The following is a 56426-nucleotide window of genomic DNA, read 5'->3' as shown; positions in this document are numbered from 1 at the left end:
GGCGGATCGAGAAGCGTCTCGATGGCGCTCCCAGCCTGATCGTGCTGGATGAGGCCTGGCTGATGCTCGGCCATCCAGTGTTCCGCAGCAAGATACGCGAATGGCTGAAAGTGCTGCGTAAGGCCAATTGCGCCGTCGTGCTCGCCACACAGTCGATCTCCGACGCCGAACGCTCCGGGATCATCGACGTGCTGAAGGAATCCTGCCCAACAAAGATCTGCCTTCCGAATGGTGCCGCCAGAGAGCCTGGAACTCGCGAGTTCTACGACCGGATCGGATTCAACGAGCGGCAGATCGAGATCGTCTCGAACGCGATTCCCAAGCGCGAATACTACGTCGTCACTCCTGAAGGCCGACGGCTGTTCGATATGGCGCTCGGGCCGCTGGCGCTCAGCTTCGTCGGCGCATCCGGCAAGGAAGACTTCAAGCGCATCCGCGCGCTCTATTCCGAACACGGCCGCGACTGGCCGATCCACTGGCTTCAAATGAAAGGAGTCCACGATGCCGCATCGTTGCTTAACTTCGAATAGATTGCTCGCTGGTCTGGCGGCGTTCGTGGTGGCTACCGGCGAAGCAAAGCCCGCCAAGGCCGGAACCGCCACCGGCGCTGCGACAGAGTGGACGCAGGTCCTCAACAATGGCGAGTTGGTCGCGTTGGTCGGGAAATCCGGCGAGCAGATCCAGAACCAACTCACCCAGATTAGTCAGCTCGCCCAACAGATCGAGACGCAGCTCAACATCTACCAGAACCTGCTTCAGAACACCGCCACTCTCCCGTCACATATGTGGGGGCAAGTCGAAAGAGACCTCAATCAGTTGCGCAGCATCATCGATCAAGGGCAAAGCATTTCGTTTTCCATGGGCAACGCCGATGACGTGCTGCAGCAGCGCTTCCAAAGCTATTCGAGCCTTCGGACCAATCTGCCCAACACCGAGAATTTCTCGTCGAGTTACCAGACCTGGTCCGACACTAACCGCGAAACCATCGCCAGCACGCTGAAGGCAGCGAGCCTGACGGCCGACCAGTTCGACAGCGAGGAAAGTACGATGTCCTCGCTACGGTCGATGTCCGAGACATCAGATGGCCAGATGAAGGCCCTGCAAGTGGGGCACCAAATCGCCGCGCAACAGGTGGCGCAGATGCAGAAGCTGCGCGGTCTCGTCTCCCAGCAGATGACGATGATGGGGACGTGGCTTCAGACCGAACAAATCGACAAGGACCTGGCCCAGGCCCGGCGGGAAAAATTTTTCAACGCCGAGATCAAGAGCATTCCGGAAGGTCAGAAGATGGAGCCCCGCTGGTGAACCGCGCTGTCGTCATTGTTCTCCTTGTGGTTGTTGCCGCTGTTTCATCTGCGGCGACGGTGCTGATCGTCAAATCCAGAGACACCACGAAACCCCCGCTCACTGAGGAACAACGCGCCGTCAGGGAGAAATTCTTCGGCTCGAACAAAGAGCTGCCGCCGATCAAAGATGGCCAGGAGATGCGCCCAAGATGGTGAAATCTAATCTCGAACGGTCATTAGTGATCGCGGGCCTCCTTTGCCTCGTCTTTGCAGCTCCCGCCTTTGCCCAACAGGGACAAGTCCTGACCGAACTGGAAAATCAGGTCTCGACCGCCGCCAAAGGGTGGGAGACGACCATCATGGATGCAGCGAAATCTCTCTTCTGGATCCTGGCGACAATCGAGGTGGGGATTGCCGCCGTCTGGCTGGCGCTGCACGCTGCATCGCTCGATAGCTGGTTCGCGGAGCTTATGCGGCGGATCATGTTCATTGGTTTTTTCGCCTTCGTTCTCACTCAAGGGCCGACCTTTGCCCGAGCGGTAGTCGACAGCCTCTTCCAGATCGGCGCGGGCGGCGGATCGGCGTCGCCTGCTGAAGTGTTCGACGCCGGTATCCGGGTTGCCTCGCAAATGTCGCAGCAAGCGCAATTTGGCGTATTCGAGGACAATGCGCTGGCGATTGCGGCGGTATTGGCGATGGGTGTCGTCGTCATCTGCTTCTCGCTGGTCGCAGCAATTTTCGTGTCGGTCATGGTCGAGGTGTATGTCGGCCTGCTTGCCGGCATGATCATGCTCGGGCTTGGCGGATCCTCCTTCACCAAGGACTTTGCTGTCCGTTATCTCGTCTACGCCTTCGGAGTCGGCATGAAGCTGATGGCCTTGGTGATGATCGCAAAGATTGGATCCGAGGTCCTGATGGGTCTTGCGAATGCTCCAACCGCCTCCTCGGACCAGTTCGTCACGACCTTGGCGGTCGCCGGCATTTCAGTGGTGGTCTTCATCATCGCGATGTATGTGCCGAGTATCATTCAAGGTGTCGTTCAGGGTGCATCCGTTTCAGGTGGAATGGAGGCGATCAGGCACGGTGGTCAGGCGGCATCCTTCACCACCGGGGCAGGGTTCCTCGCGGCCGGGGCAGCCGGGGCGGGATTCGCGGCGGCTCAAACCGCACGGGCCGCAGGGTCATCCGCTGCAGGCGCCATGCTTCGAGGTTTTGGCGCAGGGATCGGATCCGCAGGAAAAGCGGCGGGCTCGGCTGCCAAGGAGAAGGCCATCGGTTCTCCTGGTGCCTATGCAGGATCGATCCTCGGGCTCGCCAACGCCAAGCTGGACCAGAGTCGCAGCGGGCAGAGCGGGCCAAAGCCACCTCCCGAACGCAAAGACTAACAGCAATCAGAAAGTGATCGATCGATGGCAGCGAACCGCGCCCCAGAAAACCCGTATCTTGCCGCGCGCCAGGAATGGAGTGAGCGATACGGCTCCTATGTCCAGACAGCCGCTGCATGGCGCATCGTCGGCATTCTGGGTCTGACTATGGCAGTGATCGCCTTCGGGTACGCCATGTATCTCAGCACCCAAGTCAAACTGGTTCCCTATATCGTCGAAGTCGACAAACTTGGAACCGCAGCGACCGCCGGGTTCCCTGAACAGATCGAATATGCCGACGTTCGGGTGGTGCGCGCCACGCTCGGCAATTTCGTCACCAGCTTCCGTTCGATCACGCCGGACGCTGTGGTTCAGAAGCAATACATCGACCGAACCTACGCACTCCTTCGGACGTCCGATCCGTCGACGCAGAAGATCAATGACTGGTTCCGAAGCAATTCACCGTTTGAGAAGGCCAAGTTGTCGACGGTCGCCATCGAGGTCAACAACATCGTCGCGCTTTCGAACCAGACCTATCAGATCGACTGGACCGAATACGAACGTGACCGGAAGGGCAAAGAAACGGGCACACGCCGGTTCCGCGGCATCGCGACAGTCACGCTGACGGCGCCACAGGACGAGGCGACCATCCGCCACAATCCAATCGGTCTCTACGTCCGGGATTTCGACTGGACAGCACAGCTATAAGGGGCAGGGGACTTCACATGCAAAGAACAGGATTTATCGCAGCCGCCGGCTGCATAGCAGGACTCGTCATTGCGACGGGTGCTCATGCACAAAGCATGACGTCGAACGAGGTGAAGGGAACTAACATTTCGCGGAAGTGGCGCGGCACACCCGGACTGGTTACCACCGGGCTGGATGGCAAGGTCATCTTTCTCTTCGGCGAAACTCAGCCGTCCGTCGTCTGCTCGCCGCTGCAGGTCTGCGATATTGAGCTGCAGGGCGGCGAGATCGTCCGCGATGTCCTCGTCGGCGACACCGTTCGCTGGCAGGTGGAGCCGGCGACCTCCGGCGCCACCGGCGGTCAGGCTATCCACTTGATCGTCAAGCCGTCGGAACCGGGTCTCGTCACCTCCATGGTGGTCACGACGTCGCGTCGTACCTATCACATCCAACTCAAGTCCCATCCGAGCCAGTACATGGCCCGCGTTGGCTTCGAATATCCCGAGGATGTCTCGACCAAGCTCGCGGACATTAATGCCCGGCTCGAGACCGGCGGAATACTCGGGACGGCGCCCGATAAACTGAACTTCTCCTACTCGATGAGTGGGAGCGCCTCTTGGAAGCCGAAGCGCGTCTATTCGGATGGTGTAAAAACCTACATTCAGTTTTCCAAATCGATCTCGGGACAGGATGCGCCGGTGCTGTTCGTCGTCAACGGGGGCCAGAACCGCGTCGTCAATTACCGGATGAAGAACGACGTGATGATCGTCGACTACGCAATCGACAAGGCGATCCTCGTCACCGGAGTTGGCTGGCGGCAACAGAAGATCACCATCCGGCGGGGAGGCTGAGTGATGCGCAAAGCTCTCGTCCTCATCGTCGCTGCCGCTTTTCTTTCCAGTTGCCAAACTGCCGAGGAGGGATTGGACACCAGCTCAAACGCCACTGCGGTGACTGCCCCGGCCGCAAGCGCAATCGCCGGCGATATGGCGAGCCGGCTCGCCGAGCAAATTGGCCCGGCAGGCACCACAACCATCATGATGGGCAAGGGCACGTCGGAGTATGGGATGGCCCTCGAGGCCGCGCTGAAGGGATGGGGCTACACGGTCGTTACCGACGGGAAGATCGGAAAGGACGTGAAACCCGTCGAGCTCGCCTATTCGATCGATGGCGTTGACGGTCAGGTGCTCGCGCGACTCTCCACGCCGTCGATCGCCCTTGGCCGGGCGTATACAGCAACAGCAGTCGGCGCTACGCCGGCAAGCCCGCTTTCCGTCATGCAGCGTAATTGAGGGGAGACAGATATGGTCCAGTCTCTCCATCTTGGTGCGTCGGCTCATGCCGATGATGAGAACAGCATGCGCCGAATCAATCGGCTGCCGATCATCATCGCCATCGTTCTCGTCGCGCTATTCGTTGGCGTGGTCGTGATCGGACTGTCGTGGCGGGGGCTTCCCTTTGCCCGAAACAGCGATATCGACAGTGCTTCGAATTCTCCCGCAACCAATTTCGGGGACCAGCTCAAGCGCGGCATTGCCGACGGCATCATCGGTGAGCCGGTTGAGCGGGAAGCGTTTCAGCCAACGCCTGCCGTCGAGCAGAAAGTTGAGAAGGAGGCGCCGGCTGTTGCTCGCCGACCCCTCGAACAGGAAGAGCGACGCCCCCCGCTCGGATCGGAAGAAGAATGGAGGGACCGTCTGAAGCGGGAGCAGGATGAACAGTATATCCGAGAGGCCCAGCGCCAGCGGATGGCTCGCCTGCAGGCGCGTGCAACGGCGCTGGACTCCCCATTGAAGGTCGATATTTCCGAAATTGAAAAAGCGGCAACGACTACCACAGACTCGAGCGGCCAAAATTCGACTGGGGCAGGCACGAGGGTCTCGGATCTCTATGCCGCGGCAACGAACGCCGGCCTTATGGGTCAGAATGTCGATCCGAATGGCCAAACCTCGAAGGAAGATTTTTTCAACCAGGACATCAAAGATCTCGGCTATCTGCCGAACCAGATCGTGAAGCAGATCTCGCCCTACGAGCTGAAACGCGGCTCGGTCGTTCCTGCTACGTTGATCACCGGCCTCAACTCCGATCTGCCGGGACGGATCACAGCGCAGGTAAGCCAGAACGTCTTTGATAGCGCGACGGGCTACCGGCTCCTCATACCGCAGGGTGCGAAGCTGCTCGGCCGCTATGACTCCAAGGTCTCATTCGGGCAGGAAAGGGTCCTTGTCGTCTGGACGGACCTCATTTTTCCGAACGGCTCAACCCTTCAGATCGGGGGCATGGCTGGCACTGACGCGGAAGGATATGGCGGCTTAAAGGACAAGGTCGATCGGCACCTGTGGCGCACGTGGAGTTCGGCGGCACTCGTTGCCTTGATCGGGACCGGGATCGACATGACAATGCCAGAAAGTTCGACGCTTGCGACGCAGGATACGGCATCCGATGCGGCGCGAAGAAACTTCGCCGAATCGTTTGGTCGGGTGGCGGAGCAGACAATCTCGAAGAACCTGAATGTTCAGCCAACAATCCGCATTCGGCCAGGTTACAGATTCAATGTGTTAGTGGACCAGGACATCATTTTCCCGTCCGCTTACCGTGGAATTTAACCACTAAGGGCAGCGACTATGCTCAGCCGCCATGCATTAGGTTGAACCAAGGTGTGGCGGTGCAACCACGCAATATGAGATCCTTCTATTTCCAGCCACCTTTCCGGATTGATCGCGCTTGAAAGTTTCGCAGGGCTGGGTAGTAATTTCGCATTGCATCGCGTGACGCGGGTACACCAGGTTTGCGATTCAGACATCGACTGAAGGTCCGAACGCTATCGTTGTCCCACGACCCCCTGTACGCGGGTCAGCCGATCTGCCTCTTCGACGAACGATGCCGGGGAAGACGAGCCGTCGCGTCAGGAACGTAAGGAGAAAAACCGTGGACGCACATGTTCGCTCGCTCATCGATATGCTGGAAGCCGCGAAAGACGAGCATATGATGAAAAGTGCGCTGAAAACCTTTGCGCATTCGTGCGGATATGACCGGTTTGCCTATCTGCAAGCAGAAGCTCTCGAACTCAGGACCTTCAATTCCTATCCCGAACCATGGGAGGACATTTATCTCGGCGGCGATTATTCACGGGTTGACCCAGTTGTGAGGGAGGGAAAGCACGGGCGAGGTATGTTTTTCTGGACAGCCGACAAGTGGCCTGCCCGAGGATCTTCTCCGCTTCGGCGGTTTCGCGACGAGGCCATTGAGCACGGGATTCGCTGCGGCATCACCATTCCGGTTAAGGGCAGTTTCGGATCCACCATGATGCTGACCTTCGCGTCCTCGGAAAGAAATGTCGATATTTCAGGGATGCTGGATCCCAAGAAGGCGGTTCAGTTGGTGATGGCCGTCCACTACCAGCTGAAAATCATCGCAGCGAAGACTGCAATCAACCCGAAGCGAATGCTGTCGCCGAGCGAAATGGTGTGCCTTGTGTGGGCAACGAAGGGGAGGACCACGCTTGAAACGGCGATGCTCACCGGTATCAAGGCCAGAACCGTGCAGCATTATCTCGACGAGGCGCGCAAAAAATTTGACGCGCAGTCTGTGCCGCAGCTCGTTGCCATTGCGAAGGATCGCGGCCTGGTCTGAGGTCTAATCGGCGCCTTCAAACGGCACGTCTGGAACGTAGCCGAGTGCGTCCAGAATTTCCGAGAGGTTCTCCTGATGGGCTTCGGACTTTTTCTGGCGTGCGATATATTCGTCCTGAAGCGTCTGGAGCACTGAACCGGAAGTTGACGGGTCGTCGCTTGCACGCGACCACTCGTCATAGACGGCCTGATCGGCTGCGAGAAGCCGGCGGTGTTCGAGGATCGCCGAAACAGCCAGGACCTCTAATTCCGATTTTTGCATCAAACCGCAGCGAGATTGTCTTCCAATTTTTTCGTCTGCCCCGGATGAGCTGGCGTCCTTCATCCTTGTCTCCTCTAACTTCATTTTACGACCGCCAAGAACCGAGGCTTAGTTCGCGTCGCATAGGCTTGCGATTAGATACCAGATTACCGGAGGATAGGAGAGAGTCGAAATCTTCGAACGGTTCACCGTCCCACACGAAGAGAAGCTTCGGCCACCGCGGCATCACCTTGATCCATCAAATGGAATGTCGTTGTAGAGAATACTCCGTGGTGAAATACTCTACAAGCCGTTGCTCTCTCGATCATGGAGATTCGAGAGGTATTTGCACGAAATCTGAAAGCCGCGCGTCGGGCCAAAGGCCTGTCGCAAGAAGAGCTTGCTTATCGCGCAGGTATCGATCGCACCTACATCAGTTCTCTGGAACGCAGCGTTTACAATGCGAGCATCGATGTGGTGGATCGCTTAGCAGTGGTTCTAGACGTAGAAGCGTCTGATTTGCTGAAACGACCGCCGGAGAAGAAGTGAAACCACCACAAGACTGACGAGCAGCGAGATCGAAAAGCTTGGTGAATTTTACCGGGAACGACGCCTCCACTATATATTCTCCACAAGGAGAATGATTATGCCAGCACATCACACGCGTACGCCCCGGCCGAGGCTGCAGCTGTCAGCGAGATCGCTGTAAAGTCTGTGCACAATGCGATCGACAAGCGGATCGTCGCAACTCATCTCGTCGGCGGCAAGGGTCGAGCACTCACAGATGAGGATCTTCTTCGGTTGAAGCTCTGGTATGGCGTCGGATCGATCTTGTCTGCCGAACGCCGCAAACGTCTATTCGATACCAACGACCAGAACCCCGATGCCGATACCGTAAGGGCAGACGACTATCTCATCGTCGACGTTGCGCGGGCAAGGGAGCAGTTGGCCGCCCGCGCCGAGGCGCTTCGAGAGGCTGAGCGAATGATCCGGAGCGTCAAGGGCGTCATGGGCGGTGAACCGAAGGGAACTCGCGTTCCAGTGCCAACGATTGCCGCGATGAAGGCGCAAGGTGCAAGCAGCGAGGAAATCGTTGAGGGTTATCCTTCGCTCACCGAACGCATGGTGGAACTTGCCGAGATCTGTGCTGTGGCCCACCCCGCCAGGGGACGGCCACGGAAGCTTTTCGGAGCTGGGCCTGAAGGCGAAATCCGTGAAGCGTCTGCGTCTCCGGAACGAAAGTGCCCCAAAACCCTCCGGCTCTAGCTCGTGAAATTTCTTATAGATGAATGCCCTCACACATCATTCGTGGCCGTGGCCCAAGCTCACGGCCAGGATTGTTTCCAATGTGAATTGGCTCGGGTTTAGCGGTGAAACCGACTGGCATCTGATGCCTCGGATCATCGAGGGGGATTTCATCCTCGTGACGAACAAAGGCCGCGACTTCCGGAAGCTTTGCGGATACCGGCCGTGCAATAGATGCGTGGGCATCGGTTTGAAACATCCTGACGCTGCTCAGCAATCACATGGTCCATAGAATGGACAAGGGCGCTGCCTGCAATTTTTCTCCGAAAGGCGTCACGCGGTCATGATCGTGCAAGACCAGTCCACGCACGAAACGACCGCCAACCGCTTCCTGCAACTGACGCAATCCCCTGAAATCCTCAGTCTTCACCGTCGCTGATGCCTTGACCTCTATTCCGACGATCCGACCACGGCGATCCTCGATGACGACATCGACCTCGTCCTGATCTTTGGTCCTGTAATGCGAAAACGAAAAGCGCCGGTCAGACCAGGAGGCAAGCTTCAAAAGCTCGGAAACAACGAAGCTTTCAAGCAACGCTCCATACCGTGTTCTGTTTTCACGCAGCGCTTCGGATTCGTCCTCCCGCAAGCTCGCCAGCAGTCCCGTATCGAGAAAGTGCAGTTTGGGCGTTTTTATCAGCCGGCTTAACCGGTTGTTCGACCATGGCGTCAGCGTTCTGATCAGAAAAAGCCGCTCGAGAATGGCTACATATTTTTGCGCGGTGACGCTCGACAGTCCCAATGCGGCACCGAAACTGCTGTGGTTCACCAGTTGGCCGGCATGTTCCGCAAGAACATCCAGCAACCGCGGCAGTCGATCGAGTTGATCGATGTTGGCGATGTCGCGAACGTCCCGGTCGAGAATCAGGGCCACGTAGTCTTCCAACCAGGCGACCCGCCGGGCAGGCGTCGCTCTGCGCAAGACCTCCGGATAGCCACCGCGCAGCATGGTTTCCAGAAGATCATCACCAAATATAGCGTCCTCGCCGGTCGCGGGTTCCTCACCAGCGAATAGACGATCCAGCAAATGACCCGGGGTCGAACGGATTTCGGACTGGGCGAAAGGCAGGAGCGGGACCACGGCCATGCGCCCGGCAAGGGAGTCCGCAATCGCGGGCACAGTTGCCAGATTGGCGGAACCTGTGAGTAGAAATCGGCCCGGGGCGTCGTCGCGGTCGACGCTTTCCTTAATTGCCAGTATCAGTTGGGGCGCCCGCTGAACTTCATCGATCACGGCCCTGTTAAGGCCCCGGACAAAACCGACCGGATCAGCCTTGGCAGCACTGAGCGCGCCGGCGTCGTCGAGAGTGATATAGGCGCGATCAGGGCCTGAGAATTGCCGCGCGAGAGTTGTCTTTCCAGCTTGCCTTGGGCCGGCTATCAGGACGACACGAGTGTCGGCAAGCGCAGTCTCGACTATCGGACGAGCCTTGCGATCGATTAATGGTTTGGGAAGGACCTTATCTACCATACGGCCATCCCTAATCGATTCTCCGTCTATTTTAAAGTCATTTCCCGACCAATTTTAATCGCGCAGCCGTCTATATCTGACTTGGCAGCGAACGAAGGTCTCAAATTTCCAGTCGTTTATTTCCCACCGATCCGGGAAAGGTCGATTCGCATCTCCGCCGATCCAACGCTGCGGCTTTTCCCCGGACTTTCAGTGGCCGCATCCTCAGGAGAGCTGTCGGTGGCGTCCGCGTCTGAGGATGACACACTGTCTGTCGTCGCGCTCCCTCCCGGATCAGGAGCCTGAAACACACGCACGCCTTCAAATTCGCCGGTCTTCCAAGCGTAGATCGCATCGTCGAAAATCTGCGGAAAGACCTCGTCGCTGCAAGGGTTGCCGTACCACTTGGCCACAATCCGAAGCACCTTGGCGAACATCGCAGTTCCCTTGCGAAGGTTCTCGCAGGCGTCGATCAGATCGGGCTGCAGATCGGAAGCCTCCTTAACGCCGACGCCGGCCGGAAACTGCGTCAGGCCGACACGCACCACCGCTTGGCCGACATACTGGCGGACGATCGCGATGGCTTCGTCCGGCGTCGTCGCCTTCGGGGTGAGGATCAATCGGCCACCTGATTTGACGGTGACGGCAAGTGGATCATTTGCGCCCGCGGCGGTCACGAACTGCTCGACGATCGGGGGCTTCAACGAGGGGTCTGCGCATTGTTGAATCAGGGCAGCGTCGAGCATGGCGTCTCCTTTGGGTTTCACGTGTTGAAGGAAAAAACGATTGGCTTTGCAAAAAGCCGCGCCCAGGCTTGAGTGCTGGCGCGCTGGATAGCGACGATCGATGTCCCCTTGGTCCACCAGCCATTGCCGACAGCGACGATGAAGTCCGGCTCCTGCAGCAGGGACTGCAGGACGGGCCAGACGATCAGTTGCTCGTAGCAGATCAGCGGTGCGATCCGAGCGTCGGCAGCGGTCACAAGAGGGTTGGCGAAGAAATGCGCCCGCGCGCTGCCGCTCTGACCCAGCAGGGCGCGCCAAGGCTGCCACATCGAGCCCGGAACAGGCATACGTTCGCGATAGAGGATTTGAGCGCCGTCGCCTGAAATCGCGACCAGAACATTGTCGTATCCGTCCGCATCGATGATGGCGGCGCCGGCAATGACGGTGGCGTCACTTTCCTGCAGTGCTTTTACCCAAAGCCGCTCGACGGTAAGCGTCCAGAAGCCCAGAGAACTTTCGGGAAGAACAACGGTGCGGGTGCCGCCGGATGCCTGACCCTTCATCGTGGCAATCAGATCACGGTGACGCGCAATGCTGACGTCGCGACCGAGCGAAGCTCCGAACTGGAGATCGACGCCCCGCCAGCCCTCCGGTAGTTTCGGTGGGTCCCAGGTTGCGGCGGACCATGCCCAAAACCCAATGAGGACGATCGGGACAGCCGGCCACATGCGGGTAACGAGGCCCATGAGGCCGGCTGTCGTGGCAACCAGCCCCCACCATCCCCACCCTGGAAACAGCACGCCCGCGGCGGTGATCGGATGCGCCCAACCGGTGATGCCAAATGGGGGGATAGCCATGAGCGCGGCCGCCACCAGGTAGCAAATCGGACGAATGCCAGAATGCCTTGTCCAGAGGATCGCGTGGACCGCGACAAAGCTCAAAGATGCGCAGAGCCATAGAGCCAAGCCAGGCCACAGGTCGAACGCGTAAAAGGCCGCCACGCCTTGTGGCAGACCGCGTGATGCAGCGAGAAAATAGCCGGCCGAGACACACGCAGCCGTCAGCCTCTTTCGCGCAAGCGCCCAGAGGGTTGGAAACGTGCATGCGAGCGGAAGGAGAAGGACGTTCCCGCTCCAAGCAACCGTTCCGGCAATGATTGAAGCGGTAATCAACAGGACCGGCCGAACGTGCTCACAGTGCATTGGTGAGCACCGGTTGCGCCAGGCCGAGGATGCCCGCGACGGCAAGGGGTCCGAAGTAGCGGGAGTCATAGGAGCTCCTGAACGGTGAGTGCAGGAAGACGCTTTCTGCCGGCACGACGCCGCCGGAATAAGGCACCATCGGCCGACCGTCGCCGTCGCGCTGAGCCAGATCGGAGAAAGGGATCGCATGCCCGTCGATCGTGACGCCCGCACCGATTTCGACATGCTGCCCGGGAACCGCGATGACCGTCTTGATGAGCGGCGCGACCCCGCCCGGGCACGTTCCGAAGCGGAGATAGCCACGCGCTCTGGCCTCTCGCATGACAGGCGTTTGCGGAGGACAAATGAAGACGAGATCGCCTGTCGACACCACTCGATTGAGCGCCAAGATGCGCCAGAGGCCAAGGGGTTCGCTCGGTGTCAGGTTGATGCGGTAGCCGCCGATGATGGCCGCAGCAACACTGCCGGCAAGGGTGGTTGCTGCCACCAGCAAAAGCACGACGGCATTCGATCTTTGCGTAGGTCCCATCCGAGGTGCAGACACTTGCGCCGTCATTTCAAGGAGATCCCCTGGCTCTTTTTCTGGTACAGGCGTTCTGCCTGCTTCAACGCCTCGGTCGTGCGCTCATGGGCGGCCAGCTGCTGCACCGTCCGCATCGAATTCCACGCCGATTGCACTTCGGCCTTCTGCCCAACCGTCATTGCACCCGTGATCGCATTGAAGGTCTGTCCGCTGGAGTCCTTGGCAGCCAGAGGAAGGAAGGTCCGTTCGCCGAAACGCTCCGCTACAGCCTTGGCGAAACCCTCGAGCTCGGCCTTCACTTGTCTTTCGGCAAGCGCATATTCGAGACCGGCCAGCAGGTCGTTCCGGTCGATCGCATCGCGCACACGTTCGAGGGTCTCCTTTGCGTTTGCCGAGAGCGCCGGAATATCGATCGACATCTTCAGACGAACGGCGCGTTCCGCGACCTCAAACTTCCGTTCGGCTTCCGCCCGTTGGCGCAGATAGCGTTCCAGATTTCGGGCAAGAGCCGGCGCGTTGGTCAGCGCCATTGCCCGCGCCTGCTTGTCTGTGCCGCTTGCCAGTAGACCGGTCTTGCCTTTCAACGCGCCGAAGCTTTCCGGTTGGTCGCGGATCCTGCTGATGGTGGCATCCGCCACCGCTCCATCCTTCAGCAGGGCGTCGACATTGATTGCTTTAAACGCCCTTTCCGGCTGCGCATAGACGAGGTGGAAACGGGTCGAAACCTCCTCCCACTGTTTCTTCAAGCCGCGATCGGCTGCGACCTTGTCCTCGACCGCCTGGTCGACTGACTTTGCGAAGGTGGTAATGCCGGAAACCATAGGTTTTGCCTTCCTGACTGTGTCCTGGAGTGGAGATTTCACAGAGCTGATGATGAACCCGAGCTTGGCGGCAACTGCGGCAAGGCGCGCACCAAGATCGATGAGCTTTTGCTTTTGCCCGACCGTCCATTCCAGCCGATCGCGAAGGAGCGTCCGGGCCACGTTGCCGAGATTGAGGCCGCGAGCTTCGGCGAAGCAAAGGGCTTGCCGGTAAAAACTGCCTTTCTCGTAGTCGAGCGTCGTTTCCTTGGCGTGCCTGCGCGAGAGGACAGGGATCAAACCGCCGGCCTTGGCGAAGGATCGGCGGCCATAATAGACGGCCAGATCCTCACGGTGACGAGTCATGGCGACATAGGTGAGGTGCCGATCGAGCGACAGCGACGCGAGCACCTTCACCCGATCGACGGTGGCGCCCTGGCTCTTGTGGATCGTCGTGGCATAGCCATAATCGAGGTTGTTGTAGAAGCGCTGTTCGACCAGCACCTGGCGCGCATGCTCGCCATCGCCGACCTTCGCGATGATGCGGCCCGGCCCGGTCTCAACGACCTTGGCCAACATGCCATTCTTGACACCGAGTGAGCCCTCGTTCTTGAGGAACACGATCTGGTCGCCGACCGCGAAGTTGCGATCGCCATCCGCCGTCTTGAACACGATTCCTTCATCGAGAACGCCGCGTTCGATGAGCTTGATGCGCGCCATCTGGTTCAGCATGCGAACGTCCCTGCGTAAATGGGCAAGGATCAGCGACGTCTTCGCCGGATCGTAATCGCGGTCCCAGGCGGCGATGAGATTGTCGACGGCATCGGCCTTCAGATCCCACCCGACCACCTTGCCACTGGCACGATAGGCGTCGACTGCCTTGCCGACGTTGCCACGCGCCAGGTCGAGCGAGGCATCGCGCATCCATTGCTGGCGCTGGCGATAGATGGTTTCGAGTTCCGCATAGCCAATGCGAATGGAAATCGCGCGAAACGCGGCGCCTGCTTCGATCGGTTGAAGCTGTTCGGGATCGCCGATGAGAACGAGCTTGGCGCCGGCCTTCGTTACTGCTTCGACGAACAGCGCCATCTGCCGCGACGACACCATGCCGGCTTCGTCCAGGACGAAGACCGTCTTGCTATCGAGCTGGTTACGCCCCCCGTTCCAGCGCAGTTCCCAGGACGACAGCGTACGAGAGGCGATCCCGGCTTCCTTCTCCAAGCCCTCGGCCGCCTTGCCGGCGAGTGCGCCGCCGACAACCCGATAGCCGGCCGCTTCCCAGGCCTCGCGCGCCGCTTTCATCATCGTCGTCTTGCCGGCGCCGGCACGGCCGATCACGGCGGCAATCTGCTCGGATCCCGATACATGCTCGATCGCGGTTCTCTGCTCTTCCGACAGGCGCGCATGACGGGCAAAGGTCGCCGCCAGGACCGCTTCCCGCACGCCGTGCGACGAACGCTGAGAGAGCCAAATCGCGCGATTGGCCATCTCCGCTTCCAGCCGGATCATGTCGCGCGTCGTGTACTTGGCGGGCAATCTGGAACCGGTGGCAAAGTCGATCCGTTCGCGCTCAACACGCAAGGTCTCGGGGTGCAGGATGATCCGGACCATGAGGCTTTGGAAAAGGGCGGGATCGTCGATGTACCGATGCAAGATCTTGGCGACATCACGTTCGTCGAACACGCTCTTCTCACGCGTGATCAGGTCGAGGACGACTTTCGGACTCCGGTCGATCCGTCTCGCGTTCTCGGCTCTTCGCGCGTCCTGCAGTTCGACGCGCTCGAGCTCAGCCGGCTTCGAGGCCTCATCGGATTTCCGTTCGATCGCTTTGGTGCCGACACCAAGGTGGATGGTCGGTGCAAGATCGATCCCTTGCTTTTCGAAGGATCGTCCATCGACGCGAAGGTCGAGACCCGCCAGCGCCAGATGCCGGTTCTGGCAAGCAAACCATCCGTCGCGAAACGCGTTGAAATCGTCGATACCTCCAGCCCAGAGTTCATAGACGATCTTGCCTGAATCGTTGCGGATCGGATTGCCGTCCGGCCCGAGCACGGCAACCTTCTTGGCGCCGAAGCCGTCTTTAGTCAGCGGCCGCAACGTCGTCATCACATGAACGTGCGGATTGCCAGGGGCGTCGTGATAGACCCAGTCGGCCACCATGCCCTTCGATGTAATGTGGCGCTCGGCAAAATCCCGTACGAGCGCAATGTTCTGCTCGGCGGTCAGTTCGATCGGCAGTGCAATGGTGACGTCCTTGGCAAGCTGGGCATCGGAACGCTTCTCGAAATCTTCGACCTTATTCCAGAAGACTTCGGAGGCGCCCGCGACTGAACGATTCGCGACCATGAAGCGTAGCCAGTCTGGCGCGTCGGCGGGGATTACGAACTCTTCATGCAGCAGACCCTGCTTGCGGGTGTAGTCAATGGTCCTTGCTCCCCGCTCGTAGTCCATCTTGGCGCAGTGGCGATAGGCCGCCGACAGGACGGCACTGCGGCCGGAGCCACGGGCGACGACGCTGACGGAGAAATGGGGGACTGCCACGGCGAATTCTTTCCCGACTGCGAACGAAATCAATAGGTTCGTCGGGAGCGGACGTCCCCGCCAGGGCGCAAAAGCAGAGCGTCGCATCAGCGACGTATAATCGCGCCCTTGGAAGCCGCTCCTTCGGAACGGCCGGGATGATCCACCAAAGCATCGCCCTCGGCGATTGTAGGATTCACAGTAGTGCGTTCCGCACTCACTTCCCTGAAACAGGGTTCGAAAGACATGCTTTCTCACTCAGGGAGACGAACGGAATGAAGAAGCCATCCTCCAAAATCCGAGCCGAAATCGCGCAGCTGCAGGAGCAACTCAAGGCCGCTGAAACGCGTGAGGCGGAGCGCATCGGTCGGATTGCCCTCAAGGCCGGTCTCGCCGAGATCGAGGTCGACGAGACACAGCTACAGGCGGCTTTTGAGGACCTGGCGAAGCGGTTTCGGGGAGGCGAGGTTCGCACGACCGGAGGGAAAAGGGGAGCTGGCGTCGGCGAAAGCAGCGCACCGTCTGCGCAGAACGCGGCTGGCGCGGCTGCGGGCGGGACTGCTGAGGCTTAAGCGGATGGCGCGCACAACCACATCCGACGCGCGAAAGAAGGAGACGCGGGAAAAGATCGAGCTCGGCGGCCTGATCGTCAAAGCGGGTCTCCGCTACGAGAAACGCGCGCTTCTGCTTGGCGCGCTCATCGATTTGAGCCAGCGCTTGAAAAGCAACGACACCGAACGCTCGCGACTAATGGCGATCGGCGCGGAGGCCTTCGGCAATTGCGATGAATAGGATCATCCTGTTCATCGCGCCTGTCGCGCTGATGTTCCTCGTCACGATCGGATTGACCGGGATCGAACACTGGCTGTCGGGGTTTGGAAAGTCGGAGGCTGCTCGGCATACGCTCGGCCGGGCGGGCATTGCCCTGCCTTATGTCTCAGCGGCCGCCATCGGCATCGTTTTCCTGTTCGCGAGCGCCGGCGCGATCAGGATCAAGACGGCCGGATGGGGCGTCGTTGCCGGTGGTATAGCGACGATCGCTGTCGCCATCGCTCGCGAGGCGATCAGGCTGTCGACATTCGGCAACCAGGTTCCGGTCGGCAAGTCCATCCTCTCCTATGTCGATCCCTCGACGCTGATGGGAGCGGCGGCGGCAGCGATATCTGCCTGCTTCGCTCTACGTGTCGCGCTCGTCGGCAATGCGGCCTTCGCCAGCGCCGAGCCGAAGCGCATTCGCGGCAAGCGGGCGCTGCATGGCGAGGCCGACTGGATGAAAATGCAGGACGCGGAAAAACTCTTTGCTGTCTCGGGCGGCATCGTCATTGGCGAGCGCTACCGCGTCGACAGGGACAGCACAGCGGCGCGCTCGTTCCGTGCCGATGACCCGGAAACGTGGGGCGCCGGCGGCAAGTCGCCGCTGCTGTGTTTCGACGGTTCGTTCGGATCGTCGCACGGCATCGTCTTCGCCGGATCGGGCGGCTTCAAGACGACATCGGTGACGATCCCGACGGCACTCAAATGGGGTGGATCCCTTATCGTTCTCGATCCGTCGAACGAGCTGGCGCCGATGGTTTCAGCCCACAGAACGGGCTCGAACCGAGACTTGTTCGTCCTCGACCCGAAGAGGCCGGAGACTGGCTTCAATGCGCTTGATTGGATTGGGCAATTCGGCGGGACCAAGGAAGAGGACATCGCGTCCGTCGCCTCATGGATCATGAGCGACAGCGGCGGCACGCGCGGTGTGCGCGACGACTTCTTCCGTGCCTCGGCCTTGCAGTTGCTGACGGCAATGATCGCCGACGTTTGTCTCTCCGGCCATACGGAGAAAGAGAACCAGACGCTTCGCCAGGTTCGCGCCAATCTCTCCGAGCCGGAGCCGCAGTTGCGCCAACGCCTGCAGGAAATCTACGACAATTCGGAGTCGGATTTCGTCAAGGAAAATGTCGCGGCTTTTGTGAACATGACACCCGAAACGTTCTCCGGCGTCTACGCAAATGCGATCAAAGAAACCCACTGGTTGTCGTATCCGAACTATGCCGCGTTGGTTTCCGGAAAGACGTTTTCAACGGGGGATCTCGCCGAAGGAAATACGGACGTCTTCATCAACATCGATCTCAAGATCTTGGAGACGCATGCGGGCTTGGCCCGCGTCATCATCGGCTCGTTTCTCAACGGAATTTACAATCGCGATGGCTCGATGAAGGGCAGAGCACTCTTCCTTCTCGATGAGGTCGCGAGGCTTGGCTATATGCGGATCCTGGAAACTGCGCGCGATGCCGGCCGCAAGTATGGCATCACCCTTGTCATGGTCTATCAGTCGATCGGCCAAATGCGCGAAACCTATGGCGGACGCGATGCCGCCAGCAAGTGGTTCGAGAGTGCGAGTTGGATCAGTTTCGCTGCGATCAACGACCCGGAAACGGCGGACTACATCTCGCGCCGTTGCGGCATGACAACAGTCGAGATCGACCAGGTCAGCCGAAGTTCGCAGATGAAAGGATCGTCGCGGACGCGGTCGAAGCAGTTGGCCGCACGACCGTTGATCCAACCGCACGAGGTTCTTCGGATGCGAGCGGACGAGCAGATCGTATTTACGGCCGGGAACGCGCCGCTGAGATGCGGCCGCGCGATCTGGTTCAGGCGCGACGACATGAAATCCTGCGTCGGAGCGAACAGATTTCACACGCTCGGAAACCCACCCGATGCACTTCGGGTCGAGCCGGCGCGCAGCATGCCGAGCAAGGCCGATCCAGAACAATGAAGAGTATCGGAGAAATCAGCATTAGCGACGCCCAACGGGCGGGATTTCGGGAATTCTCGTCGTGCGAGGGGCGAGAAACAGCGCAGCCGCAGGAGCCGCAGCATAGCGGCCCGAAGGGGAGGCGGGACCGACTGCGCGCCGCCCCTCGCACACTATCTGAAGTCCCTTGCACGTAAGCGCAGGTGAATCCGAAGCCGAGGTAGAGGCAAACAGGAGGGGATCGAGCCGCCTGCGCACACCAAGGACCGCGATCCCTGCGCCGTGATCATCTTTGCTACGGGAGGCTGGCTTGCCCTCGGGGGCGCTGGCAACCTCTCCGGAACTGCTAACTGCGGCCAGGACACCGACACCAGACTCGCTGTCGGCCGCGTTTTTGATCTGCGGCGCCGATCGCCATGTGAACTGCGCCGTCGACGGCCATACGTTCTGGTTCGGCGGGGAGAAAATCCGCATCGCGGATATCGAGCAGACATTTCCGGTCCTGTACGGCACCAGAAGAGCCGGAAGCGGCTCGATGCCCGCTCGCGGTTTCTCAATTCGGCCGGTTGGCCCCGCCTTCCGGCGGGGCCTCGCCCGGATCTCAGTCCCGGTTGGGGCGCGACCAGATCAGTTGGTAGCCGTCCTCGCCTTCCACTCCGGTGAGGGTTGCGTAGATCGGCGCGGGGAAGCTCGGGTCGTCCAGCTTGACCGAGAGGTAGTCGCGGTCCTGCTCGGACCGCTTCTGCCAGGCTGCACCGAGCTCGACGTTGCCAGCGTAGATGCGGAAGTGCGGGCCCTTGTCGGAGGGGTTTTCGATGCGGGCGATGCGAGCCTTGACGTTGAGGGCCAGCGTGCGGATCGAGCCGTTGAAGCCGCTTTCGGTGGAGTTGAAGGTGCCGATGGTTGCCATTGTGGTGTTCCTTTCGTTGGTTTCGGACCGCGCCCTTCGCGGCCTCGATGGCTGTCGCAAGGATCGGGGACGATTGGGCCGCACCTGACAAGGCCGGAATGGAATGGAGGACGGCCGGGAGAAACTTTGTTGTTTCGGGAGGAATGAGCGCCTGAGCGCTCAGGGGAAGAAAGTTTTGCATGGCCGTTGCGGGAAGACGATCGAGGCGAAGCCGCTCTCCGATCAGACATGCCTCATCGAGCCCGAGGAGGACGTGGCCAATGCCGACGGATCACGAGGAACGCGGTGATTGCAACGTGCCACGGACTCGCCCAAGCGGAACATAGCATGTGGTCAAACCGTTGCTCTATTCCTATGTCCGGGCGCTGGTTCGGTGGCGACGGACCTGCCGGCTTGGAGTTGCCTTCAATAATCAACCCGGTATCGAGTGCTCGCAATTCGTCGCCTGGAGGATTCATGCGTCAGCAGACAAAGCCGTTTACCGTAGAAATCAAGCAATCCCGAAAGCTCAAACCGACCGACCGCAAAACCTCGATCTGGGGCAAGCTGGACCTAACGCCAGATCAGGGCACGCTCACGGATAGAGAGCAGAAAGAGGCGTCGGCCGTTGGCGGCGACAACGACCGACTCTGAGATTTAGGCCGCGACTTTCTCATCTCAGCTACTCGCCGACAGTTGGCAAATCTTGAACGCAACTTCCAACGACTTTTCGAAGGCTGGTATCGGCAGAAATTCGTAGCGCGAATGGAAGTTGTAGGCGCCGGTGAAGAAGTTCGGTGACGGTATTCCTCTGGCCGAGAGGACCGCGCCGTCGGTGCCGCCGCGCATCGGGATCACCTTCTTCTCGATCCCGAGTTTTTCCATAGCCTTGAATAGCAGAGCGACGGCACGATCGTCACGAGCGAGGCTCGTGGAGATGTTTCGATAGGTGTCGGTGACGTGGTACCGGACATTCCCGGTCGGATAGCGCGATCTCATTGCTTCCGCCACTTCGGCGATCCGACGTTTGCGCCGATTGAAGCCATCTGTATCGAAATCCCGGATCAATGCGGTCAATATTGCCTCGCTGTCGTTTGCGATGAGGTCCTTGAACCAGAAGAACCCGTCGCGACCTTCTGTGCATTCAGGCGTGTCCTCGCGGTCGAAGTGGGAGATGAAGTCCATCGCCATCAGCAGCGGATTGACGAGCGTACCCTTCGCTGACATCGGGTGCGCACTGACCCCGGTAAAGACGATCTCGCAGGATGCGGCGTTGAATGTCTCCAGGACCACCTCGCCCAGTTCGCAGCAGTCGATCGTGTAAGCAAAATCACAAGGGAAGCGGGAGAGGTCCATCGCCTTGGCGCCGCGTAATCCGATTTCCTCGTCCGGCACGAAGGCAACGAAGACGTCGCCGTGGCCCACCTGCTGATCGAGCCGGGCAAGCAGCGTCATAATGACCGCGATTGCCGCCTTATTGTCTGCGCCGAGGACACTGGTGCCGTCACCAATGATGATGTCATTCCCCTCCCACTCAAGAACTTCCGGATGTTCGGCGACCCTGAGCCAGATGTCTTCCTGGCGGTTGAGGCAAAGGTCTTTGCCTTCGAAGCGGAGGATTTGCGGGCGGACGAAGGGCGAGAGGCCGACATCGACGGTGTCGAGATGCGCGATGAAGCCGACCGGTGGGACCTCAGGCCTGTTGCCACGTTTGACTCCCGTCACGATGGCATGCTCGTCGACCAGCACGTCGTTCATGCCAATTGCGCGCATCTCGTCGGCGAGCAGGGCAGCGAGTGCTGCTTGTCCGGGCGAGGACGGCAAGGATTGGGAGCGGCCGTTGCTTTGACTCTCGATCGCGGAATAGCGAAAAAAGCGGCTGATGAGTTCTTCCCGAACTTCCATGTTGTCCATCCTCGTCCTGAAGAGATTCCCGCTCTTGTCGTCGGCGTTTTTTGGCTGAGATGGGTCGGCCCGCTCCGCTACCGCTGTCGTGGTGGACTGCGGAGTTAACCAGCAAGCCCTTTGGTACGGCGCCCTACGGGCTAAAACCTGATGACACCGACCCCGCCGGAAATCTCGACGTCGACGCCGAATCTCGTCGATTGTTCGGAAAATCGGCGCAATATCCGTTCGGCGCTTTCGCCTGCTGCTAGATGCGGCGCCAGGCGATGCTCCAGCACCCCATCAGCCAGCGCTTCATCGCCTCCGATGATGACGGGGTGAAGCGTGATCTCGATTAGGCCGTAATTATCGTCGAACGAGCAAAGGCCGATGACGCTCTCCCAGACTTCGGGTGCCGTCCAGGTCGACTTCTCAGAACGCACGTGGAAAATGAAATTCCCGAGGCTGTAGAAGATCGGCCGGCGCCGGTAGATCTCGATCGGCTGGAGGACGGGCGCACCGTGGCTCACGAACATATGAGCACCCGCATCGATGCATCGTTTGGCAACGCCACTCACCCAGTCGGGGACCTGATACCAGTCGGACGCCCAATGGTGATGGTGGAGATAGGCGATCACCAGAGATCCGTCCGCGGCCGTAGCCGCGATCGAGGCGAGATTCCTGGCAAGATCGGCCTCATCGATCTTGACGCTGCGTCCGAACCTTTCCGATCGCGTGAAGACCGCACGCGAGATGCCGATTTCGGATTCCGGGGTGAGGCGCGGCGGATCGTCCGGCTGACTGTCGTTGGTGAGATCGATAGCGGTGTACCCAACCTTGTCGCGAATAGCCCGGATTTGATCGAACGCGGTCTCGTCGACCTCGATGACCTGGGACAGCCGAAGCCGATTGACCCCCGGGCGTTCTGGGCGATTGTCCTCGGCGTCGGCCGCGTACATGAAATTCGGACCAGGGCCGCCGTCCATCGCCACGATCGCGACGCGCCGTCCACCGATCATTCCGGTGCCTGCCTGTGAGGCTTGCGCGTGGTCACGGCCGAGGCCGGCATGGAGGAAGGCTCGCTTCTCCACCTCCTCGAGTGTCGAGAGCACGCCGGATGGGCCGAGGTCGAACGCATGGTTGTTCGAAAGGGAAAGCGCGCGAAACCCGATCGCACGAAGGCTGTCGAGAACGGCTGGATCGCTGCAGCCGAAGAAGGATCCCTTAAGTGGCCACCCGCCGTGGCTCCCAAGGATGGTCCCTTCAAAGTTGGTGAACGAGAGATCCGCCTTGCGAAGGAGAGACTGAACCTCACGGAAAGCCGGGGCAGAGATGTCGCGAATATCGTGCTTGATGAGCGATTGGCCAGTCACGGCCAATGTGAACCTGTCATTCATGGAGTCACCCTCTATGGCGATACGTGCCACGTGTTTCAAGAAAATGGTGGTTCGGAGCTGGGCCCATTCGTTGAGACGCCGGCACAGCTCAGCATCTGAAGCGGTGCGGTCGGGCGTTGATGAGCGTGCGCGTGTAGGGATTGTCGGATCGTGAGAAGATGAAATCGGATGGTCCGAAATCCTCGACCCGGCCGTCCTTGAAGATGTAGACCGAACTGCACATCTCCTGGACGATGGCGAGGTCGTGGGAGATGAAGATCATCGTCATCTCGCGCTCGGCGATGGTGTCCTTCAGAAGTTGGATGATCTCGGCCTGCACCGACACGTCGAGTGCCGATGTCGGTTCGTCCGCGACGATGATCTCAGGCGCCGCGAGCAGGGCCCGCGCGATGCAGACGCGCTGCCTCTGACCGCCGGAGAGCTGGTGCGGATAGCGGGCGAGCAGGCTGCGAGCGAGCCCCAACCGATCCATCATCGCCGCTGCGTCCGTCGGTTCTTCCCCGGCGGCGAGCTTCGCGCCGAAGCGGATGCTTTCGTCGAGCGTTTCGGCGATGGTCATGCGGGGGTTCAAGGACGCGGAAGGATCCTGGAAGATCATCTGCACCCGGCCGAGAAGGCCGTTACGGCGACCGCCTATGGTAACGTCGAATTCGCTGGCACCGATCCGGATCCTGCCCGCAAGCGCCGTATCAAGGCCGGCGATGATACGGCCGAATGTCGTCTTGCCGCTTCCGCTCTCGCCGACAACGCCGGTGATCTTGCCGCGTGGCAGTTGGAGGCCAACGTCGTGCAAGCCGAACTTTGGCTTGCTTCGGCCGCAGCCCCACGCAAAACCCTGCTGCGCGAATTGTTTCGACACGCCGTCGGCGACGAGAAACATCGGCGCCTTGTCGTCTCCGATCGAGGAAACACTTCGGCGGCATCCGTCGTCCGCGCTGGTTGTCAAAGCGGTGACCCGGAGCCTCGGAACGGCGGCGAGCAGTTTGCGTGTGTACTCGTGCCTGGGCTGATCGAGAATGGTGGACGTGCGGTCCGCTTCCACCACCTGTCCTTTGCGCATCACCAGGACCCGATCGGTGATCTCGGAGATCACGCCCATGTCGTGAGTTACGAGGATGATGGAAACGCCCGTTTCGTCTACAAGGTTTCGAAGTAGTCCGAGGATCTGCTTCTGGACGGTCGCATCGAGCGCCGAGGTCGGCTCGTCGGCGATGATGATGTCGGGAGCGCCGGCAAGAGCAATCGCTATGACGATGCGCTGCCTTTGTCCTCCGGAGAACTGGTGCGGGTAGTTGCGGTATCGTCGCTCCGGCTCCGGAATTCCGACACGGGCAAGGAGATCGAGGGTGCGGGCCCGCGCCTCACGCCTGGAAAGTGAGCCATCGACCGCAAGGCAGGTTTCCTCCACCTGGGCACCGATGCTCATCAGCGGATCGAGGGAGGCGGTGTGGTCTTGGAAGATCGCTGATATCCGACGCCCTCGAAGCGCCGCGCGCTCATCGGGCGTCATGGTGTGGATCGCCTGACCATTGAACTCGATCGTCCCGGACGTCTGCTGGAGCTCGGGCGAAAGCAGGCCGAGCACGGCATTGCCGAGCGTCGACTTTCCGGCTCCCGACTCGCCGATGATGCCGAGGATCTCGCCGCGTCCGAGTTCCAGTCTCACGTCAGAGAGGATTGTCGTCAAGCCGTCTCCCGAAGCGTGGCGAAGGCTAAGGTTCTCAACCCGCAACAGGGGTGTCGTCACGTGTTCCACTGTCATAGCGAGTGGTTCCTTGGATCGAGGCTGCGTCGAACGTCTTCACCGACGAGATTGATGCTGGCGATCAGACCGAAGAGGGCGAGCCCCGGGAACAGGCTGATCCAGTATTGACCGGTGAGAAGATACTGGAACCCGTTTGCGACCGCGGAGCCGAGCGAGGGCTTGTCGATCGGAACGCCCAAACCCAGGAAGGAGAGGGTCGCCTCGAGTGCGACGGCATGGCCGACCTCGATCGGGATCAAGGTAACGGCCGGCGCGATGCTGTTCGGAAGCAAGTGGCGGAAGATGATCCGCGACGTCGGCAGCCGCATCAATCGGGTCGCATCCATGTATGGTTTGTTCGCCTCGCTCAAGGCAACGCCGCGCGCGATCCGCGCATAGGTCGCCCATTGCGCAATGATCAACGCCAGAATGATCCGGTCCACGCCCGGGCCGAGCGTGACGATGGCGATGAGCGCGATCAGGATCGTCGGCAGGCTGAGCTGCAGGTCCACGAGTCGCATGATCGCGGCATCGATCCACTTGCCGAAATATGCGGCGCTGACACCGGCCGTCAGCCCGACCAGAGCGGCGATCGCTGCGCTGGTGATCGACACCACCAGGCTGATGCGCAGGCCATAGAGGATAGTACTGACGATGTCGCGGCCGAGCCCGTCCGTCCCGAGCAGGTAGAGATAGCCGCCGCTACCGAGCGTGCCCGGCGGCGAGGACGCCTCCCATCCGTAGATCTGCAACGGATCGTAGGGATTCTGTGGTGCGATTGCCGGTGCCGCGATAGCGAGCAAAATGTAGCTCGCAAGCAGCACCTTGGACGCGGTCAGGACCGGTCCATGTGGACGCTTTCGGAGCGCCCTCAAAATTTGAGCTTTCATGACGGGGTCACCTTTCACGAAGACAGGCGCACGCGCGGATCGAGCACGGCATAGAAGAGGTCGACCAGGGCATTCAGCGCGACGAACGCGACCGAGATGAAGGTCAGTGTTGCCATCACCACCGGGCGGTCGAGGAGCTGAATGGAGTCGATCAAGAGCTTGCCGACGCCAGGCCACGAGAAGATCGACTCCACCACTACGGCAAAGGCGAGCATGCCGCCGAACTGCAGGCCGATGATCGTCACAATCGGCACGCTGATGTTCGGGAGGGTGTGCCGAAACAGAATCCTCTGCGGGGAAAGCCCTTTGGCGCGGCAAAACCGCGTGTAGTCCATGCTTTCGACTTCAATCGTTCCCGATCGTGAAAGGCGGGCGATGAGAGCGATGTTCGGTATCGCCAGCGCCAATGCGGGAAGCACGAGGTGCCACAGTCCGTCGCCGGTGAAGATACTCCATTCCTGCCCCAGAAAAGTTGCGGTCGAGCCTCTGCCACCGGATGGGAACCAGCCTGTCAGGATGGCGCCGACGAGGATCAGCATCATCGCCAGCCAGAAGGATGGAACGCTCAGTGCCGACACGCTCGCCTTCAGGACGGTCCGATCGAACAGGGTTCCGCTCCGTCGGCCAGCAACGAGGCCGAGCCCCGTTCCAAGCGGTGCCGCTATAAGCATGGCGACAGACGCGAGTTCCAGCGTCGCCGGCAACTTGGCTATAACCAGCTCGAAGGCCGGCAGATGATAGATGTAGGAGGTGCCGAAGTTTCCGCTGACCACATTGTCGATAAAGACGAGATATTGCCTCCAGATCGGTTGATCCAGTCCGAGCGCGATTGTCGCCTGCCTGATATCTTCTGGCGTGGCGGTTTCGATGTTGACCACGTTGAAGACCGGATTGCCGACGCTGTGGATGCCGATAAATCCGATCAACGACATGACGATGAGGAGCAGGAAGGCTTGCGACAGCCTTCCCAATGCAACTGAAATCATGCCCATGATCGCTTACTCCACTGCCGCAAGCGTCTGCATCGCGGTCGTCCAGCCGCGGGGATGCATCACATAAGAGCCGACCCGTGGGCCGTAACCGACGATGTGATGGAAATGGTAGAGCGGTATGATCGGCTGGTCGGCCATAACGAGTTCCGTGGCTTGCGCCAGCGCTTGGTACCGCTCCGGCCCCACCTCAATGCTCTCGGCCTTTGCGAGCATCGCGTCGAAGGCATCGTTTTGATAGTTCCCGAAGTTCAGGGCACCGGTTCCGCGCTCGCGGTTCGGCGATGCCAGCAGGGTATGGAGGATGATATCGACCGCTTCGCCGGACGTGCCGCCGTACCAGGCGGCGTAGTCGCCGGCGGCACGTTTGGTATTGAAGACCGAGAACGGAGCGGCTGATGGCTGGGCGTTTACGCCGATACGGGCCCAGCTTTGGGCGATTGCTTGAAGGCTCTCGGCGTCACCGGGGTAGCGTCCGGCGGGCCCTGCAAGAACGAGGTTGAAGCCGTTCGGAAGGCCTGCCTTCGCAAGAAGGGATTTTGCCTCGTCATAGTTGGGCGTCCCTGGCACCAAATTTGCCGAGGTGCCCGGCAGGCCATTCGGAAAGACCTGAGCCGCAGCCGTGCCATAGCCGGCGAGGATCTTGTCGACCAAAATGCCCCGGTCCGTCGCCATCGCAAGCGCACGGCGAACCAGAGGGTTCTTGAATGGATTGTCGATTGGTTCGCCCGACTTGCCCGTCACGCCCGGAAGTGTCTCCCGCGACACGTCGAATTGCACGAAGTTGACGCGCGCGGCACCCACGCTTGCAATCCTGGCGCCGCGCTCCTTCAACGAGGCGACGTCGCGTGCCGGAATGGCATCCGCCACATCAATCTCACCGGTGCTGAGCGCCGCAACGCGGCCGGCCGGGTTCTCGATGACCCGGAACGTCACATTGCGCCAGGTGGGCTTGCCGCCCCAATAGTCGTCGTTCCGTATGAGCCTCAGGCTCTCGCCGGAACTCCAGCTTTCGAACCGGTAGGGACCGGTACCGACGGAAGATTGGCCGGCGTTGAGGTCCTCCGTCGCCTCGAAGCCTCCAGCGGGCCGGTTCATCACGAAAATGGAAGAAAAGAAGAGTGGCAGATTGGGGACCGGGCCATTGGTCTCGATGAGGACGGTGAGGGGATCGGAGGCCGAGACCGACTTGATGCCGCTCACATAGGAGCGAAAGCCGCCGCTAGGCGGTTTGAGGAAGTCACGGATGCGCTCGATCGTGTAGACGACATCGTCCGCCCCGAACTTTGAGCCGTCATGAAAGCGAACGTTATCGCGGAGCTTGAACTCCCATTGCGTGTCGGACAGTGGCCGCCAGGAGGTGGCAAGGCCGGGCTTCAGCTCGAGATTCTCGTCCTGATAGACCAGCCGCTCGTAGATGTGGGAGAGCAGCGAGGTGTTCTCGTTGAGATTGGCATAGTGCGGATCGAGCGTCATCAGCTTGTAGGACGTGGCGATCCGAAGCTCCCCGGTTTCCTGTGCCTGCGCCGACGTCGACGGAGCACTCCCGAGGAAGACTGAGATCAGAAGCGCGGAAAGCAGGCGTGGACGAAATTGGCTTCCCAGTTTCATTTGAAGTTCCTTGTTTTTCGTTTTTGGTAGTGTCAGAATGCCGCGTTGGGGCAGGCCCTAACGCGTGATTTCCGGGGCGAAATGCTCGCAAAGAACGCGGAGCGAATGTCTTGTTAGCTCGCCCGTAAGCCCGGGATCACGCGTGTGGTTGGACCATCCCCGGAGACTCGGGTTGGAATTTGGGCGCCGACACGCGATTGCGTCCGCTCGCAACAGAGGCGATATCGATCTTCAGGAGGTCGGCAATGACGGAGCGGATTTGCGGCCAGGGATCTTCTTGGCTTGTGGGGGAGGGTTGCCACTTTGTAACAACTGCGTGGAGCTTGGCCGTTGCGCCCGCAATTGATTGCGCCGGTGTCCTCCACAGGGCTTCCGCCGCCTCGTCCTCCGCGACGGATGCACGATCTTCAGCTTCGAGGGCCTCGTCGTAGGCTCGCGAACCTGCGGCTTGCTCAAGCGGTGGCGGCAAAACCGCCGAAAAGAGCGCTCTTTCGAGCTGCTGCTGGCGCAAACTCGATTCGCTCAAATGCTGCCAAGCGTTGCACCATTGTTGCCAAACCGCTAGCGCGGGATCGTCGTTGCACGTTTCCGGAGGCCGCCGTTTTGTCCGAGTAAGCTCTTGATGTGTGGGTAAAGACGCCGCCACGAAGGAATGAAAATCTCCCAGGGTGACCGTGGACAAAGTTCTGCTATTGTCGGAATCAGCCATGATCCGAGCTCCCGTAAGCTTGGTTGTGGTCAGGCTGTGTTCGGTGTTGCGAGCACCGAGCACGGCCGCGTTGGAACTTTAAGTGCCACATGAACGAAAAAAGTTCAACCGGGAATACCGAAATTTATGAATGAAATAACGGGAGCTCAAATTCGCGCGGCCAGGGCGTTGGTTCGATGGACCGCTGAAGAGCTAGCAAATACAGCTAGTGTAGGTCTCTCGACGATACGACGGGCGGAGGCGGAAGATGGGCCACCAACAATTACGCCGGCGAATCTAAGGCTGATCCGAATTGCTCTTGAAAGCGCCGGTATTGAGTTCATTGCCGAAAATGGCGGCGGCGTGGGTGTTCGTTTCAAGAAGTAGCCGCCCGCTGGGCTATCCATGGTCCAACGGAGTCACCGCCCTTCGAAATCCGACCACGTCGGCAGCACGCTAGGGTCCCTTGATTAGCCAATTACTCCTGCGCTACCGGTTCTCCTTACCCGCGCCATGCACAACGTTTGTAATACCCCGACTGTGAAGATGAATGCTCGGACCGCAAGCCTCGCGAGGGGAGGTCCTTTTTCTATTGGAATAAGATCGAGAGCTGCATGTGTCCGCTGCGGCTCGGAGCCAACTAGTGGTGAAAAACTGGCGCTTAGGACCCGGCAAAGACTCTCGCTTTGAGTGGGCAGCGGAAGTGCAGCGCGCTGCACCCGATAGGCAGCTTCGCGGCCGGAAGCAGTCGCACGACTGTTTTGATCAGCGGCGAGAGCAACGCTTAACGGTCCGCCGCGAGGCATTCCGCCGGACCCTGATCTTCCCACAATTGGCTAGACTCTCGCAGAATTGGTGCCACATTATAAAGCATGATCGAGGGGAACGTCATCGGGAATGCGGAGGACGCAAGGCAGCGCTTCGGCTTGGCAGGACTTGCCGAAGCGATCGTCGAGACGCTTGACCAGCCGCTGCTGATCCTCACTTCCAATCTCACCATCGCGGACGTCAACTCCGCGTACTGCGAAACGTTCGGGGTTACGGCCGAGGAGACACGCGGCCAACCGATATACGGGCTGGGTAATGGGCAATGGGACATTCCCGAGCTGCGTCGGCTTCTGGAACAGGTCCTGCCCACGCGCACGACGGTGAAAGCCTACCGGATCGAGCACAAGTTTCCCGATTTGGGAGGCGGGTCATGGTCCTGAACGCCCGAAGAATAACCGACGATGATGGGCGGCCGGAACTGATTCTGCTCACAATCTCCGATCGAACGGAAGCCGAGCAAGCCCGTTTCGAACTCGAAGGACATCGGGAGTTCTTGGAAAAGCTGATCGACAGCGTTCGTGAAGGGCTGCTGGTGCTCGGCTGGGATCTGAGAGTCGTCAGGGCGAACCAAACCTTCTACGATCTGTTTCAAGTCTCCCCGGCCCGCACCGAAGGCCGGCTGGTGTACGAACTTGGAAACCGGCAATGGGACATTCCGAAACTGAGGGAGCTCCTGGAGGACGTTCTTCCCGACAACAATGCCTTCGATGATGTCGAGGTAGAGCACGACTTCGAAACGATCGGACGGCGCATCATGCTCCTCAATGGCCGCCGTCTCGATCATCTCGACCTGATCCTGCTGGCGATACGCGACGTCACCGAACAACGTCGAATGGAGGCGCAGCAACAGACGTTGATGGGCGAGCTGCATCACCGAGTGAAGAACGTCCTGTCGAGCGTGAACGCCCTGGCAAATCGCAGCCTCTATGAGAGCCAATCGCTTGATGAGTTTCGCGACAGCTTTGCAACGCGCCTGGGCGCCCTCTCCAGGACCCAGGACCTGCTGATGCGCGCACCTGCGCACGACGTCCTCATAGCGGACGTTCTGTGCTTGGAGTTGGAGGCCCAAGGCGGACGTGAAGGAGAAAACTTCCACCTGGAAGGGCCGGACGTCGTCATGTCGCGCGAGGCCGCGCAAGGATTCGCCATGGCCATCCATGAACTCACCACCAATGCCGTAAAGCATGGCGCCTGGGCCTCGCCCGAAGGGCGGGTGAACGTCGCGTGGACAGCGCGTGCAGGTGAGGCCGACGTAACGCATGTCTCCTTCCGCTGGCGAGAAAGTTGCGCTGGGATAAATACCGCCCCCGCTCGCAAGGGTTAGGGCTTGCGTGTTCTGGAGGGAGTGTTCAGCCATTCCCTGGATGGCACGGGCGAGTTGACGCTCCATCCCGACGGCGCGGAGTTCGCCGCGGAGTTCAAGTTGCGCGCTTAGTTTAGCCTGCTGCTGGCTTCCCGACACGAAGAGTGGCGGCCCTCGGACATAAACTGGTAAGCGATCACTGCATCGGGCAGCACCAAAATTCCATCGGCATCCACGAGCGGCAACTTTCGGGTTGTCTCTGGCGGTGCGGCAAGCGGCAATTCAACGCGACAGCTCCACTTGCTGAGAGATGGCAAGGCGTGAGCGACCCCCACCTTTCCGATACCTTCGGAACCAATCTCATCAGCGATGGTTCGACACCTCTCCAGATAGCGGAAGGAGGCAGGAACATGGCGCAGCAGATAACGCTCGATCCACATGGTCGCGCCCACAACCCGCAGAGCAGTGCGGCACGGGACGACGGCACACAGGAGCTGTGCTCCGACCTCGCCTACCGGCGTCTCGGCATTGTCAATGTCGTGTTCTTCGGAAAACCGGGCGCCGACGATCGCGAGTGGGTTCTGATCGACGCCGGCGTGATCGGAACGACCGGCCTGATTACAGGGGCCGCCGAGGAACGTTTCGGGCCAAAATCACGACCAGCGGCAATCGTGATGACCCATGGACATTTCGACCACGTCGGCGCTCTCGAGGAGCTTTCCGAACGGTGGCAGGCTCCCGTTTATGCGCACGGGCTTGAGCGACCCTATCTCGACGGCAGCGCCGCCTATCCTCCGCCGGACTCCTCGGTCGGCGGTGGCCTTATGTCGCTGCTGTCGCCGCTTTATCCACGCGGCCCCGTGGACGTAAGCCCTTGGCTTCAAACCTTGCCGGAGGATGGCAGCGTCCCGCAGATGCCTGGCTGGCGCTGGCTTCACACGCCCGGGCACACCCCTGGTCACATATCGCTCTGGAGGGAGGCAGATCGGACGATTATCGCGGGCGATGCCTTCATAACGACACGGCAGGAGTCCGTCTATGCCGTGGCGGTGCAGGAGCCGGAGATGCACGGCCCCCCGATGTACTACACGACAAATTGGAACCATGCCCGCAGCTCGGTCGAACTGCTCGCCTCGCTTGAGCCCGACAGAGTGATCACCGGTCACGGCCCTGCCATGCAGGGCGCCCAGATGCGTGACGCACTCCATCGGCTCGCATCAAATTTCGACCGTGTGGCCGTGCCTAAGGGAGGGAAATACGTGGAGAGACCCGCCGCCGAACGAAAAGGCGGTGAGTACCGGAAGCCCTGATGCTGCCACTGACGATAACGGGAGTAGCTTTGGTGAAGCCTGCCTGTCTGTGTTCTCGTGCGCATTGACGCTCGCACGGGGATCGCGGCCCGAGTTCTTTCGAAGCACCTAGTTCGCTCGGGCCAATAGCTACCCGTCTGGATTTGATGCGCCCACCTTTGCCTAGTGCGGCGACCCTGCTTTCCGGCGGTTGCGCTTTGGAAGCTCGGCCTGCTCCTCCTCCGCGATTTCCTGCGTAGCCCGGTGCCAATGGCCTTCGTGATCTCCATAAGTCCGGCCTCCGCGCTCCCAGATCTCATGGGCGCGCACACGAATACGCTCTTCCAATTCCTTGGGAGTCATCATAGTAGCCTCCTCGTTGCGGATTCCAGGATGGGTGCCTCAAAACGGAGCAAAGAGGAAGATGTTCCCGCATGGGCGAAACAAGACCGTTGATCGTCTCGCCAGGAGGCGCTCAGCTCGTCGGAATGCCCCTTGATGGCGGAACCGACATACTTCTTCGCCGGTTGGGTAGCGAGATATTTTGGGAGGTTCCAATGAAGGAGATCCCCTGGCGCGTACCCCTCTCGGTGAAACTCCAGAATGGCATAGAACGACGGTTCTGCGGCCCTTACGACGCTCTGGACTTCCTCGAACACGAATGGCCGAATCATGGAAGGCGTTTCCACCGTGCCGTCAGAGATTGCCGTGCGGCGCTGTCGAGCCTTCAGACGGCCGAGGTCGCAAGACGATCCTTCATCGACGCCTGCATAGAGGCGTCCATGCCGTTTGCGGAAGCTCGTCGCGGTCACACTCCGGCTTTGACTAAGAGTACTTCTGTGCGTTGGCGGCACTGAGACTTAAGGGCGCTCGGAAAAGCGGCTGACCGGCACATGTCGGCATCCGAGGACCCAGTCGAGTACGCCTGCGGACGCAGCTTCGGCATCAAACAGTGCGGCATGCGGGAACATCATACCTCTTTTAAGGTGGGAGCTTTTTTTGCAGCCCAAGCCCCGGAGGAAACCATGCGAGTGCTCAACATCGCCATCGCCGCTGCACTAATAGGCGGCGCGTCATACGCCTACGCGCAACAAATGTCGTCCGAGGAGTTCGTAACCATGGCTGCGAGTTCCGATATGTTCGAGGTGCAATCCGGTCAGCTCGCAGCCAAGAACAGCAAGCAGCCCAGCGTTCAGCAGTTCGCTTAGATGATGGTCGCCGACCATACAAAGGCGATTCAAGAGCTGAAGGTTGCCGCCGGCGAAACCAAAGTCACTGTTCCCACCCAGATGATCGACAAGCACGCCGCACAATTGCAGAAACTTCAGAATGCGCAAGGCGAGACGTTCGACAGGGCTTACCTCGAGGCCCAACTCGTGGCGCACCAGGAGGCGCTGAAGCTCATGCAAAGCTACGCACAGAGCGGCGACAGCGAGCCGCTGAAAGCGCATGCCACCAAGGCATCTCCGATCGTTCAGCGGCACCTCGAACACGCCCAGAAGCTAGTTGGGCAATAACGGGAGCGCATTGCGTGAGCGTACGAGCCGAAAGACGCGGCTCCGCCTCGTTTCGGATGGGTGATCTGGGGATGGCGCCAGGACTTGAGCGGTGTCGCAAAACCCGCGCGTGCTCGGCATAGGCATCGATGAAGATACGGCAATAGTCGTGGAGGAACATAAATTTAGGGTAGTCAGCAGTGGCGCCGTCTTGGCGCCACCCACTCGAACATCGCCGAGGCCACCGCAAATCAGGCCCTCTCCATTTACGACCTGAAACTGCACGTGTTGAGATGGGGCCACGGATTCGACATCGAAGCGCGCCGGCCTGTCCATCGGTCGCAGCCCGAGCAACACCAGCCAGGCTTGATCACCCGACCCTTAGCTACTCCTCTGTGAGATTATCCCCGGTTCCTGCGGGAACAAGGCGCAAACAGTCTTGTTAGGCGCTTTTCACGCAAGGAGGCGGCAATGTTTTTTACGGACGGCAAACTCCAGTATCCGGTACGGGTCGAGACGCCTAACCCTTTGTTCGCGCGGGCGCTGCAGCAGGCGATCGGCGGCGTCGAAGGCGAGATTCGTGTTGCCATGCAGTATTTCTTCCAAGCCTGCGGAGCGCGCGGCAACACCAAGTTCCGCGACCTCCTGATGAATACCGCAGCGGAGGAGCTTGGACATATCGAGATGCTGGCGACGGCAGTTGCCCTAAACCTCGAGGGTGCACCCTTGAGCATTCGCGAGGAAGTTGCGGGAGATCCGGTTGGCGGTGCTGTCCTCGGCGGCATCAACCTCAAAAATCTGTTGTCCTCAGGTCTAGCGGCGATGCCGGTCGACTCGGATGGCGTGCCCTTCGACATGTCCCACATCTATGCCAGCGGCAACATCGCCGCCGACATGACCGCCAATGTGACGGCGGAGGCGACCGGTCGCGTGCTGGCCGTTCGGCTCTACGGCATGACCAACGATCCGGGCATGAAGGACATGCTGTCCTTCTTGATTGCGAGGGATACGATGCATCAGAATCAGTGGCTCGCGGCTCTTGAAGAGCTTGGCGGCCATCAGGGAGCCTTCCCGATCCCGAACAGCTTCCCGCAAGACCAGGAACAACAAGAGTTCAGCTATGCTTTCCTAGGCTTCCAGCAGGATGGCAGCGATCCCATTGCAGGCCGATGGTCCCAAGGCCAGTCGATCGACGGCAAAGGCAGCTTTAAAGCCGGTCCGACGATGGCGATGGGACAGAAGCCCACACTCGCTCCGGCCAAGCCGAACAGCGGTGCGCAGTCAGAGCAGATGTGAAACGGAAGCAAAGCGCCGCTCGAGCACGAGGACACCGTCGAAAATCGGTGACGGGCAGGTTGAACCGCCCGTCGCCGACCGGCTTGTCGTGATCATGGAGGGACGAAATTGCCCCGTGCACAAGGAACACGGCTGATCGGCTGCTTTGCCCTCGGGGTGTCGATCGGCGGCTCTTTCGACGGGATTCTCCTGCATCAGATCCGGCAATGGCATCAGCTAGACTCTTCAAGAATCGGAGAAACAACATCTTTACCCGACGGTTGAGGAGGACGGGCGTGGAGCCCCGTGGGTCAAGAGAGCCGTCTTCCGGCTGTGATAGCCGCCAACAGCCGAAAAGGTTACCGACGAAATGACAATCATCGGACCTGATGCGGTACCGCTGACGACCAGCGATCGATTGAATGCGGCACGTTTCAATAGCGTTCTCGGTTGGACGCCGTTCAAGCCGCATCGCCGATGGCAGTCCCTACTGCTGCACGCTCTGCGGAGCCAAGGCGACGCAGTCGGACACTTGTCGCGCAGATCCTGCGAGCTCTCTTAGCCCGATAGGATTCGGGCTCGCCTCTACAGCGCTCGTCAATTCAACCGCCGACGGGAAGAGCCATCGAACACATGAAGAGCGTCTAGGTTTGGGCGCACGTGGATCAGATCGCCGACGCTGATGGTACTCTCGCGGGGAAACTCTACCGTCAGCATACGCGCGTCGCCGGTTTCCAGGTAGCCATAAGTCTGGCTGCCCAATCGCTCAGCCACAGCAAGTTTTCCGCCGAACCATGCTTCTTCTGGAGCGCAGACGACAAGATCCTCGGGGCGGATTCCAACGGTTGCAGTCGCGGCTCGCAGTTCACGTGCGGTCCCGTTCCCAAGCTTGATTGTGCGGCCCTTCAGCCGAACTGCGACCTCATCGCCATGGGCGACGACTTCCGCGGTGATGGTGTTCATCGTCGGGCTGCCAATGAAGCGGGCCACAAAAAGGCTGGCTGGGCGGCGGTACAGCTCCAGAGGCGGACCCACCTGCTCGACGCGCCCGGCATTCAGCACCACAATGCGGTCCGCAAGCGTCATCGCCTCGACCTGGTCGTGCGTGACGTAGACTGTGGTCGCCTTCATGCGGTTATGGAGTTTCGCTATCTCCAGCCGCATTTCTACCCGCAGCGATGCATCAAGGTTCGACAGAGGTTCATCAAAAAGGAAAGCGGAAGGCTCCCTCACGATGGCGCGGCCCATGGCGACGCGCTGGCGCTGACCTCCCGATAGCTGAGCAGGCCGACGGTCGAGAAATGGTTGGATCTGAAGGATCTCGGCCGCGTGCGCCACGCGCTGCCTGATCATCGCTTCGTCAGCCCCGCGCATCTTGAGTCCGAATGCCATGTTCTCGCGCACGCTCATATGCGGGTAGAGGGCATAATCCTGGAACACCATCGCGATGTCTCGCTGGGATGGCGGCAGGGCGTTCACCAGCTTTCCTCCAATATCGAGCCTGCCTCCGGAAATCTCCTCAAGCCCCGCAATCATGCGCAGTAGAGTAGATTTGCCGCAGCCGGAAGGACCTACCAGAACGAGGAACTCACCACTTTCGATGTCGATATCAATGTCATGGATGACCTGTAGCGAGCCATATGATTTTCGGATCTGCGCCAAGCTGATTGCCGTCACGGTTTGGTCCTCCAAAAGGTCAGCTTTTACCCTTGACCTCAATTATCGATATCAATATCAATAATAGCAGGCAAGATGGTTGGCAACTCCGCGGACGCACATGAAGTACTTTTCGGCCCAGTCACATTCGCGAGACGCAAAACCGGCGAAGTCGGCAGCCGCCTTCAATGCGCTCAAGCGGGACATCATGCTCGGAGTGCTTCCTGCTGGCGCGTCACTGACGGAGCTTGATCTTGCCGCCCATTTCTCCTGCAGCCAGGGAACCGTGCGCGAGGCGCTGCTGCAATTGCAGGAGGAGGGGCTTGTGCGGCGGCAGGGACATCGGGGCACGCAGGTTTCTGAATGTACTGAAGCCGAAGCGGTGGAAATGTTCCGCGTGCGCCAGCAGATCGAGTGCAGCGGCATTCTCCGTGCGCTGCAGATGCAGAGCCGTACGCTTGTTGCCGATCTAAAGGCTTTGTGCGCTGAGATGCTGCAGGCGGCGACCGTTGGAGACGAGCTTGAGCTCGCCTCTCTCGACCGCGATTTCCATCGTCGCATCTTTCAGGATGCTCAACTCCCGGCGCTGGACCCGATCTTGCACCGCTGTCTGGTGCACAATCACCGCTTCAAGATTTCACGCAGCACCAGTCCCCGCGATCTTGTCGCAACAGCGCAGCGTCACGGCTCGATCATTGAAGCGGTGGAGAGTGGGTGCGTGGAAAGGGCGAGTGAAGCACTTCGGCACCACATCGCGACCATCGTGGACCTCGGTCCCCACGTTTTCCCAGATGCGAGCCAATGAGCGCGGCTCCCCACATGTCCCGGCTGTCCCCCGAAATGGCGGCGCTCCTTGACCGCGTCGAGCGAGAAACCGGCCCGCAACCGGATCCGACGACGCTGCCTCCTGCGCAGGGGAGGGCGCTGACTGCAAAGAGCAATTGCCGCTGGAACCGCGATCTCCCCGAGATGGCTGCTGTGGGCGACGCCTGGGTCGACGCGGATGAAATCCTTGGCTCTGCGCGCGTGCGGCTGAAGGTTCTCGTGCCGCCAGATCATCGGCCGGGCGCGGTCATCTTCGTGCATGGCGGCGGTTTCGCGTTTTGCAGCCCCGAGACCCATGAGCGCTGTGCGCGGGTCCTTGCGCTGGAGTGCAGTCTGCCAGTGCTGCTGCCGGACTATCGGCTGTCGCCCGAATATCCTTATCCGGCGGGCCTGATGGACGTTGTCGCAGCGTTCCGCTCCGCCTTTGCCGTCACCGGCGCCTTCGGCGTTGCTGACGGCCCTCTCATCCTTGCGGGCGACTCGGCGGGTGCCAACCTGGCGCTGGCCGCCATGCTTCACGAGCAAGCCACAGCAAAAACCGCTGCGGCCGGCGCACTGCTTTTCTATGGAACCTATGCTGGCAATTTTCGTACGCAATCCTACCGCGATTTCGAGAATGGACCGGGTCTGACGACCGCAAAGATGCAACGCTATTGGCACTGGTATGTTGGCCACCGAGATATGTCAGCCGACCCCTTGGCCTGTCCGCTCGTCGCTTCGGACGAAACACTGAAGGCCCTGCCGCCACTTCACCTGATGGCCGCAGGTGTAGATCCGCTGCTTTCCGACAGCATCCTGCTGCACGCCCGCCTCAAGAGCCTCGGGCGCAGCGATACTCTGACGGTCGTGCCGGGTGTTACGCACGGCTTTCTGCAGAATACCCTCGATCTGGCTGCCGCGCGGGAGGCGCTGGTGGCCGCGGGGGTGGCGGCAAAACGAATGGCTGCCGGCAACTGACTTGGGTTTTCAGAGGAGGAGACAATGAAAAACTGGAAGAAACTGGCAATCGGCGCTGCGTTCGCAACGTCGCTTCTCGCAGGCACTGCATCGGCGGAAACTGTCCGCTTCTGGTATCACTTCGACAACCCCGAAAATCCGATGGATGATCTCGTCGCCGAGTTCGAGGCCGCCAATCCGGGCATCGAGGTCGAGGCGGAAAACGTTCCTTGGAACAGCTATTACGATAATCTCTACACCGCGCTTGTCGGGGGCAATGCCCCAGATGCTGCCATGGTGAAGCTGTTTGCGCAGCCGCGTCTCATCGAAATGGGAGCGCTGGAGCCGATCGGCGATCGCATCGATGCCTGGCCCGGCAAGGCGGACCTGCTCGACAACCTGCTGGAACTCAACAAGGGTCCGGACGGCCAGCAGTATTATCTACCGATCCAGTACGTCGTGCTTTATCTCTATTATCGCGCCGACCTTTTCGAACAGGCGGGCCTAAAGCCGCCTGCGACCTGCGAGGAGTTGCGCGACGCGGCAATAAAGCTCACCAAGGCGCCTGAGACCTACGGCTTCGGCCTGCGCGGCGGAAAGGGTGGATGGGACCAGTGGGGCGCCTTCGTGCTCTCGCAGGGCGCCAAGCTCGAGTCCGGTGGTCTAACGACGCCGGAGGCGATTGCCGCCAACCAGTGGCTGATCGATCTCTTCCAGAAGGACAAGGTCATTCCGCCATCGGCACCCAACGATGGCTTCCAGGAAATCACCGGTGCCTTCAAGAATGGCACGACGGCGATGACGATCCATCACATCGGCTCTTCCAACGACATGGTCAAGGCGCTTGGCGACAAGGTTTCCGCCGTGCCGGTGCCGGAATGCGGCGGTGGGCGCTGGACGTCCTACGGCGATGAGTCCTTGGCTATCTTCACTTCGTCGGAGGTGAAGGATGCGGCATGGAAGTGGATATCCTTCCTGGCCGAGGGTGACAACAACGTGGCCTTCAACAAGGCGACCGGCCAGATGACCGTGACGAAGAGCGGCGCTGAAAATTGGACGCTGCATGAGCGTCGATTCGTGGACGCGACGGTTCAGTCACTGCCGTTCGCCCATGTCCTGCCGCAGAACACGGCGACGTCGGAGTTCGTCAATACGGCCTGGCAGACGGCGATGCAGCAAGCGCTGACCGGCCAGATCACCTCCGAGCAGATGATGCAGCAGCTCGAGGCGCTATTCGCGCAGCAGTAGCCCCCCCGGAGCGAGCAGTCTGCGCACGCTCCACCCTTGCCATCCGCCCGCCCGAACCTCAGGGCGGGTGGCTTCCGAATGCCAACTGCCGGGAACGACCGCATGACCGCGACAACCGCTCCATCTCCGACGACGCCTGCCATTCCGACGCCCTGGAGCGTGCGGCTGATGCCATACATGCTGCTGGCGCCGGCCGTGGTCGTCACGCTGTTCATCGTCTTCTTTCCAATGGCCCAGGCGGTCTTCACCAGTCTCTACGATCTTGTCCTGTGGAAGCCGAACGCCAGCCGTTTCGTCGGGTTCGGGAATTATGTGAAGCTCTTCGCCGATCCCGTCTTCTGGATTGCACTCGGCAATACCGCCATCTGGATCGGCCTGACAGTGCCGCTTCAAATGGGGCTCGGCCTGTTGACTGCGCTGCTGCTCAACCGGGAATTCCCCTGGCGGGGGCTTGCGCGGGCCCTCATCATCATTCCGTGGGCCCTGCCGAGCGTGGTGATCGCGTTGATGTGGCGCTGGATCTACGATCCCAATACGGGCGTCTTAAACGATATCCTCATCTATCTCTCTGTCGTGCAGTCCGCCGTGCCGTGGCTTGCCGATCCGAATCTAGCGCTTTATGCGATCATAGCGACGCTCACCTGGCAGGGCTTTCCCTTCTTCGCCGTCATGATCCTTGCCGGCCTCCAGGGAATTCCACGGAGCCACTATGAGGCCGCGTCCATCGACGGCGCCTCTCCATGGCGCCAGTTCGTGCATATCACGCTGCCTGGTATCGCCCCGGTGCTGGCGACGGCGGGACTGCTTCGCGTCATTTGGGTCGCCAATTCCATGGACGTCATCTTCGTCATGACCGGCGGCGGCCCAGGTTATGCAACCCATACCCTGCCGCTCTACGCCTTCGTCCGCGCCCGCCAGAACCTCGATTTCGGCTACGGCACGACGATCGCCGTGACTTTCACGATCCTGCTCGGCGCGATCGTCGCCGTCTATCTTGCCCGTACCATGCGGGAGGTTGAGCGATGAACAGATCCTCCACGTTCCGCCGTATCCTCACCACCGACCTGCCGGTACTCTTGATCGTGCTCTTCGCCATGGGGCCCTTCGTCTGGATGGTGCTGACTTCGCTGACGCCGACGGAGGCGCTGAACGCCACCGGCGTTTCCGTCTCGCCCGCCGGCTGGAGCCTAGACAACTATGTGCGCCTGCTCCAGCAGACCTCCTTCCTCGACAACATGCTCGACAGCCTGATCATAGCCTGCGGCACAGTGGTGCTCGGCCTTGCCGTCGCGGTGACGGCGGCCTACGCCTTCTCGCGCTTCCGCTTTGCGGGTCGCAAGCTTCTGATGTTGCAGTTCCTGCTCATCAACATGTTCCCGATCGTGCTCCTGATCCTGCCGCTCTTCGTGCTGATGCGGAAGGCTGGCATTCTCGACACCCATTTCGGCCTGATCCTCGCCAATGCAACGGTCGCCATTCCCTTCGCGGTCTGGATGCTAACAAGTTATGTCGGCGCGATCCCGAAAAGCCTTGACGAGGCGGCGATGATCGACGGCTGCTCGCGGCTGACGGCATTGCTCCGGGTCGTGCTGCCACTCACGATACCAGGCATTATTTCCACCGGCATCTACATCTTCATCACGGCCTGGAATGAATATCTCTACGCGCTGACGCTCGGCGGCAGGAACGTCCGTCCGGTCACGGTGGCGATCCAGACGCTGATCGGAGAATACCAGATCGAATGGGGCCTGCTTGCGGCGGGCGCCGTCGTCGGCGCGATGCCGGCCACCATCCTTTTCCTTCTCGTGCAGCGCCGCCTGATCGGCGGGCTGACCCAAGGCGCGGTGAAGGGCTGAACCGAGTGAAAGAGGACAGACAATGAACCCCGTCGGGTTGATCTCCATGCAATATGCGCGGCCGTTTACGTCGGAGCATTTCCCGCTGTTTTCCGAGATGAAAAGGCTCGGCTACGATTTCGTCGAGCTTCTTGTGCCTGAACCGGGCGAGCTCGACCTGGAGGAGGCGCGCCATGCGCTCGAGGCTGCCGAGCTCCAGGTCGTTCTCGCCGCCCGCGTCAACCTGCAGCGCAATCTTTCGTCGGATGATCCGGGCGCGCATCGCGCCGGCGTCGACTACCTCAAATATGCGGCCGATTGCGCCGCAGCTCTCGGCGCCACGATCGTCGGCGGCCCGCTCACGGGCAACCCGCTCGTCTTTGCCGGTCGGCCGCCGCAGCCGGTGAGCGAGGAGGAGCGCTTTTCCCGCAAGACTCGCTGCGTCGCGGGTTTGAAGGAAGCGGGCGATCATGCTGCCAGACTGAACGTCGTACTGGCGGTCGAGCCGCTCAACCGGTTCGAAAGCGACGTGCTCTGCACCACGCAGCAGGCGATTGAACTGCTCGACGCTGTCGATCATCCAGCCGTCCAGCTCATGCTCGACACGTTCCACATGCACATGGAGGAAGCCTCCATTGCCGAGGCGATCCGACTCGGCGGAAAGCGCGTCGTGCATTTTCAGGCCAACGAGAACCACCGCGGCTTTCCCGGTACCGGGGCGACGGATTGGGTCGAGGTATTCCGCGCGCTCCATGATATCGGTTATGGCGGCCCGATCTCGCTCGAGCCCTTCCGTCGCAACGACGACCGCTTCGGTGTTCCCTTTGCGCAGTGGCGTGCTCCGCACGAGGACGAGAGCGAACGTCTCGCCGCGAGTGCCGCATTCATCAAGTCCCACATCCTGCTTACGGAATATCGTCGATGACACTCAAGATCGGTTGGATTGGCTGCGGCGTCCACGCCACTCAGATGCTGCTTCCGCAACTCGTTCGCCATGATGTGCAGATCGGCGCGCTCTGCGATATCGACGGCAATCGTCTGACCTCCGCCGGGCGGCAGTTCGGCGTCTCGAACCTGACGAGTGATGCGGAGGAGCTCATACGCCGCTCCGACATCGACGCCGTCGGCATGGCGGTCGGGCCGGACCAGCATCTCCTGTTCGGCAAGATGGCGCTGGAGCGGGGCCTTTCCGTCTTCATGGAAAAGCCGCCGTCCGGTAGCGCCGCCGGGGCACGCGAACTGCTCGCGGCCTCGAAAAAGTCGGGCAAGCCGCTGCTTCTCGGCTTCATGAAGCGTTATTCAGCCGGCAACAAGATCGCGGCAAACATCCTGCGCTCTGGTCATTTCGGCGAAATCTACGGCCTTACCGGCTACTACATGACCGCGCCCGGCTATTTCGCAGGCAATGTCGACTATACCGGCTTCTTCCTGCATCACTGTGTGCATTACATGGACCTCGTCTCCTTCCTCGTCTCGCCGGTCACCAAGCTGACGGCCCGCAAGGTCGAGAAGGGCAGGGGCAAGGTGCTCTTCCATGTGAACTTCGATTTCGAATGCGGCGCCATCGGCACGATCGCCATGGGCACCGCGCAATCGCGCGGCGCGCCCGTCGAACGCATCGAAATTATGGGCGATCACCAGCGCATCGAGGTTGACAACGTCATCGACGTACGCTGGAACCGCAACCCGCCCTTTAAGGTCGACGATCCCGCTGCCACGCTTGACGATGCCGTCGACACGTTAATCTGGAAACCCAACTTCACTGCGGCCGCCAACGAGGACCCAAAGGGTTACCATTCGCTGCTCGCCGACGTTATCCCGGCGTTAGCGGGACATAAAACTTCGGCCCCGACGATCGCAGACGGCGTGGTTGCCATGGAGCGTCTCGAAGCATTGCGCCGCGAGTTGGCGTTGTAGTTTTTTGGGTCAAGGCATGACAAAGGTTGCGTCACAGCGGACACTGCGTGGGTTTGTCCGAAGGTCGTCGCAGCGCGAGCGCATCGAGATCAACCTCAACGCCGTAACCTACGGCAGGGTGCCCGTCTCAGGCTTCTCAGCCTCTCAGTGTTGCTAAGACTATGACGATCGCGAGAGCAGTGTCCAGCACGAAGCAGAACTCGGCCATCGACCGTACGACGACTTTGTTTTTGACGTGGTGATAGACGTCCCAGCCGGCATGCGCGACCAGTCCCGCCGCTACCAGGAGCGCTCCCACAAAGGGGCTGATGAAGAGGGCCACGGTGGCTAAACCGCCGAAGGCGCTCATTGCGATGGCTTGCAGCGGCAGTTCGCGGTTAGGACGTCTCAGAGCCCGGATCACGCCATAGACCGCAAAGAGGGCGGCGAGGATAAGCATCGCCCATGTCGCATCGAACGGTATGAGGCCGAACCTTGCGACGGTGATCACTACCACCGATAGCAGGAATGCCGGCCAGGAAACCCATGGAATCTCCAAGGCAGCCGCTGCCAGGTACACGAGGCCCGAGGCGACGACGATCGCAGCCAAGTCCGTGCCGTGCTCCGAACCATTGAGCAGATCGATCGAAACGAAAGCCGCGAATGCCAGGCCGATCGCCGTGGGCCACCATTGTATCGACTCCCAGCCCGACGTGGGGGATTCGGGCGCTGACTTTGATGGTTCCGATGCTTCAGTCATGATTACTCCTCCCTGCGGTGGCGCGGTCCTTGGCCGACCACTAGTGTGAACACTAGCAGGCACATAGAGTTGGCAGGAATGACAAAAGAATGGTAAATCCTGCCAGTGCTGCATCATATCGTCATTGCCGTCTATCAAGACTTCGAATTGCTGGATGCGACCGGCCCGGCTTCCGTTTTCGCATCCGCCAACCACGCACTCGCAGAGGATGGAGAGCCTGGACGCTATGCCGTGCATTTGGCCTCGCCGACCGGCGGTGCGGTGCCGAGTAGCAGCGGGGTCGTCGTCGAAACCAAAGCACTGGCGAAGGTGCCACGAGAGGTTGACACAATCCTGGTGGCCGGGGCCGAAGCCGGCGCGGTCACGGCAGCAACCCGGACGCCGGAATTAGGGCGGTGGTTGTCGCGGAGCGCCTCGTCCGTCAGACGACTCGGGTCGGTTTGCGCCGGCTCCTTTGTGCTCGCAGCGGCGGGACTGGTGGATGGTAAGCGTGTTGCCACACACTGGAGCGCCTGCGAAGCGCTCGCGCGACTCTACCCCTCCCTTACGGTCGACGCCGATGCACTCTATGTCGTCGACGGCAACGTCTGGACATCGGCGGGAGTGACCACCGGTATTGACATGGCCCTCGCCATGGTCAGCGAGGATCTCGGCAGCGCGCTTGCCAGTCGGGTCGCCAAGCGCCTAGTCCTCTACGCACGCCGTCCCGGCTATCAGTCTCAGTTCAGCCCGCTGCTGCTTGCCCAGGCGAAAGCCGATGCTCCTCTCGCAGATCTCCTGGTGTGGGCACAAGCCAATCTCGATACCGCGCTGGATGTGCCGAGCCTTGCGGCCAGGGTTGGCCTCTCGGAGCGGACGTTTTACAGACGGTTTGTCGCCGCGATCGGCGAGACGCCGGCACAGTATATCGAGACCGTGCGGCTGGACGCGGCGCGTATCTTGCTCTCCCAAGAACTTCCGTTGAAGGAAATCGCAAGGAGGGTGGGGCTTGCGCCGACCGCACGCTTCACGCAGGTCTTCCAAAGACGCTTCGGGGTGACGCCGCGACTCTTCCGTGAGACCCATACGAACAGGTGAGCCATGTTAGACGCAAAGCTCAGCTGAACTCATACTAAAACAAATGTCCGTCAATTGGCCTAATGAGGCGAGTGAAGTGAAACGAACGGAAATGGTTATCTCTTCAAGCGCAGGACCATGATCAACTCGTCATTCTCCGCATCGTGACCCAGGAAGCCGTTCGGAATGCGGCCAACCTCTAGGAATCCGTGACGCTGATAGAAGCGTATCGCTGCCGAATTCTCGGCATTTACGGCAAGCTCCAGCTGCAGTGCTCCGCGGTCTCGTGCATGCTCCGTAACCTCATGCAAAAGGGTTGCCGCAACCCCGGTCCCTCGTTCGCCTTTCCGCACATACACGCTGACAAGCCTCGCGCGATGCGCCATTTTCCTCGCTCGCTCAAACCTGAGCCCCATCATGCCGACGGGCTGCCCGCTTCGGAACGCGACAAAGATCGGCTGGTCGAGATGTCGGCGCCATTCGCGGTCGGAGAGATGGACCCAATCGCCATATACACTCGCAAACGAAAGCGGTTCATGTGAAAGCGCCTCCAGGCGTATGCGGCGAAACACGTCTACGTCCCGGACTGACAGGCGTCTGATTACCGCCTCTTCTTCAATCGACACATCGACCTCCAACAGAAGTTCCAGGTCAGGTCGGACGAAATCCCAGCATCGAAGCCGCTCAGAATCCTCGATCACGAGCCCGACCACTGCCACTCCTCGGACCCCAAGGTGATAGCTCCGCTGGCGATGTGCCCTGAAAGGTCCGTCCAAATCGGATCCCTGATGAAACTTGCAAGGTCACCGCTCGATTGCACCAAAGGCATCGCCGCGTATGTTTCAAGAGGCGTCTCGGCTCCTCTGAAGAGCTTGATCTCCCGGAAGGGATTGCCGTTGAGAGGCTTCAAGACACGATGGCCCCAAAGCCCAGGTTGGTCGTCTTCACGCATTTCGGTCAGGAAATCGCAATCACCCGATCGCTTAAGCCCGATGGCGGTGAGATAGCGCATAAGCGGGTAGTAGATCGTCTGGCGACATCCCCCAAGTGCTCTCACGCCGGGCAAAATGGAAGTCACCAGGAACACAGTATAAAGGCTCGGCACGATCGCTCGCTGCCGAAGCGCCGCTGCGATGCTGTCCGGCCGGAACTTCACTTCGAAGTCCGACGGACACGTGGCCCTGAGGGCGTTGTCCTGGAGGCGAAGCGGAACAATCCTCCCTTTTTCCATGCGCCAGAAGAGATCGGTCGTCCTGCGGACCCAACCCTGCCACGGTCCAATGTTCAGGCGATCCATGGCATCCAGGATGCTCTCGGCGACCTTTCCGTCTCCGATGAAATCAGCCGACATCCAGGATCCAGCGTCTTCGAGATGGTCGGCGACCAGGTCTGCGATGTCGAAATCATCGAGCTGAAGCAGCTTGATGGGGGAGGGGAGATTGCCGCGCCAGAGGGTTTGATTGGCCGCCCTGATTGCGTCGGCCGCAGAACCAAATTCCTCCGACGGCAGTTCGCCGAGGAGGCCGGCGGCAGTGGCATTTGGTGCCGGATCGCCTTTGGCATTCGAGAGCGCGAAGCGATAAGGACCATTCAACCCGCAGATGCTGAATGAATCCATTCGGCTCCGGGGTAAGCCGAAGACGTTGAGGGGCTCGTCTTGAAGCCAGAGCCAGCCCGGACCCTTCTTTGCCTTTTCCGAGAAACTGACCGTCGAGGCATGATAGGTAATGTACCATTCGCGGCCATGGGCCTGCAGGCCTAGCAGGCTGAACAGATGCGTGTAGAACGCATCCGGCTCGATCAGCAGCAGGCAATGCGGACCGGTCTGCAGTATCGGTGACCCCATCAACTGAAGGCTGGCGCTTCGAGCTTCCTTAGGGTCGTAACCGGATCTGAGAGCTGCCCGCTCGACGCAACGGCATAGCAGCTCCATTGCATGGCGACGCGCGCAACACTCGGAATGGAATTTCTCGACGTCGTGGGCAACCGACGCGTAGTGTCGAAGGGGACATTCCCAATAGGAGGTAAGATGCGGCATCAAGGCAGACAACGTGCGGCGCACGTCGGCTGCGCTGCAATGCTCGCCGGCCTTTCCGATTATCGTCATTTCATGACGCCGAGCTTCGGGGCGAGCAGCATCATGGTATTCGCGCTACGCCACGTCAGATCAGGAGCCAAGGCCTCTGCCTCGGTATCGACGATCGCCGCTGGCAAACGTTCGTAGCAATAGTTCGGTGGAATTGCCGGCTTCACCATCAGCGAAACCAGTTCCAACATGGAAGCGCGGGAGTTGGATGACACGATGGTGTAGAAATTCCCGCTGTTCCAGGTCAGCACTGAGTATCGGAAAAACGCCCGCAGAGCGGCTACCGTGGTCGCCAGATCGACTTGAAGATCCGTCATCGTGTTGAGGACTTCATCTTTTTTCTTGGAGATGTGACCTGTGGAGAAGAATCGGGACTTGAAAAGCTCGTCCTTCTGCCGCTCGCGTTCCTCATAGATATCGCGGTCTTCATGCGCGAGCTTCTGCACCAGCACGAGGAGACCGCCAGGCCGTATGCGAGGAACAACGAACTCCAGCTGCTTTAGCCGATCGCGGTCGTACATCTGAAACGTCGTGTCTTCCAACAGCACGTCGAAGCCGCCCCGAAATGGGAGAAGATCCTTGTCGGTCGCGTATCGATCGTCGTCCAACTCAAAGAATGGGCCGTGGAAGAAGTGCGCGTGCTCGCTTCCCCGGTTCGAGAAGAACGACGCTCGATTGGCTGCGGTTGGACTGCAGCAGAGCGCCTCGATGCGACCATCGCCAAGCGTGGCGAGCGTGCGCGCGAGGCAACCGGTGCCCGTGCCCAGCGTGTATATTGTCGTTGGGGAGGCGTTGCGCGCCCAGGTCCTTAAGGCGAAGGAAAGTAGTGCAGCACCCAGACGGCACTCCTCTTCAAGCCTATAGGGAATACTGGCAAAGTAATGGCTGTCAAAATTACCCCAAAGACGCCGATGCGTATCCGCGAAAATTGCGCTCTCGAGATCAAAGTCGAGCAGGCTCATGTCGATTTTCGGTTCGGCAAGATCCGGTGCTCCACCCTTTCCCCTGGCGGTTCTTTCGAAGAACTCTGCCAACGCGGTAAGTCGGGGAGCATTCCGCCAGTGTTCAATAGTTGTTCGATCCACCATCGCTACCTCCCGATATAGCCGTCGGGTGGCGTGCTTCGTCTCAGCCATCGTCGAGATGTTTTATTTGCCGCCCGCATCTGCCATGCGTGAACTTCTGATCTCATCTGTGGACCCAGAGGAGCGGGTAGCCAATCTACCTAATTGGGGAGGTTGACCGTTCCGGGAATGTCGAAAGAGAGGGACGGGCCGCAAATGCGATCGGGCGCGGTCAGATTTTGATCAACTCGAGGAAGCTTGCCTTGGCAACGGCGTGATAACTTGTAAAAGCACCGAGTTTTTGCCTTGCCGATCGCAGGTACAACTTCACCGCGTTTTCAGAGATGCCTAGATCCGCCGCTATTTGTTTGGAAATCCGACCTGTTGCAAGAAGCTGAAGGCACTGGCTTTCGCGCCTGGAGAGGTTCCGGTAGCGGCCAATCTCTCGAAGACCGCTTGCAGACAGCATCGTCTCATGAAGATAGTGGGAAAGGATCTGCAGCTCGTGAATGCTCGAAGCGCGTAGCCGCGACCAGTCGCGCTTGGGCAGGTTCGAGGTCACGGAAAAGAGAGACCGTTCGCCTTTCGAGCCTCGGATGGGGATCGTCAAGCCATAGGGGCCAATATCGTGGGAACGCGCTTCCTTAAACAATCGGTAAACCTGTGCTGACCGCCGATCGAGAGAGGACCAGTCCACCGGGAGGAACCCCCAACGGACGACGTCAATCACCGGGTCTATGTCGAAATAGCCCTTGTCGATGTATATCTCAGTCCACGTATCTGGATATGTCGTGCAGTAGTCGGGGTACAAACCCGACCTGCCTCCGTTGCGAACCACAAGCAATGTCATGTGCGACAGGCCGTGTCGCACGCAAAGTTTGCGCAATGCGGGGTGAAGGTCCTCGCGATGCTTCGCTGCGTGGAGCGTCCTCAGGGACAGTGAGAGTCTGCGGTTGTCGACCATCGGTGGAAATTTCAGTTTGTTGCCTTCGCTCTGTGTTTCGACCCTGACTGTTCAGATCGGAGAACCGGATCTTAATGGCAGCGCTCGGGCAACGAAATTGTAGGAAAATGCAAGTGCCCAAAATCGTCGCTAGTCCGCAATCTGATTGGGTTCACGTTGGATGAGGTGGAAGGACTTTGGGTAAAAAAGGGGGAGTTGGTGTTCTTACCTTCGGCCTCGGTCTCAGAGCTACCAAGAACTCAGGAGGGGCCCGGCGGGTAGCTATTGAGCTGGCATCCAGTCCTTTCGCATCGTCATGGTCGGGGTGTTCAACCGCTCTCGAACCTCCAAGTAACGCTCGGCCACTTGGGCGAGCTGACAATCCTCTATCTCGAGCGGCAGATCATTGGCGAGGTGCGCCCATGGCGCCGCCGCCCAAGTCAGCTTGCGGGGTTGACCCGCCATGGGCTGCGGCACCGTCACCCGCGGTCGCGTCGGAGCCTCGTTTTCGCCCCTGAGGCTTGCGCCGAGAGGACAGATCATCCGGACGCCCCCAACCGCCGGTCTCATACAGCGTCGTTGAAGGGCGCCTCGGCAGCGCGCGATGCGGCCCTCGCCAACACCCATCAAACGCCGAGGCTGTTGTTCTTCAAAGGCAATTGTCGGATGCGCTTGCCAGTGGCCGCAAAGACCGCATTCAGAACCGCGGGTCCCGCCACCGCGATCGTCGGCTCGCCGACGCCGCCCCAGAAATTCCCCGATGGCATGAGAATGGTTTCCACAGCCGGCATCTGGTCCATACGCATGACTTCGTAGGTATCGAAATTCTCCTGTTCGACGCGACCGCCATTGATCGTGCACTCGCCGAACAGACATGCGGAAAGACCGTAGACGAACGAGCCCTCGACCTGGCGCTCGGCCTGGGCGGGATTGACGACGTGGCCAGGATCCGTCGCGGCAACGATCCTGTGGATCTTGAGTTGGCCATCTCTGACCGAGACTTCCGCCGCGGCTGCCACGTAGCTGCCGAAGCCCATGATCTGGGCAAGGCCGCGATGGATACCGTTTCCGGCCGGCTTTTCCCAACCGATCCGTTCGGCGACTGCGTCGAGAACGGCAAGGTGGTTAGGATGGTTGACCAGCAGTTTTCGCCGAAATTCGAGCGGGTCGATGCCGGCCTCGTGGGCGAGCTCGTCCATGAAGCACTCGACGTAGAGAGCGTTCTGATTGAGATTGACCCCGCGCCAGAACCCCGGTGGAACTGGGGGATTGCGCATCGCATGATCGATCAGCAGATTGGGGATGGTATAGCCGAAGGCGCCTTCGGCACCGCCGTCGTTCAGACCCTGGAACACGGCCGGATCGCGCCCGGTCTCGCGCACCTCGGCGCGCAGCGACCAGAGAATCGACTGCCCGCTGATCCGCATGTGAAAGGCGGACACGTTGCCCTGCTTGTCGATTGCTGCTCGCAAGCGGCATTGCGTCACCGGATGGTACGCGCCGTGCAGCATGTCCTCTTCGCGCGACCAGATAAGCTTCACCGGTGTACCCGGGAGTTCCTTGGCGAGCTTTACGGCCTGGCGGACGTATTCCTGATAGTTGCCGCGCCTGCCGAAGCCGCCACCGAGGTGGAGCTTATAGACCTCGCATTGCTCCATCGGCAGGCCGGATGCTTCGGCCGCGGCGGCAAGGCTCATCTCTCCATTCTGGGTCGGCACCCAAACTTCGCATTTATCCGTCGTATATCGCGCCGTCGCGTTCATGGGCTCCATGGTGGCATGGGCTTGGTATGGAAAAGAATAGGTAGCCGTGACGACCTTGGCGCTCTCGGCAAGTGCTGCCCGAACGTCCCCAATCGCCGTGCCAACGACTGCGTCTTCTGCGTCCAGACCTTCTCGCAGCATTGCGGCAATCGTTTCGCTGGTGACGTTGGTGTTCGGGCCTTCATCCCAAACAATCGGCAGCGCATTAAGGGCGGAATGCGCCTGCCACCACGTGTCGGCAACAACGGCAACGGCCGTTTCATCGACCTGAACGACCTTCCGAACGCCCGGCATGCCCGAGACGGCTGCGGCATCGAAGCTTGCCACCTTCCCTCCGAAGACCGGGCAGGCTTTGATCGAGGCGTTCAGCATGCCCGGCAGTTGCAGGTCGACACCATAAACCTGCTTGCCCGTCAGCTTGTCGCGCGTATCGAGCCGCGGCAACGGCTTGCCGGCAATCTTCCAGTCCTTCGGATCCTTCAGCCGCACATTGGCCGGCGGTTGCATGTGCGCTGCGAGCGAAGCAACGGCGCCGTAGGTGACGGTCCGGCCGGAGGGATTGTGGGTAATGACGCTGTTCGCCGCCGAGCATTCCTGCACCGGGACCTTCCAGAGCGTCGCGGCCGCAGCGACGAGCATTTCGCGCGCGGTGGCTCCGCCCTGGCGCACATATTCGTGCGATTCCCGAATTCCTCGGCTGCCGCCGGTCGAGAAATTGCCCCAGATGCGATTTCGCCTCAGGCTTTCACCGGGTGTCGGATATTCTGTGGTGACTTTCGACCAGTCGCATTCGAGCTCTTCGGCGACGAGCTGCGCCAGACCGGTGAGGGTCCCCTGACCCATTTCGGAGCGGGCAATCCGGACGACGACGGTGTCGTCCGGATGAATGAGGACCCAGGCATTCACCTCAGGCAGGATGGCGTTTCTCTCCTGGGCCTGTGCAGCAAAAGGCAGGTGAAAGCCCAGCGAGAAGCCGCCGGCCGCAGCGGCGGTGCCGATCAGAAAGCGGCGGCGCGACAAGATTGCAACTGTCATGGTCTGGCCCTCATCCTTTCTGAGACGTGCTCATGGTTTCCGCTGCGAGCTTGATCGCCGCACGGACGCGGTTATAGGTGCCGCATCGGCAGATATTGGTGATTTCCGCGCTGATGTCGTCGTCCGTGGGCTTCGGAGTGTTGTTGAGCAGGGCGGCAGCCGCCATGATCATGCCGGCCTGACAGTAGCCGCATTGCGGAACGTCGAGCGCAAGCCAGGCTTGCTGGACCGCATGAGAGCCGTCCTCGGACAGGCCCTCGATCGTGACGATCTGTTGATCCTGCGCGATCGCATTTGCCGGCAGGGTGCAGGAACGCGTCGCCACGCCGTCGATAAGCACGGTGCAGGCGCCACATTGCGCAACCCCGCAGCCGAATTTCGTGCCGGTGAGGCCCGCCTGCTCACGGAGCACCCAGAGAAGTGGCGTCTCCGGATCCACTTCGATATCCCTTGTTCGGCCGTTTATCGTCAATCGAGCCATGACATGATCCTATCGTTAGCGAGGAAAACGACGGCGGCGCACCGCCGGCATTCGCGTTGAACCGACCGGGGAATGCCTAGTGGATCGGCCCTGTCGAAAGATTTTGCAGGTAAGTGATGATGGCCGAGCGTTGCGCCTGATCGCGAACGCTCACGCTCATGGTCGTACCCGGCACGGCCTGGCGAGGATTGTTCAAGTAGGCGTGGAGGCGTTCCTCATCCCAGACGAAGCCGGAGGCGCTGAGCGCCTTCGAGTAGCGAGCGCCTGCGACACTGCCGGCAGCACGCCCGATAAGCTCGGAGAGATGCGGACCGGCGCGATTTTCGCCTGGGTCCACACTGTGGCAGGAGCCGCAACGGCTGCGGAAAAGCCTCTCGCCCTCGGCAGCGGCCGCCGGTTCCTGTGCCAGACTCGCATCGGGACAGAGCAGGACGCCGAAAATGCAGGCGGAGATCAGATGCTTGTTCTTCATAATGGTCCTCCGAACGGGCGGCTGCAGGGAGGGCGGAATGCCTCCGATGGAGATCGCTTCGAGAACCAAGGTAGTCGTCATTTGTCGCAGAGATTTGCCGGTGGAACCGCCGAGTTGTAACGAATTATCTCAAAGCATGCTGGACGAGGCCGCGCGCGAGACAGGCTGGCCTGGTGCCACAGGCGCAGGGCGATCGAGTTCCCACGCCACGACGGTTGGTTTGGCGCTACGGCTTTGCTCCGCCCGCGCGAGTTCCCCTGGTGAAAGTGTCAAGCTGAATTTCGGCTCTGCTGAGCTTTGTTTTTGACGCATATTCGGCCGCTACTCGGATTTGAATTATATTTCCGGCACCTCATACTAAATTGTCCGACACATGCTGGTACAAATTACCATAGAATCTGGGAAAATATTGCGACAAGTTTCGGCTAAGCTTCGACCATCAAATCATCCCTCAAGAAAGTTCTGAAGCATGAAACGTAAACTCGTCGAGAGTGAGCCTGGGTATCTTCGTGATCGCCGTGCAGCTGTTGCGCGGCCAGCGGCGAATGTATTAGCGGGTTTACTGCTGAGTGCAGCTTCGATCCTTTGCGCCGCGATGATTGTTCCGGCGGCTGACCTTACCGAAGAGACTTGCGCGGCTCAGACAGCAAGGGCCGATAAACAAGCGCCGTGCCTGAAGCTGGCGCCGGCTCGGGCCTACGGCGTGCAATCGTCATTGCGGCACACAAGCTGAAAGGCCGCCAATCAGGGAAGGGCGCGGCCGCACACATCGCCATTGCACCGCCGGGATGCGGTATGCGCTCGTCGCCGATCTGGACGGTAGGGTTGCCGCTATCCGCGCAAGGGCCGCCGGAACGCCTTATCCACAGCCAAGGTAGCAGCGCTTCAAGCGCCTCGATCCGACTTGGGAAGCGTTATCGTCGCGCTCAGGCCATTCTTCAGTCGCGACAGGGTGATGTCGCCGCCGTGGTGGCGAACGGTTGCCCGGGCGATCGACAGGCCTAGGCCAACCCCGCCCGTTTCGCGATTTCGCGAGGACTCCAGTCGGAAGAATGGCTCAAAAACACGCTCGAAATCTGCTTCGGGAATCCCGGGCCCCTCGTCCTCAATTGCGATTCGAACGGAGGAGGGCGTCTCATTGAGCTGGACGCGAGCCTCGTTGCCGTAGCGCACGGCGTTTTCGATCAGGTTGCGGACGGCGCGCCTGAGCCCGTCCGGACGGCAGCGATAGGTGATCTTGGGACTATCGAGAAATGTTACATTCTGCCCGAGGTCAGCAAGGTCGTCACAGAGGCTTTCGATCAAAGCCGTCAAATTGACGGTACGCGTTGCCTCCGTCACGGCCTCCTCGCGCGCAAAGGCAAGCGCTGCCTCGGTCATCGTCTGGATCTCGCCGATCGTCGCCATCATTTTCTGCTGAGCGTCGCTATCCGTCACGAATTCGGCCCGCAGACGCAGCGAAGTAAGCGGCGTGCGAATATCGTGACTGATCGCAGCGAGCATGCGCGTCCTGTCCTCGACGAAGCGCGTAAGTCGCGCCTGCATCCGGTTGAAGGCCTCCGTCGTCCTGCGGATATCATCGGGACCCGTTTCCGGCAGTGGCTCGACGGATTGGCCTCTGCCGAGAGCCTCCGCGGCGCCGGCCAGCCGGCGCATGGGTCTTGCCATGCGGTTAGCTACGAAGACACCGATCAACGCAAGCGTTGTCGCGGTGACCGCGAGCGAGACGAGGGACTGCGTGTTCCAGAAAGGATTCGGCATCGTCTTGCGATAGACGGAGTTCAGCCAGCGCCCATCGCTGAGTTGGACCGCAAGCCCCATGCCGTTGGAATCGCCCAGCGGAAGAAACTTGGCAAACCGGGGCAGGCTCCATACGTCAGTCGAAAGTCGCGTCCAGCCCTCAGAGGCAATTGCCCTTTCGAAAAGCTGGAGACCCTTGGCTGACGGCGTCTTGGCTGGCGCAGCCGAGGTTAGCTCAGGCGGGCGATAGGCTGGGAGGAGGTTGGGTAGCGGTTCCTCCAGTTGCGCGACTGCCTGTTTTCGCCAGGCGAGCGTATCGACGGGATCGTGTCCCGACATCCAAAAGCGTGTATACGTTGTTCCGCTTGCCCGCAGGACATCGGTATGGAAACCCGGAGGAATGGACTCGAGCAGAGTTGCAAGCGACGCCGTACGGCTCAAGAATTCACCCTTCGATGCCGCGCGCAATGCCTTGTCGCGTTCGTCCCAGGAGATCAGAAACCCGATCACTTGCGACAACACAAGCGCCATCAGCAGAAAACAGATGAACTGAGCCGCGAGGCTCTTCCTCCACCACCGCATCAGTAGGTTTCTACCTCCGCCACGAAGCTGTATCCTCCACCCCAGTGCGTCTTGATCAATGATGGATTTTTCGGGTCGCTCTCGATCTTCTTGCGCAGCCGACTGACCTGGTTGTCGATGCTGCGATCAAAGCTCTCGGCCGCACGCCCAGCCGTAAGGTCAAGCAACTGGTCACGGCTCAACACCAGACCGGGGTGCTCCAGGAAGGCATTGAGCAGCCGGAACTCCGCCGTGCTCAACGCCACGCTCACGCCATCGCGCCCGAGGAGCTCCCGGCGGCCAGTGTCGAGTTCCCAGACGTCGAAGCGAATCGATTTGGCCCTGATCCTTCCGCGCTGGGGCGGGAGGCTGTTGACGCGCCGCAGCACCGCCCGGATCCTTGCCAGGAGTTCGCGCGGGTTGAACGGCTTCGTGATGTAATCGTCGGCGCCGAGTTCCAGGCCGACGATCCGGTCCGTCCCGTCTGCCATCGCCGTCAGAAAGATGACCGGCAGCTCCGTCGTCGTGCGCAACTGACGGCAGACGGTCAGGCCGTCCTCGCCAGGCATCATGATGTCCAGCACGACGAGATCGGGGGCGCCCTTCTCCAAGAGGCGTCGAAGCGCTTCGCCGCTTTCCGCGACGGAAACACGGTAGCCCTGTTGTGTGAGATATTTCCCGACCAGGTCGCGAATATCGCGATGATCATCCACAACGGCGATGTGAGGCGTCGGTTGCATATCGCTCCAGTCCGGGGCGGAGTTGTCTTTACAAACACATATCGCCAGCGCCCAGGCTCCGCATTCAAAAAAGTGTATCAAACAGTGTCAACTGCGAAACCTCGACCTCGACGATGGCATTCTGTTGTACGCCCCATATTGCCCTGCAACATGACTAAATCGGGGAATTTGCGGCGGCACGAGCATCCAAGACCACCCAACGGCGTTGATACACTTTGCCCCGAACAGCACATTCACTCGCATAACCACGCGACAACTTACCTCTAGGGTCTCTCCTGTCCGACGCCTCGCGGTTCCCTCGCATCTGTTCGGACTTCGTCGCCATCGCGCCCTGACACCTCCCGAGCCCCGCGCCCGTTGAGAGAACGGATCACTGAGATGCAGTCGATGATCGAGGGACAGTCACACTTCCAGCCTTTCGGCTTATCTTATTGGGGTTTCGCGGATCTCAATAAGGGAGTTGGAAGCATGACTGCCTCTTATAATTACCATATCGGCGTCGACTACCACAAATCCTACAGCCATCTGGTCGTGCAGGACAGCAGTGGTAAGACGCTGCGCTCAGGTCGGG

Annotated in this window: 55 protein-coding genes and 4 pseudogenes (1 of these 59 running past the window's edge); 33 read left to right on the top strand and 26 right to left on the bottom strand. The window is 60.2% G+C overall.

Going from position 1 to position 56426, the window contains the following annotated elements:
• From CN933_RS27835 to CN933_RS27795, 9 genes are all read left to right on the top strand, one after another.
• Positions 1 to 530 carry the 3' portion of a conjugal transfer protein TrbE gene (locus CN933_RS27835; protein WP_102762971.1) on the top strand. Its footprint begins 1927 nt before the window's first position, so 530 of the gene's 2457 nt are visible here — the last part of the coding sequence; its start codon lies off the left edge, out of view; its stop codon occupies positions 528 to 530.
• A complete protein-coding gene (gene trbJ, locus CN933_RS27830; RefSeq protein WP_102762970.1) occupies positions 502 to 1305 on the top strand; it encodes a P-type conjugative transfer protein TrbJ in 804 nt (267 codons plus the stop codon). The genes CN933_RS27835 and trbJ overlap by 29 nt, the downstream gene beginning before the upstream one ends.
• Positions 1302 to 1502: an entry exclusion protein TrbK gene (gene trbK / locus CN933_RS27825; RefSeq protein ID WP_102762969.1), complete on the top strand. Its 201-nt coding sequence runs from the start codon at positions 1302 to 1304 to the stop codon at positions 1500 to 1502. Before trbJ ends, trbK begins: the two co-directional genes overlap by 4 nt.
• Positions 1496 to 2671, top strand: coding sequence for a P-type conjugative transfer protein TrbL (trbL, locus tag CN933_RS27820; RefSeq protein WP_102762968.1), 1176 nt, complete (start codon positions 1496 to 1498; stop codon positions 2669 to 2671). The genes trbK and trbL overlap by 7 nt, the downstream gene beginning before the upstream one ends.
• Before the next feature lie 24 nt (positions 2672 to 2695).
• Positions 2696 to 3358 (top strand): conjugal transfer protein TrbF, encoded by a 663-nt coding sequence (locus tag CN933_RS27815; RefSeq protein ID WP_018098140.1) that lies wholly within the window; start codon positions 2696 to 2698, stop codon positions 3356 to 3358.
• A 17-nt stretch (positions 3359 to 3375) separates the two neighbouring features.
• Positions 3376 to 4188, top strand: coding sequence for a P-type conjugative transfer protein TrbG (trbG, locus tag CN933_RS27810; RefSeq protein WP_102762967.1), 813 nt, complete (start codon positions 3376 to 3378; stop codon positions 4186 to 4188).
• 3 nt (positions 4189 to 4191) lie between these two features.
• On the top strand, positions 4192 to 4629 hold the full coding sequence (trbH, locus tag CN933_RS27805; RefSeq protein WP_102762966.1) for a conjugal transfer protein TrbH: 438 nt from the start codon (positions 4192 to 4194) through the stop codon (positions 4627 to 4629).
• A 12-nt stretch (positions 4630 to 4641) separates the two neighbouring features.
• Positions 4642 to 5943, top strand: a complete 1302-nt coding sequence (gene trbI, locus CN933_RS27800) for an IncP-type conjugal transfer protein TrbI (protein WP_102762965.1) — start codon at positions 4642 to 4644, stop codon at positions 5941 to 5943.
• Between the two features lie 322 nt (positions 5944 to 6265).
• Positions 6266 to 6970 (top strand): autoinducer binding domain-containing protein, encoded by a 705-nt coding sequence (locus CN933_RS27795; protein WP_180980832.1) that lies wholly within the window; start codon positions 6266 to 6268, stop codon positions 6968 to 6970.
• A gap of 3 nt (positions 6971 to 6973) precedes the next feature.
• Here CN933_RS27795 and CN933_RS27790 read toward each other — a convergent pair whose 3' ends face one another.
• On the bottom strand, positions 6974 to 7294 hold the full coding sequence (locus CN933_RS27790) for a transcriptional repressor TraM (protein WP_102762963.1): 321 nt from the start codon (positions 7292 to 7294) through the stop codon (positions 6974 to 6976).
• Positions 7295 to 7537: 243 nt separating this feature from the next.
• On the opposite strand from CN933_RS27790, the gene CN933_RS27785 reads away from it, so the two are divergent.
• Complete coding sequence (locus CN933_RS27785; protein WP_018098134.1) at positions 7538 to 7759, top strand: helix-turn-helix domain-containing protein; 222 nt, start codon at positions 7538 to 7540, stop codon at positions 7757 to 7759.
• A gap of 75 nt (positions 7760 to 7834) precedes the next feature.
• Positions 7835 to 8483: pseudogene (locus CN933_RS27780) on the top strand (DUF433 domain-containing protein).
• Between the two features lie 249 nt (positions 8484 to 8732).
• On the opposite strand, the gene CN933_RS27770 reads toward CN933_RS27780, so the two are convergent.
• From CN933_RS27770 to traA, 5 genes are all read right to left on the bottom strand, one after another.
• The gene (locus CN933_RS27770) at positions 8733 to 9986 is read right to left on the bottom strand and encodes an ATP-binding protein (protein ID WP_102762962.1); all 1254 of its coding nucleotides are present in this window, start codon (positions 9984 to 9986) and stop codon (positions 8733 to 8735) included.
• A gap of 116 nt (positions 9987 to 10102) precedes the next feature.
• Positions 10103 to 10711: a TraH family protein gene (locus tag CN933_RS27765; RefSeq protein ID WP_102762961.1), complete on the bottom strand. Its 609-nt coding sequence runs from the start codon at positions 10709 to 10711 to the stop codon at positions 10103 to 10105.
• A 17-nt stretch (positions 10712 to 10728) separates the two neighbouring features.
• Positions 10729 to 11892, bottom strand: a complete 1164-nt coding sequence (locus CN933_RS27760; protein ID WP_102762960.1) for a conjugal transfer protein TraB — start codon at positions 11890 to 11892, stop codon at positions 10729 to 10731.
• The gene (gene traF / locus CN933_RS27755) at positions 11882 to 12421 is read right to left on the bottom strand and encodes a conjugative transfer signal peptidase TraF (RefSeq protein WP_102762959.1); all 540 of its coding nucleotides are present in this window, start codon (positions 12419 to 12421) and stop codon (positions 11882 to 11884) included. Before traF ends, CN933_RS27760 begins: the two co-directional genes overlap by 11 nt.
• A 23-nt stretch (positions 12422 to 12444) precedes the next feature.
• Positions 12445 to 15756, bottom strand: coding sequence for a Ti-type conjugative transfer relaxase TraA (traA, locus tag CN933_RS27750; protein WP_102763055.1), 3312 nt, complete (start codon positions 15754 to 15756; stop codon positions 12445 to 12447).
• Between the two features lie 254 nt (positions 15757 to 16010).
• Between traA and traC the strand changes: the two genes are divergently transcribed.
• The 4 genes and pseudogenes from traC to CN933_RS32600 form a co-directional block, all read left to right on the top strand.
• Positions 16011 to 16307 carry a conjugal transfer protein TraC gene (traC, locus tag CN933_RS27745; protein WP_102763056.1) on the top strand — a complete coding sequence of 99 codons (297 nt, stop codon included), beginning with the start codon at positions 16011 to 16013 and terminating at the stop codon, positions 16305 to 16307.
• Between the two features lie 4 nt (positions 16308 to 16311).
• On the top strand, positions 16312 to 16527 hold the full coding sequence (traD, locus tag CN933_RS27740) for a type IV conjugative transfer system coupling protein TraD (protein ID WP_102762958.1): 216 nt from the start codon (positions 16312 to 16314) through the stop codon (positions 16525 to 16527).
• Positions 16520 to 18496, top strand: coding sequence for a Ti-type conjugative transfer system protein TraG (gene traG / locus CN933_RS27735; RefSeq protein WP_180980831.1), 1977 nt, complete (start codon positions 16520 to 16522; stop codon positions 18494 to 18496). Before traD ends, traG begins: the two co-directional genes overlap by 8 nt.
• A gap of 264 nt (positions 18497 to 18760) precedes the next feature.
• Positions 18761 to 18962: pseudogene (locus tag CN933_RS32600) on the top strand (thermonuclease family protein); the annotation flags it as partial.
• 114 nt (positions 18963 to 19076) lie between these two features.
• Here CN933_RS32600 and CN933_RS27725 read toward each other — a convergent pair.
• The gene (locus CN933_RS27725) at positions 19077 to 19385 is read right to left on the bottom strand and encodes a DUF736 domain-containing protein (RefSeq protein WP_102762956.1); all 309 of its coding nucleotides are present in this window, start codon (positions 19383 to 19385) and stop codon (positions 19077 to 19079) included.
• Positions 19386 to 19841: 456 nt separating this feature from the next.
• Here CN933_RS27725 and CN933_RS31655 point away from each other — a divergent pair, with 456 nt between their 5' ends.
• Positions 19842 to 20018, top strand: a complete 177-nt coding sequence (locus tag CN933_RS31655; RefSeq protein ID WP_180980830.1) for a hypothetical protein — start codon at positions 19842 to 19844, stop codon at positions 20016 to 20018.
• A gap of 24 nt (positions 20019 to 20042) precedes the next feature.
• Here the strand turns inward: CN933_RS31655 and pepT are convergent, their stop codons facing one another.
• The 7 genes from pepT to CN933_RS27685 form a co-directional block, all read right to left on the bottom strand.
• Positions 20043 to 21269 carry a peptidase T gene (pepT, locus tag CN933_RS27715; RefSeq protein WP_102763054.1) on the bottom strand — a complete coding sequence of 409 codons (1227 nt, stop codon included), beginning with the start codon at positions 21267 to 21269 and terminating at the stop codon, positions 20043 to 20045.
• A 140-nt stretch (positions 21270 to 21409) separates the two neighbouring features.
• Positions 21410 to 22645, bottom strand: a complete 1236-nt coding sequence (locus tag CN933_RS27710; protein WP_102762955.1) for a CapA family protein — start codon at positions 22643 to 22645, stop codon at positions 21410 to 21412.
• An 88-nt stretch (positions 22646 to 22733) separates the two neighbouring features.
• Positions 22734 to 24407 carry a dipeptide ABC transporter ATP-binding protein gene (locus tag CN933_RS27705; RefSeq protein WP_102762954.1) on the bottom strand — a complete coding sequence of 558 codons (1674 nt, stop codon included), beginning with the start codon at positions 24405 to 24407 and terminating at the stop codon, positions 22734 to 22736.
• The gene (locus tag CN933_RS27700) at positions 24404 to 25279 is read right to left on the bottom strand and encodes an ABC transporter permease (protein ID WP_102762953.1); all 876 of its coding nucleotides are present in this window, start codon (positions 25277 to 25279) and stop codon (positions 24404 to 24406) included. The genes CN933_RS27705 and CN933_RS27700 overlap by 4 nt, the downstream gene beginning before the upstream one ends.
• A 14-nt stretch (positions 25280 to 25293) precedes the next feature.
• Positions 25294 to 26271, bottom strand: coding sequence for an ABC transporter permease (locus tag CN933_RS27695; RefSeq protein ID WP_102762952.1), 978 nt, complete (start codon positions 26269 to 26271; stop codon positions 25294 to 25296).
• Between the two features lie 6 nt (positions 26272 to 26277).
• On the bottom strand, positions 26278 to 27879 hold the full coding sequence (locus tag CN933_RS27690; protein WP_102762951.1) for an ABC transporter substrate-binding protein: 1602 nt from the start codon (positions 27877 to 27879) through the stop codon (positions 26278 to 26280).
• 136 nt (positions 27880 to 28015) lie between these two features.
• Positions 28016 to 28588: a hypothetical protein gene (locus tag CN933_RS27685; protein WP_102762950.1), complete on the bottom strand. Its 573-nt coding sequence runs from the start codon at positions 28586 to 28588 to the stop codon at positions 28016 to 28018.
• 126 nt (positions 28589 to 28714) lie between these two features.
• On the opposite strand from CN933_RS27685, the gene CN933_RS27680 reads away from it, so the two are divergent.
• The 4 genes from CN933_RS27680 to CN933_RS27670 all read left to right on the top strand — a co-directional run bounded on the left by CN933_RS27680 (position 28715) and on the right by CN933_RS27670 (position 32008).
• Positions 28715 to 28954, top strand: coding sequence for a transcriptional regulator (locus tag CN933_RS27680; protein WP_100673662.1), 240 nt, complete (start codon positions 28715 to 28717; stop codon positions 28952 to 28954).
• Positions 28955 to 29439: 485 nt separating this feature from the next.
• Positions 29440 to 29775 (top strand): PAS domain-containing protein, encoded by a 336-nt coding sequence (locus CN933_RS31650; RefSeq protein WP_180980829.1) that lies wholly within the window; start codon positions 29440 to 29442, stop codon positions 29773 to 29775.
• Entirely contained in the window at positions 29766 to 30719 is a 954-nt protein-coding gene (locus tag CN933_RS27675) for a sensor histidine kinase (protein ID WP_180980828.1), read from the top strand. Before CN933_RS31650 ends, CN933_RS27675 begins: the two co-directional genes overlap by 10 nt.
• 389 nt (positions 30720 to 31108) lie before the next feature.
• The gene (locus CN933_RS27670; protein WP_102763053.1) at positions 31109 to 32008 is read left to right on the top strand and encodes an MBL fold metallo-hydrolase; all 900 of its coding nucleotides are present in this window, start codon (positions 31109 to 31111) and stop codon (positions 32006 to 32008) included.
• Between the two features lie 162 nt (positions 32009 to 32170).
• Here CN933_RS27670 and CN933_RS27665 read toward each other — a convergent pair whose 3' ends face one another.
• On the bottom strand, positions 32171 to 32353 hold the full coding sequence (locus CN933_RS27665) for a DUF2934 domain-containing protein (RefSeq protein ID WP_102762949.1): 183 nt from the start codon (positions 32351 to 32353) through the stop codon (positions 32171 to 32173).
• Between the two features lie 68 nt (positions 32354 to 32421).
• Between CN933_RS27665 and CN933_RS27660 the strand changes: the two genes are divergently transcribed.
• The 4 genes and pseudogenes from CN933_RS27660 to CN933_RS32300 all read left to right on the top strand — a co-directional run bounded on the left by CN933_RS27660 (position 32422) and on the right by CN933_RS32300 (position 35043).
• Positions 32422 to 32844: a DUF982 domain-containing protein gene (locus tag CN933_RS27660; protein ID WP_348627625.1), complete on the top strand. Its 423-nt coding sequence runs from the start codon at positions 32422 to 32424 to the stop codon at positions 32842 to 32844.
• 36 nt (positions 32845 to 32880) lie between these two features.
• Positions 32881 to 33504: pseudogene (locus CN933_RS27655) on the top strand (DUF4142 domain-containing protein).
• 450 nt (positions 33505 to 33954) lie between these two features.
• Complete coding sequence (locus tag CN933_RS27645; protein WP_102762948.1) at positions 33955 to 34779, top strand: manganese catalase family protein; 825 nt, start codon at positions 33955 to 33957, stop codon at positions 34777 to 34779.
• A 156-nt stretch (positions 34780 to 34935) separates the two neighbouring features.
• A complete protein-coding gene (locus tag CN933_RS32300) occupies positions 34936 to 35043 on the top strand; it encodes a DUF2243 domain-containing protein (RefSeq protein ID WP_280951628.1) in 108 nt (35 codons plus the stop codon).
• Positions 35044 to 35355: 312 nt separating this feature from the next.
• Here the strand turns inward: CN933_RS32300 and CN933_RS27630 are convergent, their stop codons facing one another.
• Positions 35356 to 36435, bottom strand: coding sequence for an ABC transporter ATP-binding protein (locus CN933_RS27630; RefSeq protein ID WP_102762946.1), 1080 nt, complete (start codon positions 36433 to 36435; stop codon positions 35356 to 35358).
• 187 nt (positions 36436 to 36622) lie between these two features.
• On the opposite strand from CN933_RS27630, the gene CN933_RS27625 reads away from it, so the two are divergent.
• The 7 genes from CN933_RS27625 (at position 36623) to CN933_RS27595 (ending at position 43175) form a co-directional block, all read left to right on the top strand.
• The gene (locus tag CN933_RS27625) at positions 36623 to 37219 is read left to right on the top strand and encodes a GntR family transcriptional regulator (RefSeq protein ID WP_245425188.1); all 597 of its coding nucleotides are present in this window, start codon (positions 36623 to 36625) and stop codon (positions 37217 to 37219) included.
• A complete protein-coding gene (locus CN933_RS27620) occupies positions 37216 to 38196 on the top strand; it encodes an alpha/beta hydrolase (RefSeq protein WP_102762944.1) in 981 nt (326 codons plus the stop codon). The genes CN933_RS27625 and CN933_RS27620 overlap by 4 nt, the downstream gene beginning before the upstream one ends.
• A 24-nt stretch (positions 38197 to 38220) precedes the next feature.
• A complete protein-coding gene (locus CN933_RS27615; protein WP_102762943.1) occupies positions 38221 to 39423 on the top strand; it encodes an extracellular solute-binding protein in 1203 nt (400 codons plus the stop codon).
• A gap of 102 nt (positions 39424 to 39525) precedes the next feature.
• A complete protein-coding gene (locus tag CN933_RS27610; RefSeq protein WP_102762942.1) occupies positions 39526 to 40449 on the top strand; it encodes a carbohydrate ABC transporter permease in 924 nt (307 codons plus the stop codon).
• The gene (locus CN933_RS27605) at positions 40446 to 41279 is read left to right on the top strand and encodes a carbohydrate ABC transporter permease (protein ID WP_102762941.1); all 834 of its coding nucleotides are present in this window, start codon (positions 40446 to 40448) and stop codon (positions 41277 to 41279) included. Before CN933_RS27610 ends, CN933_RS27605 begins: the two co-directional genes overlap by 4 nt.
• 22 nt (positions 41280 to 41301) lie before the next feature.
• On the top strand, positions 41302 to 42183 hold the full coding sequence (locus tag CN933_RS27600) for a sugar phosphate isomerase/epimerase family protein (protein WP_102762940.1): 882 nt from the start codon (positions 41302 to 41304) through the stop codon (positions 42181 to 42183).
• A complete protein-coding gene (locus tag CN933_RS27595; RefSeq protein ID WP_102762939.1) occupies positions 42180 to 43175 on the top strand; it encodes a Gfo/Idh/MocA family protein in 996 nt (331 codons plus the stop codon). Before CN933_RS27600 ends, CN933_RS27595 begins: the two co-directional genes overlap by 4 nt.
• Positions 43176 to 43311: 136 nt before the next feature.
• On the opposite strand, the gene CN933_RS27590 is transcribed toward CN933_RS27595, so the two are convergent.
• On the bottom strand, positions 43312 to 43914 hold the full coding sequence (locus CN933_RS27590) for a hypothetical protein (protein ID WP_102762938.1): 603 nt from the start codon (positions 43912 to 43914) through the stop codon (positions 43312 to 43314).
• A 105-nt stretch (positions 43915 to 44019) separates the two neighbouring features.
• Between CN933_RS27590 and CN933_RS27585 the strand changes: the two genes are divergently transcribed.
• Complete coding sequence (locus CN933_RS27585) at positions 44020 to 44991, top strand: GlxA family transcriptional regulator (protein WP_234841334.1); 972 nt, start codon at positions 44020 to 44022, stop codon at positions 44989 to 44991.
• A gap of 95 nt (positions 44992 to 45086) precedes the next feature.
• Here CN933_RS27585 and CN933_RS27580 read toward each other — a convergent pair whose 3' ends face one another.
• From CN933_RS27580 to CN933_RS27530, 9 genes are all read right to left on the bottom strand, one after another.
• Positions 45087 to 45608, bottom strand: a complete 522-nt coding sequence (locus CN933_RS27580; RefSeq protein ID WP_102763050.1) for a GNAT family N-acetyltransferase — start codon at positions 45606 to 45608, stop codon at positions 45087 to 45089.
• Between the two features lie 59 nt (positions 45609 to 45667).
• Complete coding sequence (locus CN933_RS27575; protein WP_102762937.1) at positions 45668 to 47077, bottom strand: hypothetical protein; 1410 nt, start codon at positions 47075 to 47077, stop codon at positions 45668 to 45670.
• The gene (locus tag CN933_RS27570) at positions 47074 to 48144 is read right to left on the bottom strand and encodes a class I SAM-dependent methyltransferase (protein ID WP_180980827.1); all 1071 of its coding nucleotides are present in this window, start codon (positions 48142 to 48144) and stop codon (positions 47074 to 47076) included. The genes CN933_RS27575 and CN933_RS27570 overlap by 4 nt, the downstream gene beginning before the upstream one ends.
• Before the next feature lie 208 nt (positions 48145 to 48352).
• On the bottom strand, positions 48353 to 49084 hold the full coding sequence (locus tag CN933_RS27565; RefSeq protein ID WP_102762936.1) for a helix-turn-helix transcriptional regulator: 732 nt from the start codon (positions 49082 to 49084) through the stop codon (positions 48353 to 48355).
• Positions 49085 to 49689: 605 nt separating this feature from the next.
• Positions 49690 to 51861 carry a xanthine dehydrogenase family protein molybdopterin-binding subunit gene (locus CN933_RS27555; RefSeq protein ID WP_102762934.1) on the bottom strand — a complete coding sequence of 724 codons (2172 nt, stop codon included), beginning with the start codon at positions 51859 to 51861 and terminating at the stop codon, positions 49690 to 49692.
• 10 nt (positions 51862 to 51871) lie between these two features.
• Positions 51872 to 52342, bottom strand: a complete 471-nt coding sequence (locus CN933_RS27550) for a (2Fe-2S)-binding protein (RefSeq protein ID WP_102762933.1) — start codon at positions 52340 to 52342, stop codon at positions 51872 to 51874.
• A 76-nt stretch (positions 52343 to 52418) separates the two neighbouring features.
• Entirely contained in the window at positions 52419 to 52814 is a 396-nt protein-coding gene (locus CN933_RS27545) for a c-type cytochrome (RefSeq protein ID WP_102762932.1), read from the bottom strand.
• A gap of 885 nt (positions 52815 to 53699) precedes the next feature.
• Positions 53700 to 55136, bottom strand: a complete 1437-nt coding sequence (locus CN933_RS31375; RefSeq protein WP_127712381.1) for a sensor histidine kinase — start codon at positions 55134 to 55136, stop codon at positions 53700 to 53702.
• Complete coding sequence (locus CN933_RS27530) at positions 55136 to 55855, bottom strand: response regulator (RefSeq protein WP_102762930.1); 720 nt, start codon at positions 55853 to 55855, stop codon at positions 55136 to 55138. The genes CN933_RS31375 and CN933_RS27530 overlap by 1 nt, the downstream gene beginning before the upstream one ends.
• Before the next feature lie 378 nt (positions 55856 to 56233).
• Between CN933_RS27530 and CN933_RS32075 the strand changes: the two are divergent.
• Positions 56234 to 56426 (top strand): annotated as a pseudogene (locus tag CN933_RS32075) (IS110 family RNA-guided transposase); the annotation flags it as partial.

It is taken from the genome of Sinorhizobium sp. M4_45, assembly GCF_002885915.1.
GTDB lineage: Bacteria > Pseudomonadota > Alphaproteobacteria > Rhizobiales > Rhizobiaceae > Sinorhizobium > Sinorhizobium meliloti_A.
Note: the sequence above shows the minus strand (reverse complement) of the source record. Positions and strands in the feature narration are given on the sequence as shown.

What these genes read in the sequence shown, in the direction of transcription:
- CN933_RS27815 (WP_018098140.1), top strand. Translation starts at nt 2,696, where the DNA reads ATGGCAGCGAACCGCGCCCCAGAAAACCCGTATCTTGCCGCGCGCCAG.
- CN933_RS27645 (WP_102762948.1), top strand. Translation starts at nt 33,955, where the DNA reads ATGTTTTTTACGGACGGCAAACTCCAGTATCCGGTACGGGTCGAGACG.
- CN933_RS27670 (WP_102763053.1), top strand. Translation starts at nt 31,109, where the DNA reads ATGGCGCAGCAGATAACGCTCGATCCACATGGTCGCGCCCACAACCCG.
- CN933_RS27625 (WP_245425188.1), top strand. Translation starts at nt 36,623, where the DNA reads ATGCTCGGAGTGCTTCCTGCTGGCGCGTCACTGACGGAGCTTGATCTT.
- CN933_RS27680 (WP_100673662.1), top strand. Translation starts at nt 28,715, where the DNA reads ATGAATGAAATAACGGGAGCTCAAATTCGCGCGGCCAGGGCGTTGGTT.
- CN933_RS27785 (WP_018098134.1), top strand. Translation starts at nt 7,538, where the DNA reads ATGGAGATTCGAGAGGTATTTGCACGAAATCTGAAAGCCGCGCGTCGG.
- traG (WP_180980831.1), top strand. Translation starts at nt 16,520, where the DNA reads ATGAATAGGATCATCCTGTTCATCGCGCCTGTCGCGCTGATGTTCCTC.
- CN933_RS31650 (WP_180980829.1), top strand. Translation starts at nt 29,440, where the DNA reads ATGATCGAGGGGAACGTCATCGGGAATGCGGAGGACGCAAGGCAGCGC.
- trbL (WP_102762968.1), top strand. Translation starts at nt 1,496, where the DNA reads ATGGTGAAATCTAATCTCGAACGGTCATTAGTGATCGCGGGCCTCCTT.
- CN933_RS31655 (WP_180980830.1), top strand. Translation starts at nt 19,842, where the DNA reads ATGCGTCAGCAGACAAAGCCGTTTACCGTAGAAATCAAGCAATCCCGA.
- CN933_RS27790 (WP_102762963.1), bottom strand. Translation starts at nt 7,294, where the DNA reads ATGAAGGACGCCAGCTCATCCGGGGCAGACGAAAAAATTGGAAGACAA.
- CN933_RS27765 (WP_102762961.1), bottom strand. Translation starts at nt 10,711, where the DNA reads ATGCTCGACGCTGCCCTGATTCAACAATGCGCAGACCCCTCGTTGAAG.
- trbG (WP_102762967.1), top strand. Translation starts at nt 3,376, where the DNA reads ATGCAAAGAACAGGATTTATCGCAGCCGCCGGCTGCATAGCAGGACTC.
- CN933_RS27600 (WP_102762940.1), top strand. Translation starts at nt 41,302, where the DNA reads ATGAACCCCGTCGGGTTGATCTCCATGCAATATGCGCGGCCGTTTACG.
- CN933_RS27760 (WP_102762960.1), bottom strand. Translation starts at nt 11,892, where the DNA reads ATGCACTGTGAGCACGTTCGGCCGGTCCTGTTGATTACCGCTTCAATC.
- CN933_RS27685 (WP_102762950.1), bottom strand. Translation starts at nt 28,588, where the DNA reads ATGGCTGATTCCGACAATAGCAGAACTTTGTCCACGGTCACCCTGGGA.
- CN933_RS27770 (WP_102762962.1), bottom strand. Translation starts at nt 9,986, where the DNA reads ATGGTAGATAAGGTCCTTCCCAAACCATTAATCGATCGCAAGGCTCGT.
- CN933_RS27575 (WP_102762937.1), bottom strand. Translation starts at nt 47,077, where the DNA reads ATGACGATAATCGGAAAGGCCGGCGAGCATTGCAGCGCAGCCGACGTG.
- CN933_RS27660 (WP_348627625.1), top strand. Translation starts at nt 32,422, where the DNA reads ATGGGCGAAACAAGACCGTTGATCGTCTCGCCAGGAGGCGCTCAGCTC.
- CN933_RS27590 (WP_102762938.1), bottom strand. Translation starts at nt 43,914, where the DNA reads ATGACTGAAGCATCGGAACCATCAAAGTCAGCGCCCGAATCCCCCACG.
- CN933_RS27605 (WP_102762941.1), top strand. Translation starts at nt 40,446, where the DNA reads ATGAACAGATCCTCCACGTTCCGCCGTATCCTCACCACCGACCTGCCG.
- CN933_RS27690 (WP_102762951.1), bottom strand. Translation starts at nt 27,879, where the DNA reads ATGAAACTGGGAAGCCAATTTCGTCCACGCCTGCTTTCCGCGCTTCTG.
- CN933_RS27710 (WP_102762955.1), bottom strand. Translation starts at nt 22,645, where the DNA reads ATGAATGACAGGTTCACATTGGCCGTGACTGGCCAATCGCTCATCAAG.
- CN933_RS27550 (WP_102762933.1), bottom strand. Translation starts at nt 52,342, where the DNA reads ATGGCTCGATTGACGATAAACGGCCGAACAAGGGATATCGAAGTGGAT.
- CN933_RS27570 (WP_180980827.1), bottom strand. Translation starts at nt 48,144, where the DNA reads ATGGTGGATCGAACAACTATTGAACACTGGCGGAATGCTCCCCGACTT.
- CN933_RS27555 (WP_102762934.1), bottom strand. Translation starts at nt 51,861, where the DNA reads ATGACAGTTGCAATCTTGTCGCGCCGCCGCTTTCTGATCGGCACCGCC.
- CN933_RS27725 (WP_102762956.1), bottom strand. Translation starts at nt 19,385, where the DNA reads ATGGCAACCATCGGCACCTTCAACTCCACCGAAAGCGGCTTCAACGGC.
- traC (WP_102763056.1), top strand. Translation starts at nt 16,011, where the DNA reads ATGAAGAAGCCATCCTCCAAAATCCGAGCCGAAATCGCGCAGCTGCAG.
- trbI (WP_102762965.1), top strand. Translation starts at nt 4,642, where the DNA reads ATGGTCCAGTCTCTCCATCTTGGTGCGTCGGCTCATGCCGATGATGAG.
- traF (WP_102762959.1), bottom strand. Translation starts at nt 12,421, where the DNA reads ATGGGACCTACGCAAAGATCGAATGCCGTCGTGCTTTTGCTGGTGGCA.
- CN933_RS27610 (WP_102762942.1), top strand. Translation starts at nt 39,526, where the DNA reads ATGACCGCGACAACCGCTCCATCTCCGACGACGCCTGCCATTCCGACG.
- CN933_RS27665 (WP_102762949.1), bottom strand. Translation starts at nt 32,353, where the DNA reads ATGATGACTCCCAAGGAATTGGAAGAGCGTATTCGTGTGCGCGCCCAT.
- trbH (WP_102762966.1), top strand. Translation starts at nt 4,192, where the DNA reads ATGCGCAAAGCTCTCGTCCTCATCGTCGCTGCCGCTTTTCTTTCCAGT.
- CN933_RS27545 (WP_102762932.1), bottom strand. Translation starts at nt 52,814, where the DNA reads ATGAAGAACAAGCATCTGATCTCCGCCTGCATTTTCGGCGTCCTGCTC.
- CN933_RS27565 (WP_102762936.1), bottom strand. Translation starts at nt 49,084, where the DNA reads ATGGTCGACAACCGCAGACTCTCACTGTCCCTGAGGACGCTCCACGCA.
- CN933_RS27615 (WP_102762943.1), top strand. Translation starts at nt 38,221, where the DNA reads ATGAAAAACTGGAAGAAACTGGCAATCGGCGCTGCGTTCGCAACGTCG.
- CN933_RS31375 (WP_127712381.1), bottom strand. Translation starts at nt 55,136, where the DNA reads ATGCGGTGGTGGAGGAAGAGCCTCGCGGCTCAGTTCATCTGTTTTCTG.
- CN933_RS27595 (WP_102762939.1), top strand. Translation starts at nt 42,180, where the DNA reads ATGACACTCAAGATCGGTTGGATTGGCTGCGGCGTCCACGCCACTCAG.
- CN933_RS27705 (WP_102762954.1), bottom strand. Translation starts at nt 24,407, where the DNA reads ATGACAGTGGAACACGTGACGACACCCCTGTTGCGGGTTGAGAACCTT.
- CN933_RS27700 (WP_102762953.1), bottom strand. Translation starts at nt 25,279, where the DNA reads ATGAAAGCTCAAATTTTGAGGGCGCTCCGAAAGCGTCCACATGGACCG.
- CN933_RS27675 (WP_180980828.1), top strand. Translation starts at nt 29,766, where the DNA reads ATGGTCCTGAACGCCCGAAGAATAACCGACGATGATGGGCGGCCGGAA.
- CN933_RS27620 (WP_102762944.1), top strand. Translation starts at nt 37,216, where the DNA reads ATGAGCGCGGCTCCCCACATGTCCCGGCTGTCCCCCGAAATGGCGGCG.
- CN933_RS27695 (WP_102762952.1), bottom strand. Translation starts at nt 26,271, where the DNA reads ATGGGCATGATTTCAGTTGCATTGGGAAGGCTGTCGCAAGCCTTCCTG.
- pepT (WP_102763054.1), bottom strand. Translation starts at nt 21,269, where the DNA reads ATGGAAGTTCGGGAAGAACTCATCAGCCGCTTTTTTCGCTATTCCGCG.
- CN933_RS27530 (WP_102762930.1), bottom strand. Translation starts at nt 55,855, where the DNA reads ATGCAACCGACGCCTCACATCGCCGTTGTGGATGATCATCGCGATATT.
- trbJ (WP_102762970.1), top strand. Translation starts at nt 502, where the DNA reads ATGCCGCATCGTTGCTTAACTTCGAATAGATTGCTCGCTGGTCTGGCG.
- traD (WP_102762958.1), top strand. Translation starts at nt 16,312, where the DNA reads ATGGCGCGCACAACCACATCCGACGCGCGAAAGAAGGAGACGCGGGAA.